Genomic DNA, 57671 nt, shown 5'->3' on the forward strand with positions numbered 1-57671 from the left:
ATGCCGCCTTCGACGCCTGCCGCTACATCATCGACGAGGTGAAATCACGGGTGCCGATCTGGAAGAAGGAACACTTCGCCGACGGCAGTTCCGGCTGGGTCCGCTGCGACCACTGCCACGAGTCCGGACACCATCATCATTCCCCGGGTTGACAGGTCCGGGGATCGCGCCCTTGCTACCGCCGCCGTGAGTCCCGAATTCATCAAGGAAGCCCTTCGCAACGTCCGCTACCCCGGCTTTTCCCGGGACATCGTCTCCTTCGGCCTGGTGAAGGACATCCGCCATGAAAATGGCGTGCTGACCGTGAAGATCGAGATCCAGACCAAGGACCCCAAGATCCCCGAGCAGATCTTCAAGGATTGTCACGCGATTCTCGATCCCCTGCCCGACATCGGCACGGTCAAGGTGGACATCGAGATCAAGGACGCGCCCGCGGCGGCCTCGGGGCAGGACTTGCAGGGCAAGGCCTCGATTCCCGGCGTCAAAAGGATCATCGCCGTGGCCTCCGGCAAGGGTGGCGTCGGCAAGTCCACCGTTTCCGCCAACCTCGCGGTGGCGCTCGCCAAGACCGGCGCCAAGGTCGGCCTCTGCGATTGCGATCTTTACGGCCCGTCGGTCGCCCAGATGTTCGGCACCACCGAGCGGCCGATGGCCAACGAGCACGACGAGATCATCCCGATCGAGGCCCACGGCCTGAAATTGATGTCGATGGGTTTCCTGCTGGAAGACCGCTCGCCGGTGATCGTCCGCGGCCCGATGGCCACCCGCTACACCCAGCAGTTCCTGCGTCAGGTCGCCTGGGGTGAGCTGGATTACCTGATCCTCGACCTGCCGCCCGGCACCGGCGACATCCAGCTGACGATCGTCCAGACCGTGGCTGTCGATGGTTCGGTCATCGTGACGACGCCGCAGGAGATGGCCTTGATCGATGCCCGCAAGGCGGTGTCGATGTTCGCCAAGGTCAACGTGCCGATCCTCGGACTGATCGAGAACATGGCGTGGTTCGAGTGCGACCATGGCCAGCGCTATTATCTCTTCGGCGAAGGCGGTGGTGTCCGCGAGGCCGCCGCGCTCAACGTGCCCCTTCTCGCCCAGATCCCGATCGACCCGCAGACCCGCGAGCGCGGCGATGCCGGCACCCCGGTCGCCCTGATTCCCGCCGCCGAGCACCCGGTCGCCGCGGCCTTCGAAAAGGTCGCCGCCGCCCTTGCCGGGCGGATCCCCGCCTGACGTCCCATGCTCCGCACGCCGCCGCAGCTGTTCGACGATTTCGAAGCCGGTCTCTTGACCCGCGAACAACTGCACACGGCGATGGCCTTCCATGCCCGCGGCCTCATCGAGGAGGTGATCGAGGCGAACGAGAACCCGCTCGCGGCATGGTGGGAAGGCGTGCTCGCCCGCAAGGTCGCGTCCCGCCTTTCCGCGCGGCACGGGGAAAAGCGGGTCCGGGCCATTTTCGCGGCGCTCTCCGAGGTGCCCGATTTCCTGCCGGCCCAATGGCTGTGGAACGCCCTGCACCCGGACGTCCCGCTGTTCTGCTTCCTGCGGCTTCGCAACGAACCGGTTTTCCGCCTCGCGGAGATCAGGAACGAGGCCGGGGTCGTCACCGTGAGGGTCGAGTATGGATCCGCCGACAAGAAGCTGGTGACACGCGAGGAATTCGTCCTCGCCCACCGCCGGAACGGCGGCCTGGAGGTGACACATCGGCGCACAATCTCCTGAAAAACCAACGTTTTCCGAAACATCGGGGGTTCGGAAGGGTTACATATGCTCCTCATGAGTTCCAAGAAGTCGCAGATGATCTTGAGTGCCGGCGGAATCGTCCTGGCATTGGGTGCAGGCGTCATGATCGGCCGGATCAGTTCCCAGGACAGCAGCGAGGCGGTCACGGAAGCCGATGTCGCCGCCGCCCGGGCCAGCGCCCGGGCCACCGAACGCGGCATGAGCCTGGCCGAACGCGTGAACCGCAAGCGCAGCGGCCAGGACCGCGAGGCGTCCACGCCCGCCGATACCGATCTCAGCTCCATCCTCGGACTTTCCAGCCGGCTTGACCGCACCCAGCGCTTGCTTGCCTTCCTCGACCGGCTGCCGGCCGACCAGTTCGCCAACGTCTACGATGAGCTGCGCAATTCCCCGTCCGCCGAGCTGCGCGGTTCGGAACGATCACTGATCCTGCAAGCCTGGGCCGAGCGCGACCCGCTGAGCGCGCTGACCTTCCTCCAGGAAAACGAGGCCAACGACTGGGAGCGCGAGACCGCGGTCGCCACCTGGGCCGCCAACGATCCTCAAGCCGCCTTTGCCTGGGCGTCGTCGGCCGCGGATGAAGGCAACGTGAACAACTGGCTGCTCGGCGCCACCCGTGGCATCGCTGCCACCAATCCGGAGCTGGCCCGCGATTTCCTCGCCCAGCTGGAAGGCCGCACCCGCGACCAAGCGATCAATGCCGTGCGCCCCTACGTGATGCAGTATGGCTTCGACTACGCAGCCTCGTGGATTTCAGGCGTCTCCGACGACGAAGTCCGCAACCGGGCCTCGCGCGAAATGGCCCGCGACATGGCCAATCTCGATCCCGAGCAAGCCGGCAGCTGGAATGCCGCCATCGCCGACACCGATACCCGCCGCGATGTCTCCGAGACCGTCGCCGACCGCTGGGCACGGACCGATCTCGATGCCGCCCGGACCTGGGTCGAGGGCTTGCCGGAAAACACCAAGTCCGAGGCGGCCGAAGGGGTTGCCCGCCACTACGCCCGCCAGGACCCCGCCGCCGCGGCCCAATGGCTGGCCGGACTCGGCGACAATCCCGATCTCGACGGTGCCCGCCGCATCCTGGTTGAGGAGTCGTTCCGCAACTCCCCCGAAACCTCGCTCGAATTCGTCTCCAACATCACCGACGCCCGCGCCCAGGAGGGCTACTACTGGCGCTACCTCGGCGGCTGGATGCGGCGCGATGAAGCGGCCGCCCGGCAGTGGATGAACTCGAACGCCCAGGTGCTCCCGGAACGGGTCGTCCGGCGCTTCAACCAACAATAAAAAACGGGGCGCTTCGGCGCCCCGCTTCGTTTGGAGATCCATCCCGCGGTTGCCGGATCAGCAGCCGCAACCACCGCCACCGCAGCAGCCGCCACCCTGCGCTTCGGCAAGGTCTTCATCGGTCGGAACCCGGCCGAGTTCCAGGGTCAGGTTCACGTATTTGCCGATGGTCTTCTGCAAGGCCTCAAGCTCGCCCTGGGCATCGAGGAATCCGCTGGCGACCTCGTTGTTCATCAACTCGTCGCGCGCCGATTCGAACTCGCGGATTTCCGACGGGGCGAGCTGCACACCCGCGTGTTGCTTCTGGTGAAGTTCCTCGCCGCGCTGATGGACCGTCTGGTACATCAGGCGCGCGGTGTCGTCTTCGAGGAAGCGCTCGACGTCCTTCTGGAGCTTGGCAAAGCGTTCATCGGCGGCGATGGCAGCACACAATTCGCGGGTCTTGGTGAGGACCGCCGACTTTTCTTCAAGCAGAGTCATGGGACCTGCCTAAACCTACCCGGGCGGACTGGCAAATGCGATCTTGCGAAATCGTGCCGCTTGCTGGCGTATCGGGACATCCGATGAAGCGCGCCCGCCTGCTGGTTCTCCGACTGTTGATCGCCTTCGCGCTGCTGGTGCTCGCGTTCCTCATCTTCATCGGGTGGTGGGGCTCCGGTCACATGGTGTCCCCGCAGCGGAGGGCGCTGCAGGATTATCATCTCGAAATCCTCGGCACACCCGCCAAATTCGGGCTGAAGATCGACCCCTTCACCGCCGGCGATGGCACGCCCTGCCTGATGGTGACGGCATCCCCCCATCCCGGGGCCGCAAAGAAGTCCCGCATCGCCCGGGCCGAACTGGAACGCCGCCAAGCGGTCGTTCCGTCCTGGGGATCGCAGCTTGGAACCATCGTGCTCCTCTACGGCCACAACGGCCGCAAGGAAGACCACCTGCCGATCTGCGAGCGGTTTTGCGCCGCCGGGTTCCGCTGCCTGCTGATGGACCTCCCCGGGCAGGGCGACCATCCGGCCGGCACCGGTAGCTTCGGATTGCACGAAGCCGCCCAGGTCGAGGCCGTGTTCGACGAGACCGCCAAGCGATTCCAGTTCGCTCCCGCCCCCGCTTGCCTGTTCGGGGTCTCGCAAGGCGGTGCCATCGCCCTCCAGACCGCGGCGCGATCCCCCGGGAAATGGCAGGCAGTCGCCAGCGTCTCCACCTTCAGCTCCCTCGACCGGCCCTTGCTGCGGTCCGCCGAAGAGATCTTTCCGGAAGACTTCCACTTCTGCTGCTCGCTCGCGGCCTTTTGCGTCAGTTGTGGCACGAACCTGCGGGCAGGCTTCTGGCCCGGCGACGTCCGGCCGGTCGAAGCGGCCACCCAGCTCCGGATGCCGGTCTTCATCGCCCACGGGGACAAGGATCCCTACATCGGCATCGACCAGGGCCGGGCGATCTTCGACGCCGTTCCCGCCAAGCGGAAGCAATTCCGCGTCGTCGAGGGCGCGGATCACAATCGCGTCCTGTCGATGGGATCGCACCAGCTCTACGCCGACCTCTGCGAGTTCTTCCTCACCGCCCTCAACGAACCGGCGGTCGAGTTCGATCGCAGCGAGTGAGCTCAATCGCCGCCACCGCACCCGCCGCAGCCGCTGCCACAGCCGGAGGAACCGCAGCCCGATGAACCACAACCGCTGTCGTCGGAACCACCGAAGATCGAGCCGCAACCGCTGCTCCCACAGCCGCTCCCGCCCTTGCCGCCCCCCTTTCTCGCGATGGACACCATCACGATCAGGAAGATGAAGAGGCCGAAGAAGCAAAACAACCCGTCCGCCCCCACTGCGCCGACGAGGTTCGTGCAGCCCGCGAGCGCCAGCGGAACCGCGGTGACCAGAGCTCCGGCAACCAGCCGCCCCGTCACCCGCCTGGGGATCATCCAATAGCCGTTGGCGTCGACCTTGCGGATCGACGAAGGCCGGAACCGGATCTCCGCGGGCGGCCAGATATCGGCAGGCGGTTCCTCGCCGAAATGCTTGCGATAACTTTCCAAGGTCCGCCCGTACCAAGCGCTGAACTTCTCAGCCTCCACCCGGCCCCCTTCCGTCGGGCCATGATGCAGCGGCCGGCCGAGGATCCCGCCGCACATCTCGTCCCAGTAGGATCGCGTGTAGCACAGGTGCAGGTGCCAGGCCTCGTCGACCTCCTCCGAAGGCGTCACCGGGTGCCCCGCCCGCATCGCGAGCCAAATGAAGCGCTTATACTCGTCCACCACCCTCCGGGCGAACCCGCGATCCCAGGAGTTCTCCCGCGCGAGCCGGGCACTGAAGGGCAAGCTTGCATCCACCTTGTCGATCTCGAGGGCCTCGAGTTTCCGCAGCAGTTCATCTTTCATGCAGGTCGATCCGAACAGGCGCGGCGCAATCCGTCGCCTCGAAAATCCGCCCGCCTGTGTAGCTGCCGGACGGACGCCGAACCGCTTGGATGGCACGACCGCGGGTCCGCTTCGTGAACGGCGGGTAAATGTCCGCGCCGGACTGTGAAGGGAAGGTAAAGTTGCTGGCGTCTTTGCGATCGGAGCGCCTTGAATTCCACCGTGAAAAATCTCCTCTTTTTCGCAATCACCGCGCTGCCTGCCGCTGCCCAGACGCCGCTGCAGGTCGCCGCGGATTCCGCCTCGCTCCGGATCCGGCCCGCCGAATCGGGACTGATGATCGATGTCGAGGATCCGGGAAACCACTCGTGGATGCTCCAGAGCTCCAGCACCCACGGTGACTGGTCCCAGGGAGCCACCTACCGGGTGTTCAACGGGAAGCTCAGCATTCCGGTCGATGCGGACGGACCGTCGAGGTTCTTCCGGCTCAACTCCGATCTCGCCGGCCCCGTGTCATCGAACGCCGCCGACGCCCTGCTGCAACCAGCTTCGCCGTACAACTACGCCGCACCCGTTTTGCCCGCGCACCTGCTGACGCCGCAGATCAACGGCCAGGACAACACCCCGGCCGGCAATCCCACCACCGACGCCGGCGCCGCCCTCGGCCGCGTGCTTTTCCATGACAAGCGCCTGTCCGCGAACCAGACGGTGTCGTGCGCATCGTGCCACCAGGCCGAGCACGGGTTCTCGGACCCGAGGCAATTCAGCGTCGGCTTCGATGGCCGGCTCACCGGCCGGAACTCGATGGGGCTCACCAGCGCGAAGTACTACCTGCGTCAGAGTTTCTTCTGGGATGAGCGCGCCGCCACCCTCGAGGAACAGGTGCTGCAACCGATCCAGAACGAGCTGGAAATGGGCATGTCGCTGGAGCTTCTGGTCAGCCGGCTCGACGAGGAACCGTTCTACGGCGAGTTGTTCACCGCGGCCTTCGGCAACGACAACATCACCAGCAACCGGATCGCCCGGGCGCTGGCCCAGTTCGTCCGCTCGATCGTTTCCGGCAATTCGAAGTACGACCAGGGGGTCCCCATCGGCTTCACCAACTTCACCGCCCGGGAGAACCAGGGCCGCACGATCTTCCAGGGCCCCCGCGGCGGCTGCTCGGCCTGCCACGGCAGCGACAACTTCGTGCCGGGTAATCTCATCTTCAACAACGGGCTCGAGAACCCCTACATCGACAAGGGGGTGGGCGAGGTCACCGGCCAACCGGCCGACGAGGGATTCTTCAAGGTGCCCTCGCTGCGCAACATCGACCTGACCGCGCCCTACATGCATGACGGTCGCTTCGCCACGCTCGAGGAGGTGGTCGAGTTCTACAACTCCGGCGTGGTCAACCACCCGAACCTCTCGCCCCAGCTGCGCCTTCCCCCCGGCCCTCCGGGATCGCCCCCGCCGCCACCGCGCCGGCTCAATCTCACCAATACCGAGAAGGCGGCCCTCGTCGCCTTCCTGCGAACCCTGACCGAGACGAGCGTGACCACGGACCCGAAATTCTCCGATCCGTTCCGCTACACGGCCGAATAAGACGAATTTACCCCGGAGTAGAAAAACAAAAGGGCGCGGAGGGAACCCCCTCCGCGCCCTTCATGGAAAGGTCGGGATCAACCGCCGTACGACGACTCGACGCGCTCGGCAACATCGCGGTAGCCGTAGTCGACTTCGTAGATTTGCTTGAAGGCATCCAGCGCGCCGGACGGATCGTCCATGTCGGCGTGGATGAGTCCCTTCTCGTAAAGGATCTCCTTCTTGGTGGCGTCCATCGTCATCAGGTCGGCGAGGGCGTCGGCCAGCTGCTTGGCCGCCATGTCGAGCATGCCCTTGGCCTTGAAAGTACGGCCGAGCAAGAGGAGCACCTTGGACTGGATGTGCGGGTTGCGCTTGGCCTGCTGGAGATGCGGGATGGCACCGCTGAAGTCGCCGGCATTGAACAGCGCCTGGCCGAGCTCGTAGCGGGAAACCGGATCGGTTGGGTTGACATCGACGCGGCGCTTGGCCTCCTCGACGGCTTCGGCGATCCGTGCCGCCTTGCGCTCCGCGAGCATCGCCTGCACCTCGGGGTCGTCGGGGTTGGCGGCCGCGCGGGCCTCGAGTTCCTTGTGGGCCTCTTCATCGGCCTTCTCCTTCATCAGGCTGGCCTTGGTCTGGAGCGCGACGTCGCCGTTGCTCAGGGTGAAGCCCCAGCCGTAGAACGTGTGGGCATTGCCCCAATCCTCAAGCTGCTCGAAAATCGCGGCGAGGTCCTTGACGACGCCCAGTTGGTTCGCGTCCTCGTTGTACTTGGCGATGAGGCGGTCGCGACGGTCCTCCAGCTGGTCGCGGGTCAGGCCGGACTTGCTCTGGGCGTCCAGCTCCGCGGCTTCGCCCTGGTTGCGCAGGAGGCTCTTCATTTCCGCCTGCTCGCTCCAGCCGCCCTTCTTCATGGAAGCGCGCGCGGTGCAGTCCTTTTCCCCCTTGATGGCCACCGAGTCCGCCGGGTGGTGCTTGATGATGTCGCGATAGACATCGGCCGCCTTGGCCGGGTCTTCCTGGGCCTGGTAGTACTCGGCAAGCTTGTGCAGGAACTTGGCTTCTTCCGGATGGCCCTTGCGGATGGTTTCCAGCGCGAACGCGGCGCTGTCGGGCAAGCCCATGGCGACAAAAGCATCGAACAGCAGGTCGTTGGCTTCGGGGTTGAAGGGATCCTTCTCCAGCTCGTCCTCGATCATCGGCAGCGCCGAGGCAGGGTCCTTCTTCACCTGGCTCGCGACCTTCATCAGGCCGAGGCCACCGCCCGCTTTCATGCCGAAAATCGTGGCTTTCTTCTTGGGACCACCGGTCACGATGATCTCGCATTTGCGCAGCACCTGGCGGCCTTCGAGGAAAGTCGGGGCATCCTTCAGGACGCTCTGGATCAGCTTCACGGCGTATCCGTGATTGTTCGTCTGGACAGCGCTGAGGGCCTTGAGCCACAGGGCCTTCACGTTCGGAGCGAGTTCCGATTCGTTGATTTCGGGCATGGACGGAAGATGATTGGTTTTTAGCGACAGCACGCCATTTGCGCGGCCGGGCTGGAAAGGTGGTTCGGCGGGTCGCGCTTGGCAAGTCCCGGTGTCGAGTTTGAATCCGTCACCCGCGATTTCGCCCCGCCACGGCACAAAAAAGGCGGCCCGGAGGCCGCCTTTCGTGGAGAATCACCGGCGATTGATGAAGCTGCGTGGACGGCTGCTGGCCCGTCTCGGTCCACCCTTCTTCTCGGGTTCCGCCGGCATCACCTCGACGCCCTTCCCGGCGGACACCGGCTCCTGGGCGGTGGGGATCACGGCGGGACCGTCGATGAAGCCGCGGTTCAGGTCGTCGATCTCGTAGCGGCTGTCGGTTTCCACCTGACCTTCGTAGAGGCTGGAGCTGTCCTTGATGATCTTCGGCTGGATGAAGATCAGCAGTTCTTCCCGGTCCTTGCCGGTCGTGGTGCTGCCGAACAAGCCGCCGATGTACGGGATCTGGCTGAGGATCGGGATGCCCGACTTGGTCTTGCGATCGCGGGTCGTGATGAGACCGCCGAGAACAATCGTCTCGTTGTTCGGCACCGTCACCGTGGTGACCAGTTCACGGGTGGCGATGGTCGGCACCTCGCCGATGCTTTCGATGACCTGGACGCCGAGCACCTCGTCGTTCTTGAGATAAATCTGCAGCGTCACCTCGTCCTCGGAGTTCACCAGCGGGATGACCTCGAGGGCCAGCACGACCGGGCGATACTCGATGTTGGTGCTCTGGCCGGTGGTGCCGCTGTTGAAGCTGTTGGTCGGGACGGCGATCTCCTGACCGCTCGAAATGGTGCCCTTCTGGTTGTTCGCCATGAAGACCGTGGGCCGGGAGATCACGTTGAAGCGGTCGGTCGACTGCAAGGCCTTCAGGTAGACATTGAGGTAGGGACCGATCTTGCCATAGACGCCGAGACCGGCGCTGGCGGCGAGATCACCCGGATCGAAGGCGGCACCGTCGAGCGGCAGGAGCGCCCCGGAAGTCCCGGAACCGCCGCGACCGCCGATTGCGTTGTCGCCGCGATTCTCGACCGTCCGCAGGTAGTCGATGCCGAAGTTGAAGTCGTTGCCCAGCGAGAGCTGGCCGAAGACACAGGAGATCATGACCTGGTCCGCCTTGACGTCGATCTCGTCGAGCAACTGGGTGATGATTTCAAGCCCCGCCGGCGGGCCCTGGATGACGATCGAGTTGGTGATGTTGTCGGCCACCAGCAAGGTGCGGCCGACCAGCATCGCCTCGGGAGCGGTGCTGACATTCGGGTCACCCAGCGAGGAGCCGCCGGAAAGACCGCCGGTCGACCCGCCACCGCCAAACGAATTGTTGCTGCCGAAGGAGCTGTTGTTGGACGAGCTGGACGTGCTGCGGGAGTTCCCGCTGGTCCGGGAACCGCCGCCGAAGTTGGCACCGGTCGAGCGGCCGCCGGCACCGGTCGAGCCACCGCCGGCGGAGCCGCCCGTGCTCGAGGCACCGTAGGCACGCTCCAGCGCTTGCTCGGCGATCGGCAGGAAGTCGGCAACCGCCAGGAACTTCAGCTTGCGGCGCAGGAAATTGCGGGTGTCGCTGGGCGAGTCGAAACCCCGGACGAGGCTTTCGACAAAGACCACGTCCACCGGACGGCCCATCGCGAAGATCTCGTTGGTCCGGGTCGCCGGGACGATCTGGATCGGCACGTCCTCACCGGCACCGCCACCGCCATCCGCCCCACCCGGCGGAGTGATTCCCGCAGGCAAATTCGCGGCAGGAGCCGGTGCGGCATTCCCCACCCGACGGGTCGCGGCGGTCGTTTGCTGCGACTGCTGGGTGTTGAGAATTTCGTTGAGCGTTTCCGAGAGCTCCTGGACGTCCGCATACTGGACCTTGATGAAGCGGGTTTCCAGGTTGCTGGTCGGGACGTCGATCGTCTGCTGCAACTCGATCAAGCGGCGGATCAACGAGGTGTTCTCGGTGATGATGACGGCGGAGGCATTGGGAACGGCCGCGATCGAGCCGTAGTTGCCGAACTGCTTCACCACGGAGGTGAAGGTGCGCACCACTTCGTCCGGCTTGATGAACTTGAGGTTCATCACGTAGGTGACGACCTGTTCGTCCTCCGGAAGGTCCGCAGGATCGGTGATGGTCGGCAGGTTTTCGTCCGGCGGTGCGGCGACGCTCTGCGAATAGACCAGCTTGTCATGATTTTCCCCGGACGGGATGAAGACGAAACCTTCCATCACCGCGGCGGTCTTGAGCAGCTGCGCGGCTTCCCCGTAGGTGATCGGTCCTTGCTGCACGAAGCGGAACTCGGCGGCGATCGCGGCGTTGCTCACGGTGACGCGGCGACCGGTGAGCTGGGTGTAGAGTTCGGCCAGGCGCTCGCCGTTGATCTTGGGCTCCAGGAACCCGTCTTTTTTCACGGTCTGCGCGAGCGCGGGATTGTTGTTCGCGGCCGCCACCGGCGGGACGGCGCCCGGAGGCACCGGTGCCCCTGCGGGTCGCTCCGCGGGATCCTGGGCGTACGCGGTGCCGGCGACCATCAAGCCGGCGATGTAGAGATGCGGTTTCAGCAACATGGGAAAAGCAGGACGGGTTCAGCGGGTCCGGGAGGTGCGCTGGGTCTGGGTATTGTTATTCGGAGTGGGAGGCAGCACCCGCTGGCGCGGTTGGCGGACCCCCGGAGGGGTGGGAGGATTCGTCCCCGGCTTGGCGGCGGGCTGGCCCGGCTTCGGCTGCGGCGGAGGCGCGGCGGCCGTGGGAGTCAGAAGCTTGTCGTCGAACTTCACCGAGCCGACCACCTTGCCACCGGAGCTGAGGAACACCGCGGTGTCCTTCCAGCTGTCGGTGCCGTACTGCACGCGGTCGACCGCGAAGGCGCCTGCAGTTCCCGGCTCGATCCACTCCATCTCATCCCCCGCCGACTTGCGGATGCCATGAGGATAGATCACCTGGCTTTCTCCGGCGTTCTTCTTGTTGATGATGGTTACCATGTAGCCGCCATCGATTTCGGAGACTCCACCGAGCACCCAGTCGCCGATCGGGTCGGCGGCTTCGGTGGGCCCCGGCGGCGGCGGCTTCGAGGTGAACGGGGAGTTCGTCCACAGGCTATTGTAGCTGTTGACGTTCTTCTTCGCCGGCGGGGAGGCGCAGGCCATACCCGCGGCGAGAACGAAAGAGCTGAATGCAAGAAGAGGAGTTTTCATGGGATCACTCGGTTCCGGGAGGTTTGGGCAAGCCCGGCGGCAATGCGGGCGGCGTTTCAGGCACCGGTGCCGCCCCGGCTTCCGGCACCTCTTCGGTTTCAGGTTCGACGTCGGCCCCGGCATCGTCCGACGGGGGCACATACCATTGCGCGGCGTGCACCGTGCAGTCGATCAGGGTGTCGTCCTTGTCGGGCGACAGGCGCATGAAAGTCACGGCCCGCAGCTGGTCAGGCATCTGCAGGCGATCGAGCCAGCGGTAGAGCGAGTCCTCCCGGCCGGTGACGTTGAACTCCACCTTCGCCTGGTGAAAGTAGGCGCCGGTTTCCTCGTTGGGGAGAATCGCGCGGCGCTTGATCGTCAGCTGGTGGGTCTGGGCCTGGTTCGAGGCATACTGCTCCAGGGCCGTGGCCACGATCTGCCCGGCCTTCGGCTCCGGCATGTGGTCGACCATCCAGTCCATCTCGTCGATGACCGTGTCGTACATGTCGGCGGTCTCGTTGGCCGCGATGACCCGGTCCTGGGCCTTGCCCAGCCGGATCGCCATGTCGGCCTTCTTGTTCTTGAACCACGTGAAGGCGAACACGTTGAGCAGTACGAACGCCGCGAGGCCAAAGAGGAAGACGAGTTTCTTTTCGCGGTCGCTCATGAATCGTGAAGTCGGGGAGGAAATGCCACCGGTCCGGGGATTTGTCGGTAATTCATTCGGTGACTTCCTGGGGGATGATCCCCGTGAAGTTGAAGTTCCAGCCCTTGTTGCTGTTGCTCGGCGGCGGGTTTTCCCACTGGTAGTTCGCAAGCCCGTAGGACGCTTTGGTCAGATTCAGGTCGAACTGGCTGATCGGCGCGGCTTGGGGTGCCTCGCCGACGAGCTTGATCTGGCCGGGGTTGATTTCCGCCGTTTTCAGGCGCAGCCCGCTGTTGCGGGGAATCGCCCGGGCCACCCGACTGAGAATCTCGACCGGAGAATTGTCGATATTGACCACCAGATCCAGCTCCTGCCAGCGCGCCTTGTGCAACTGGTAGGCCTCCTGCTCGGCTTGCGGGGCGGTCTGCTCGGCGATGGCGTACAGCTTTTTGATCCGCGCGTTGTCCTTCCAGAGGCCGTAGCCGAACCAAGCACCGACGCCGAGGTAGGCCAGCACCACGGCGGCGATCGCGGCCATCCGCTGCTGCTTGGTGCGCTGGGCCCGACGGGCGGCGCGGACGTCGGCCGGCAGCAGTTTGCTGCGGGGCTGCGGCAGCACCGGATCCGGACGCGGCGAAACCTTCGCCGCCATCCCCAGCCCGCTGGCGAGGCTGCCAGCGCTCCCGGCATCGCCGTCCGGCGACCAGACGTGGATGGCCTCCGGCTTGAGCGCCAGGCCCTGGATCGACATTTGTCCGAGCGCGAGCTGGATCTCCCGCAAGCAGGCGGCATCGGGCTCCGCGCCGCTGCTGGAAGTCGCCTGCGAATAGAGCAACTTGCCGTTCCGGAAAAACGCGAACACCCAGCGCCCGAACTCCACCCACAGGGCGATCGCCTCGCCGTTGACCGGGTAGGCCCGGGGCGAAATGTCGAACTCGTTCGGACTGCGCGGCGGCAAATCGCCGTCTCCCGGCGACTTCAGCACGGTGCAGAGCAAGGTCGCGCTCTCCTCCTCCTTGCTCACCAGGAAGGTATCGGTGAGCTGCCCCGCCATCGGATCGGCCCGCACCCCGAGGCGCTCGGCATGCATCGCCGCCAGGTCCTCGAACAGGCTTTCATCCGTGCTGGACGCCTTGAAGGGAAGCGCATGCATGCCCCGCACCGGGAACAGCATCGCCAGGTTACCACCGGGCAGGCTGCCCAGGTCGGAGGCATGCTCGATCCCGTCCGCCGACTGCAGGACGAATCCCCCGGTGGACGACTGCTTCCAGATTTCCCAGCCCCGGACACCCGGGACCAGCAGCGACGTTTCTTGTTGTTTGCTCAAGGCATCACCTCCTCGGTTCGTTCCAAAACCGCCGGACGTCCCGTACGGTTGCGCACGATGACCGTGATTTTCCGCCTGGCACCGGCGACGCTGCCGATGCTCTCGAGGCGGGTGGTTGAATCATTCACGGTCATGCGGGCGGAAACTTCGGGGCGCAGCGTGGAGTCCACGCCGAGGAGTGCAAGCGCTTGCTCCACCGATTGAAAAGGCGAGTCGTCTTCGGTGTCGCGAATCCCGTCGCCACCGCGCACGGTCTCGGGGATGATCTCGGCCATCGCCACGTCAACCTCCGCCGCCACGGCGATCAGTTCCGCGGGCGCCTCGTTCAAATCCAACTTGCCGGAACTCCAGATGGTGAACCAATTCCGCCAATCCGGCTTGAGGAACTCGACGTAGTCCATCCCCCGCACCAGCCGCATCTCGTCCAGGCTGTAAAACGGCCGGTTGAACGGTTGATTCAAGCAGCCCTGCTCCTCATACCACTCGGATTCAGCGCCGTTGAGTCCCTTCTCGTCGTTCTCATCGACCCAGTCGATCAAGGCATCGCCGAGGGCCTGCGCTTCTTCCAGCGTCATGCCCCAGTCGATGAACATCGACTTCATCAACTGCTCGTCCTGGGTCATGACGATGGCGTTGATGTTGAATTTCTCCCCCTCGGAGATGATGTGGGCCTCGAAACCCTCGCCGCTTTCCTCGGAGAATTGGCGGAGGATCGGGTCGGTTCGCTTGACCACCGGATTCGCCGCCACGGCGATGCCCATCTCCGCCAGTTGCCGGGCGCGGAAGCCGTGAACCTGCGATGTCGCGAGATCGACATCGAAGGACACCACCCGGATCGCCGCGATCGACGCCAGGGCCAGGATCGCGATCAACCACAGCACCGCCACGAGGGCGGAGCCATTGGAGGGTCGGGGATGAATCGAAAGTTTCATGTTATCGGCCTCGTCCCGGGAGATTGGGTTGTCCGCCCCGGTTGCCGCGGGTGCCGTCGGGATTGCCCCCGCGGTTTCCCTGGCCACCGCGGCCGCCCGGTCCGCCCCGTTCCCCGGGCCCCCCGCCATCCGGCAGGTTGACATTGAGATCGCCACCGCCCGGCTGGAGTGCTTGACCACCACCTGCCCCGCCCTGCTGCTGGAGCTGGCGCATCATCACTTCCGGGTCCTGCTTCGGGATGATCCAGAAAATCTGCCGGATGAACTCACCGTCGCTGCCGAAGGCGATGGTCAGCTCCATCTGCAAGGGCAAGCGGCCGACCAGGTCCCAATCGTACTGCCATTCCATCGTCCGGCCATCGAGCACCCGCCATTCGAAGGTCCGCACGTCTTCCAGCAGCACCACTTCCGCGAAGGGCTCGTTCTCACCGGTGGTGTCCAGATTGTCGCTGTCCTCGAGGATCTCGTCCTCGTAGTAGCGCATGACGATGTCGAGGTAGTTGTCGCGCCGCTTGACGGTCGACAACTGGATCGCCTTCGCCACCTGCTCGGCGCCGCCCCAAGTGAAGGAGAGCGGCACATTCTGCAAAGTGAGATCGGAAAGGTAATGCGTCCCGGTATCGCTCGAAACCAACTCCATCCGGGCATTTCCCGGCAGCGAGCCGAGCCGCTGCTGCAACAGCTCGAAGAAGGCGTTCTTTTCGCTCTCCTCGTTCTGGCGGCGCACCACCGCATTGCTGAGTTCCAGGTTCGCCGTGGCGGAGCCGAAGATCATGCCCACCAGCAGGGCCAGCACCAGCATCGCCAGCACCAGCTCGAGCAAGGTGAAGCCGCCGCCACGGGGCGCATCTGGACGTGAAATCTTCATGGCTGGTAGAGCCGGGAGTAGCGCCAGGTCTCGGCCATCTCCTCCTGGGAGACACCGTTCTCGAACCAGCGCGCGACCACCTGGATCCGGTACATTTCCTGCAAAAGCTGGCCGTCCTCGTTCTCCATCTCCGGCAGCAGCTCGATGGTGGTCTCGATTTCAAGACCCTCCTCCGACATTTCGTCCACCGCCACCGAGGTCGATCCTTCCTCCAGCACCGGGAACGACATCGCCTCCGCCAAGGCGCTCTCCAGGAGCCGGCCCATCTTCATCCGGTGCTGCGCCAGGTCCGCGAGGTCGGCGGTCCGGTGCAAGGCGACGGCGAATCCCGTGGCGGCGATCCCGAACACCCCGAGCGCCAGCAGGACTTCCAGAAGCAGGAAGCCCTTGCGGGTCCGCCGCTGTGTGCGGCCGGTGCGGGGTGCGGTTCTCATGGTGAAATCAATAGACCTCCTTCTCCGTGGAGCGGATCGATCCGGTCAGGGGGTTGAACTGGGCCTCAAGCCAACTGTCGCCGCGCACGATGCGGACGCCGACCGGCTCGCAGAAGCCTTCGGGATCGAAGCGCCACACCTCGCGGTTCTTGGAGTCCGCCGGGATCCAGTTGTCGCTGGCCCAGCGGCGGATGAAAATCTGCATGTCGCTGTCGAGTTCCCAGCCGGCCCGGACGCTGTCGAAACGCCCCTCCGGCTTTTCCTCACCGGCATTCTCCTCCATGAGCGCCGCCATCTCGCGCTGTTGCGGGTCCACCTGGGCTTCGGCCAGCGGCATCAGGCTCACGCGGTTTTCGTAGAATTCGAGGGCATAGGGACGCTGCTGCAGGCTGGCGATGGTGCGGGCGCGCTTGGCCAGCGCCTCGACCTCCACCGAACACCGCTTCAGCGCCCGGTCGTCGTCGGACATGACCATCATCCCGATCGCCCCGCCCGCGAGCACGGCGATCAGGATCAGCACGACGACAATCTCCAAGAGAGAGAAGCCGGACGCGCCGGCTTTACTCTTCGTCCTGGCTGCTCTTGTCATCTTCGTTTCCTTGGATGCCGTCGGGGCCCTTGCTGAAGATCTCGAACTCGGTCGGATCCTTGCTGCCCGGGAACTTGTAGCCGTATTCGTTGTTCCACGGATCGGTTGGCACGGACTTGGCGATCTTGACCCAGTCGCGAGGCTTCGGCGTGCTGGTCGGTTTTTCGACCAGGGCCTTCAGGCCCTGCTGGGTGGTCGGGTAGTTGCCGGCGTTGATCTTGTAGGTCTTGAGGGCAGAGCTGAGCGACTGGAAGTCCGCCCGCACCCGCTGCAGCTTGGCACCTTCGCCGACGCCGCCGATCAGGGCGATCGAACCGCCCAGCAAGACCGCGATGATGCCGAGGACGATGACCATTTCGAGCAGGGTGAAGCCCGCTGCGACGCGTTGACGGATGGTATTCTTCTGTTTCATGAGTGGATCACTTCGGTTACTGGGAAAAGGCTTACGCGTGAGAAAACACCACGCGACACAAAAGTTGTCGGGAAAATCTGGCACATTCCCGGACGCCTTCTTCCTTGCGCCGCGGGGCGGTTTCCCCCACCCCTTCCGCAACCATCCCCATGAACAAGGTCCTTCTCATCGGAGCCGGCGGAGTCGGCAGCGTCGTCGCCCACAAATGCGCCATGGTCCCCGAGGTCTTCGGCGAAATCACCCTCGCTTCCCGCACCCTTTCCAAGTGCGACGCCATCGCCGCGGAGGTCAAGAAGCGCACCGGCCGCGACATCACCACCGCGCAGGTCGACGCCGACGACCCGCAACAGACCGCCGCGCTGATCCGCAAGACCGGCGCCACGCTGGTCATCAACGTCGCCCTGCCCTACCAGGACCTCGCCATCATGGACGCCTGCCTCGACGCCGGTGTCGACTACATGGACACCGCCAACTACGAACCGAAGGACGTCGCCAAGTTCGAGTATTCCTGGCAGTGGGCCTACCAGGAGAAGTTCGAGAAAGCCGGCCTCTCGGCCCTGCTCGGCTCCGGCTTCGACCCCGGCGTGACCAACATTTTCACCGCCTGGGCGCTCAAGCACCACTTCGACGAGATCCACACCCTTGACATCATCGACGTCAACGGCGGCGACCACGGCAAATCCTTCGCCACCAACTTCAACCCGGAAATCAACATCCGCGAGGTCACCGCCGAGTGCCGCCACTGGGAGGACGGTGCCTTCGTCGCCACCCCGCCGATGTCGAAGCACCAGGGTTTCACCTGCCCGCAGGGCGTCGGCACCTACGAGATCTACCGGATGTATCACGAGGAGCTCGAGTCGCTGGTGAAGCACATCCCGACGATCAAGCGCGCGCAATTCTGGATGAGCTTCTCGCCGAACTACCTCAAGCACCTCGAGGTGCTGCAGAACGTCGGCATGACCCGCATCGACCCGGTCGTCTACCAGGGCGTGGAAATCATTCCCCTCCAGTTCCTCAAGGCCGTCCTCCCCGACCCCGGCGACCTCGGCAAGTCGACCAAGGGCAAGACCTGCATCGGCAACGTCATCACCGGTATCAAGGACGGCCAGCCGAAGGCGATCTACGTCTACAACATCTGCGACCACGAGAAGTGCTTCGAGGAAGTCGGCAGCCAGGCGATCTCCTACACCACCGGGGTCCCCGCCATGATCGGCGCCAAGCAGATGCTCGCCGGCGACTGGAAGAAGCCGGGGGTCTGGAACATGGAACAGCACGACCCGGACGCATTCATGGCCGACCTCAACGAGCACGGCCTGCCGTGGCAGTTCATCGAACTGACCCCGGAACAAGCCGCCGGGTTCGTGGTGGCGTGAGGCCCGCTGACAGCTCCAATTCCACCGATCCATGGGCGATCCGGAAGGCGGTTACTTCACCCCGGTCCGGATCGCCTTTTGGTTCATCATGGCCGCCCTGTTCGGAGCGGGTCTCTTCCTTTGGTTCTTCGTCGGCATCCCCCACCGTCACCCCGACAGCCGGCCGGCGTTCTGCATCCTGAACCAGCGGAACCTCCAGCAGGTGGTCCGCAACCAACAGTCGCTGCACCATCTCGAACCGGGCGATCCCCTCGATTGGTCGGAACTGGTCGGCCCCGGACGCTTCATCGAAGAGATGCCGGTTTGTCCCGTCCACGGCAGTTACCCCTTGTCACCGGTGGTGCCGGAACCCGGGGTCCTCGCGGCTCCATGCCCGGATCCGGAACACCAGCCTGCAAACATCCGGGATTGGTGAGGAGATTCCTTGCCATCCGGTCGGCACCGCCTTTCGGTTGAACCGTCTGGCAGAAAGCCCCCCGCCATGCACGATGAAGCATCTTGCCCTCTTCCTCTCCCTCACCCTTCCCGCAACCCTCGACGCGGAGGATATCAAGATCGAAGCGGTGGTCCTTGAGATTCCAAACCAACACGCCGACGCCTTGGTCAAGGAAGGCCGGTCGGGAGCGACGGAACCATGGAAAAAGGTGCTTTCTCCCGAAGGCCAACCGCTGAAAGGAACGACGGCCAAGCTCGTTTCCCGCCTGGAAGCCAAGGACTTCAACGACGGCAATGCCAACGAGCGGGTTGCCGTTGACGAGGGTAACGGGATCCAGCGCACCTACTACTACCGGGTCGACGTCAAGGATGCCACGGACTCGCGGCGCACGATCGGAGTCACCTTGCACCGCAAAGGATCGAAGTCGCTGGCCCTGGAAGATTGGTCCATCGATCTCGCAGCCCCGCTCACCGCGGAATGGAGTTTTTCCGCGCGCCACCGCTCGTCCGAGGTCTCTCGCATCGTCCTCGAGAAATCGGCGGTGCTTTCGACGCTGGACGGCGGCTCCTCCAAATGGACCGCCATGCGGATGCTGGAGCGCAAACGTGCGGTTGGCAAACGTGTGACTGAAATCGATAGCACCTCATTTCAGGAAGACCCCGACGAAACCTATCGGGTGGAATGGCGTCACCGCGATGGCGACGTCGGCTTGTTCCATCGGAATTCCCGGAATTTGGACCAAGGCGGGTCGGCGATCGACCTCGGTGGCGACAACTCACGCAGTTATCCGATTGGTGAAAGCTCACATTTCAACCGAGGCCCCAAGGGGTTAACCTGGTCGATCCGTTCCGGAAGCGAGGGGAAGAGCTCGGGCAGCAAGATCAGGATCCTCAACACCGCATATATGTGCTCGATCTCGGAGGCGGACACCACGCCGCTCGGCGTCCAACGCCCGGCCACCCAGTCCATCACCACCTGGAAAGGCAGCGTCGGCGATGGCAAGGAACAAAGCAGCCGCGTCCACGTCCAGATCATCGCCGAGTGATCAGCCCACGGCATCGATCACCTTGCGAACCGCGGCCGCGGCCTTCTTGAATGCGGCCTGCTCGCCGGCATTGAGCTCCGGGTGGATGTAGCGTTCGACGCCCCTTTTGCCGACCACCACCGGCAAGCTCAGGCACACGTCGCTGACACCGAGATAGCCGTCGATGCGGACACTCAGCGGCATCGTCCGGCGTTCGTTCATCAGGATCGACTCGACCACGTAGGCGGCCGCCAGGCCGATGGCGTAACAGGTGTTGCCCTTCTTGCGGAACACCTCGATGCCGAAGTTCTTCGCCCGCTCGCACAAGGCGCGGCGCTCGGGCGTGTCGTCGATCCTCTCGCCGCCCGCCTGGGCCACGCTCATCGCCGGGAACTGGTGCTCGCCGTGTTCCCCGAGGATGTAGGCCCGCAGATCATCGGGGTGGATTTCCAGCATCTCCGACAGCAGCTCGCGGAAGCGGATGGAATCCACCAGCGTTCCCGTGCCCATCACGCGCTCGCGCGGGAAACCGGTCAACCCGAGTGCGAGCCAGGTCAGCGGGTCGACCGGATTGCTCACCATCACCAGCTTGCAATCCGGCGCCACCGCGGCCACCTGCGGCAGGATCTCCTTCATCAGCGCGGCATTCCCGGCAGCGAGGACGTTGCGGTCGGTGATCCCCGCCGGGGTCGGCACCGAGGCGCACATCACCACCACCTCGCTCCCCGCCGCATCCGCGATCTCACCGGCCCGGATCTTCACCGGCACCTGCAGGAACGCCTGGGCGTGCATCAAGTCCAGCGCCTCTCCCTCCGCCTTGGTCCGGTTCCTCCCAACCAGCACGATCTCGCGGGCGACACGGCGCAGCATCAGCGTGTAGGCCAGCACCATTCCCACCGTTCCAGGCCCGATGATCGTCACTTTCATCCCGCCTTCGTCCGCCAATCCCAAGGCCCGATCAAGCTCGCTTTGACACCTTGTCCGAATCAACCGCCGACCGTTGTCGTTTCGGTCAAGACAGGCCCGTGTTCCCGCCCTAGCGTCCGCTCCGAATCATGATCATTGGCATCCCGAAGGAAATCAAAGCACAGGAGCATCGCATCGCCATGATCCCCGGCACGGTCGGCGAGCTGGTGAAACACGGCCACCGCGTGCTCGTCGAGGCAGGTGCCGGCATCGGCTCCAGCTATCCCGACGAGCAGTACCTCGCGATGGGCGCGGAGATCGTGCCCGATGCCGACGCGGTGTTCTCCACCGCGGAAATGATCGTGAAGGTGAAGGAGCCCCAGCCGGAAGAGGTGGCCCGCTTGAAGCCCCACCACATCCTTTTCACCTACCTTCATCTCGCCGCCGCCAAGACCCTCACCGAATCCCTCGTCGCCAGCGGCTGCACGGCGCTCGCCTACGAGACCCTCGAGGTCAACCGCCGCCTTCCGCTGCTGGAGCCGATGAGTGAGATCGCCGGCCGCATGTCGGCGATCGTCGGCTCCTATCACCTCGCCAAGCACAACGGCGGCCGCGGCACCCTGCTCGGCGGCGTGCCCGGCGTGGCCCCCGGCCGCGTCGTCGTCATCGGCGGCGGCACCGCGGGCGTGAATGCCGCCCGCGTCGCGACCGGCATCGGCGCCGACGTGACCATCCTGGAAGTCGACTTCGAGCGCATGCGCTTCCTCGACATCACCATGACCGGCACCCACACCGTCTATTCCAGCGAGGCGAACCTTGCGGAGATGCTGCCGCGCGTCGACCTCGTCATCGGCGCCGTGCTGGTCCCGGGCGCCAAGGCTCCGAAGCTCATCACCCGCGACATGCTGCGGTTGATGCAGCCCGGCAGCGTCTTCGTCGACATCGCCGTCGACCAGGGCGGCTGCGCCGAGACCACCCGCCCCACCACCCACCAGGCTCCAACCTACGTCGAGGAGGACGTGATCCACTACTGCGTGGCCAACATGCCCGGCGCCTACGCCCGCACCGCCACCCAGGCGCTCAACAACACCACCCAACGCTGGATCGCGTTGATCGCCGACCACGGCGTCGCCGGCGCCTGCCGGATCCGCAAGGAAGTCCTCGGCGCGGTCAACTGCACCGCCGGCCAGCTCACCTGCGCCCCGGTCGGCGAAGCCCACAGCCTGCCGGTTTCGTCCGCCGCGGAAATCCTCGGGGTCTAGGATGCGGCCGGGACCGCCGGCAATTCGCCGGCCTGCCGGGTCGCGCAGAACCACACCGTGGCCAAGGCCAGCAGGATGCCCGAGAGCCCGAGATGGAGCACCTGGACCACCGGGTGGATCTCGACCTGCGACATGATCAGCCCCAGCACCATCTGGCACACCACCACCGCCAGCACCCCGGTCGCCACCTTGCCCGGACGGCCGGCCGTGCGCGCACGCCACCAGCCCGCCACCGCGGCCACGAGGATCAGCCAGGAAAAGCTCCGGTGGACGAGGTAGACCCAGGATCCCTCGAGCATGCCCTTCCATGCGGCCCGGCCCGCCTCCGGATGGGCGCGCATGAACTCGGTGTTCATTTCGCGGATCCGCGTTCCCAGAACTCCTTCCAGGAAAATCAACAGCAGCAGGGCGCCGGTCAGCTTCCGCATCCAGCCGCGGAGCGCCGCATCTCCCCGGATGGTCCACGGCTGCTCGCAACCGCGCCACGCAGCGAAGCTGAGCGGCAGCACCAGCACCATCGCCAGCGCCATGTGCAAGGTCAGCACACCCGGCTTCAAATCACTGGAGACGACTTCCTTGCCCATCCAGGCGTTCACCCCGACCAACAGCACCGACACCACCGCCGCGGGTCGCACCCACGGCCGGCGTCGCTGGCTGAGCAGGGCGGAAACCATCGTCGCCACCGAGAAAAAGCCGACCGGCAGCGAGGTCAGCCGGTTCACGAACTCGGTCCAGGTGTGGACCGCGTTGAAATTCTCCAGGATGTGCTCGGGCGTCACCGTCTCCGGATCGCGGCCGTAGCGGGCGGCCGCACGCTGGAACTTCTCGAAATCCAACTTCGAGACATCCACCTGCTCGACCTTGGTCGGCGGGATCAGGCAACCCCAACACCGCGGCCAGTCGGGGCACCCCATGCCCGCGCCGCTCACCCGCACGATCGCGCCCACGAAAATCAGGACGATCACCGACACCAGCGCCGCCGTGGCAAACTTCTGAAAACGCGTCATCGACTCAGCCTCTCGCCGCATCCGCCGCCCCGGTCGCGGGCACCGCGGTCTCATCCTTTTCCGCGGCACCTTCCTTGATAATCCGCTCCTCTTCCACCGGCCGCTGCACTTCCTGGCCGATTGCCACGGAGATCCAGCGGAACTCCTCGCTGTTATCCAGCACCACCTTGACCATCATCGTCAACGGCACCGCCATCAGCATGCCGATCGGCCCCCACAGCCAGCCCCAGAACATCACCGACAGCACCACCACCAGCGTCGACAACCCGAAGCGGCGGCCCATCAGCATCGGCTCGATGAAGTTGCCGAGGAAGGTGTTGATCAGGAAATAACCGCCGCACACCACCACCGCGTCGGCCGGCCCTTTCAACAACAGGGCGAGGATCGTCGGGGCGAGCCCGGCGATCAGCGAACCGACCACCGGGATGTAGTTCAGCGCGTAGGCGAGGATCCCCCAGAACAGGAAGAAATCGACCCCTGCCGCCCAGCACAACATGCCGGCCAGCAAGCCGGTCACGAGGCTGACCGCGGTCTTGATGCCGAGGTAGCGCTGGGTGTCCTTGGTGGCGCTCAGCATGCGCTGGAAGTTCGGTCCGCGGGCATCACAGATCGCATTGAAGCGCCGGCCGAACATCCGCGCTTCCGAAAGCATGAACACCGTCAGGATGATCACGATCACCGAAGTGCCGAAGAACGACAGCACCCGGCCGACCACCCCGGTGCCGACATTCCAGATCTTCGCGAAGTCGATGTTCTTGAGCTCGGCGAGGTTCTCGTTGACCGCATCTTGGATCTTCGGACCGGCGTCCTGCACCCCCCATTGCTCGAGCTTCGCCGCAAGGCTGGCCGAACCCTCCCGGACCTTGGTCTGCGCCAGCTCGTAGTATTCGCTTTCCCACTTGGCCTGGATATCACCGAGGATCGAGATTCCCAGCACCACGATGCCGGCGAGGAACGCGAAATCGACCATCACCGTCAGGAACACCGCGATGGCGCGGGGCACCCGGTGCCGCCGCAGCCAGTTGGTCACCGGGAAGCTCACCGTCGCGATGAAAAAGGCGAGAAGCACCGGCACGAAAAACGGCTGTGCCTGCTTCAAGCCCGCCACCGCGACGACCAATGCGGCGAACAAGAGGACCATTTGGGCGGCCCGGGGCTTTTTCGACGACTTTTCGGTGGGTTGCATGGAGCAGCGTGCGGACGCTAGCAGTCGAGTGCAGCTTCCACAAAGAATTCCTCCTTAAATTATCAAGCGGACTGTTTGAAAACCTACCCGCGTCATCGGCAGCCCGCGGCGATCTTTTTCCCCGGCGTCCAGACCCGCACGCCCGCCGACCGGCGATCCGGTTGATAGAAGAATGCTTCCAGGCCCACGCGCCCCTCGAGGTCCGCCAGCGCCGCGTCGATCTGCGGCCAGCGGAAGCGGAATCCCGCCTCGCGCAGCCGCCGGGGGTCCGCCCACCGGCTCTTGGTCACCAGTTCGGTCTCGGTCCCCAGCCACCGCGCTCCCAGTTCCAGCATCCACTCCGATGCCGGCAGGCCGAAGGGCGCGCCTTGCTGTTCGCGGAACGCCCGCATCATCCCGGCATTGGTCGGGCTCACCGGCGCCGACACGTTGAAGACCCCGTCGAGCAACGGATCGCCGGCGATGAAATCAACCGCCGCCAGGAAGTCATCCATGTGGATCCAGCTCACCCGCTGGGTCCCCTTGCCCATCCGCCCCCCCAGGCCGCGGCGGGTGAAATGGCGCAGCACGTCGAACACCGTGCCGGTTTCGTTCGCCAACACCATCGAAGTGCGCAATGCCACCTTGCGGGTCGCCCCCGGCACCCGCGCGGCGAAAAATGCCTCCTCCCAGGCCTGTGCCACCCCAACCGAGAATCCCTCGCCCGGCTCGCCCGTCCACTCGTCCTGGGGGACATCCTCGGCATGACGGTACCAGGTCGCGGTGCTCGAGTTCATCCACAGCTTCGGCGGCACCTTGCAGGCGGCGATCGCCTCGCCGATCACCCGCGTGGAGGCCAGGCGCGACTCCATGATCTCGCGGCGATTCCGCTCGTCGTAGCGACAGTTCACGCTGCGCCCGGCCAAGTTGACCACCCGCTCCGCACCCTCGAGGGCAAGCGCCCAGGGTCCCACCGAACAGCCGTCCCACTCGAGGAACATCCCGTCGCCGCTCCAGCCGTCCCGGTGACGTGCCACGCACACCACTTCGCGGCCCTGCCGCTGGTAATGGCGCGCCATATACCGTCCCAGAAACCCGTTCGCCCCGAAGAGCACCACCTGCGGATTCACGTCAGCTTTCCTTTCTATCAAGATTCCGTTAGATCCTCTTGTTTCAGAAAATTTTGAAACATCAGACTCAAAAAAGCACCTCAGCCCAACATCTTGGCCGCCATCTGGATCGCGAACCCATGCTTCATCGACCCGACCTTGTCCGCCACTTTCGAGGCGAACCCGACAAATTCCTCCAGCTGTTTCACCTGGTCGTGGAAAGCCCGGCCCTCGGGTGTCTTCAGCTCCTTGGTCCCCTCCGAGCAGCGGTTGAGGACCGCCAGCGCGGGTTCGATCTCACGCTTCTTCCTCTCCCGGGTGACGATGGTGAAAATCTGCCACACATCCTTCTCCGCCTCGAAATACTCGCGCCGTTCGCCCTTCTTCACCACCACCCGCACGAGTCCCCAGGCCACCAGCTCCTTGAGGTTGGTGTGGGCATTACCCCGGCTCACCTGCAGCTCGGCCATCACGTCGTCCGTGCTGATCGGGTCGAGCGAGGTCATCAACAGCGCATGGATCTGGGCCATCGTCCGGTTGATCCCCCACTGCGATCCCATCGCCCCCCACTGGGCAACGAACTCCTCCCTTGCCTCGGCCAGTTGCTTCGCTTCCGCACTCATCGCGTTTCAATATTTTCTGAAACTTCAAGCAGTGCAACCATTTTCCGGGGATCTCCACAGTTTCCTTCAACCGGTGACGGATTGGGAACATTTCCTTAGGTGCGCACCTGAAATGGGCCCGCATTCTGCTGGAAGTGCTCTTTCCCCTCCCGCGGACCTGATTAGCAGCGAACCCCGAAAACCAACATGATGTCCATCAGACCCCTGACCCTCGCCTCCGCGACCACCCTTGCCCTCCAGCTTGCCCACGCGGCCCCCATCGAGATGACCGGTGCGGGAAGCTACAACCAGACCTTCGACAGCCTGCCCAGCAGTGGCACCACCGAGTGGATCAACGACTCCACGCTCGCTGGATGGTACGCCGCCCGACAAACCTCGGGGACCTTGAACATCGTCGCCGGAACCGGGAGTTCAAACTCCGGGCAGATCTATTCCTTCGGCGCAACGGACGCTTCCGAGCGCGCCCTCGGTTCCGTCGCGTCCGGAACCCCGGTCCTTTTCAGCTACGGGGTGTTGCTCCAGAACACTTCCGGCTCTCCCTTGACCATCAACTCCCTCGCCTACACCGGCGAGCAGTGGAGAAATGGAGGCAACACAGACGTCCAGGCGCTCACGTTCTCTTACCAGAAGAGCTCCTCGATCATCACCGATAGCGACGCGAGCGCGCTTCTTCCTGCCACCTGGACCGCCGTCGCGTCGGCAGATTTCAACAGCCCGACCGTCGGCGCTTCGGCAGCTACGCTCGTTGGCAACGACGCAGCAAACCAATCCTCCATCAACACCAATCCGGCCATCACGGTCGCAGACGGGGAATATGTGATGTTGCGCTGGGCCGACCCGAATGATGGCGGGGCCGACCATGGCCTTGCCATTGACAACCTGACCATCGGTTGGGTCGTCGAAACGAGTTCCCCGCTGACCGTCATGATCTCGCCCGAGTTCATCGACGAAAACGCCGGCGCCTCCGCCGCCACCGGCACCGTCTCGATCCCGAGCTCCCTCGGCACGCCGCTCACGGTCACCCTTTCTTCCAGCGACACGGATTCGGCCACCGTGCCCGTGTCGGTCGACATCCTTGCCGGGGAAACCAGCGCCGAGTTCCCGATCGATGCCATCGACGACTTCCTTGCGGACGCCGATGCCCCGGTCACCATCACCGCCTCGGCGACCGGCTACACCAACGGCCAATCGATCGTCACGGTCGTCAACAACGACTCGCCGATCGGAATCCTGATCGCCCCGGACACGTTCTCGGAAAGCGCCGTCAATCCCGCCGCCACCGGCTTTGTCCAGATCTCGGAAGCCACCGTGTCCGACCTGGTGATCACCCTCGACTCGTTCGACACCACGGAGGTCACGGTCCCGGCGACGGTGACCATCCTCGCCGGCCAGGACACCGCGGAGTTCCCGGTCACCGCGGTCGATGACTCCGACCCCGACGGTACCAAGACCGTCACCATCCGCGCCCGCGTTGAAGGCGTCTACACCGACGGGTTCACCACGGTCATGGTGGAAGACGACGGTGACACCGCCCCCGCACCGACCCTCAGCCCGGGCGCCATCGCCTTCGTCGGCTTCAACGCCGATGCCAACGACAACCTCGCCTTCGTCGCCCTCACCGCCATCGCGGAGACCGACACGATCCTCTTCTGCGACAACGAATGGAACGGCCTCACCCTCGGGGTGGACGGCGAGTTCAACGACCTCAACGAAGGGATCATCACCTGGACCGCTCCCGCCGGCGGCGTCGCGGCTGGCACGGTGGTCACCCTCAATGACCTCGCCATCGGAGGCCGCACCGCCAGCGTCGGCACCGTGAGCGGGTCGGGCAGCTTCAACCTCGGTGCGGGCGGGGACACGGTCTACGCCTACCAAGGAGCCGCGGGCGTCGCCACCGGCTTCCTCGCCGGCATTTCCACCAATACCGACAGCTTCGAAGGCACCGGACTCGCCGCCGAAAACCTGGTGATCTTCTCGTCGACCATCGACGTCGCCGCCTACACCGGAGCCCGCAACACCCAGACGACCTTCGCCGCCTACCTCACCCCCATCAGCGACACGGCGAACTGGGACACCGCGGATGGCGGCGGCGATCAGAGCGGCGCTTTCATTCCCTTCGACACCACGTCGTTCTCGCTGCTCGTGCTCGGCGCCGACTACGTGACCTGGGCGTCCACCACGGGCGCGGTCGAGGGCCCCTTCGGTGATGACGACAAGGATGGGAAGGACAACAACTTCGAGTATGCCTTCGGCCTCAACCCGACCTCCGCCGCCTCGGTGACCCCCTTCACCGCGCCGCTGGACAAGGCGACCGGCACCTTCAGCTTCACCCGCCGCAAGCCTTCGCTGACCGGCCTGAGCTATTCCGTCCTCACCTCGACCACCCTCGCCGGCTGGACCGAGGACGCCGGAGCGGCATTCAACGTGACCGACACCACCGGGGACATCGAAACCGTCGAGGTGACGCTGAGCGCTGGACTGCTGACCGAGCCCAGCCTGTTCATCCAGGTGGTCGCCGAATAAGCGACCGTCATCGGGCCGATCCTCTCAAGGGGAACTCCACGCGGGGTTCCCCTTTTTCGTGCCATCACTACTCCCCGCTCTCCAGCCAAGAGGCAAGCGCCCCGGCGAGGAAGCGCGAACGCTTCTCGCTGCCGGTGGCGGTGAGGTGAAAATTCGTGTCGGCAAACCATCCGGGCTCGGTGCAGACACCGAGCATCGGATCATCGAGGACCGGCATGATCGCGGCAATCTCCGTCAACAGCTGCCGCCGTGCCTCGCGGTTGGCTTCCGCCGACTCCGGCGCCGTGAAGTACCACGGCAGGGTGTACACCATCCCGACCCCGCTCTCCCTCGATCGCCGGGCGACCGCTTCGAGGAAATCCTTCGCCTCCGGCGTCAAGCTCCCGGGATGGATCTCCGGATCCCCCTTCCCGCCCGGATGCCCGCGCCGGGTCTCCAGCCGCCCGCCCGGCCGCAGGTCGGCCATGGAATAATAGTAGCGCTCGCCACCGGCGATCCGCTTCGCCAGCCACGTCACCAGAAAGCGGGCACCCGGACGCAACAACCCGGCGTGCTCGCGAATCCCCAGCGAATCCCCGAAGAACGGACCACCGACCGCGGCATCCGGATCGCCCTCGCCCCACGCCAGCGCGAGACCAAGCGGCGTCGGCTCCATCAATCCGGGTTCGGTGAGGAAATTCGACTCGATCCCCAGCACCACCCGGTCCCCGGGGTTGGCACGCCGGAACACCTCGGCAACGTAGTACTTCGGCCCGGACCATGCGCTCGTCCCGAAGTTCACGGCGCCCATTCCGGTTCCGGCGGTGATGATCCCGGGATCCACCGAGAAGGCACAACTCGAGCCCCCGGCAAACAGGAGAACGGGCTCGGCGGGCCGCGCCGAGCGCAGTTCTGCCAGTTCCTGGTCCTGCCGCCCACGCAATTCCGCCCAGAATTCTGCCTCCGGGTTTTCCCGGACCAGCAACCAGGCGCCGGCGGCGAAAGCCACCACAGCGGTCAGCAGGAGTCTGAAAAGCAGGCGCATCGGTTAGAAATTGAAGTAGATGAAGGGCGAGTCCGCCGTCGATGCCAGCAACACGATCAGGACCACCAGCACGCAGGCGGCAAGCGGCCTCCGCAGCAACTGGTACGGAGCCAGGCCAAGGCGTTTGCCCAGCCCCTCCAGCCCGATCTTGGTCGCCGCCAGCGCGAACACGACCGCCGCGAGAATCAGTTCCGACTTCGAACCGAAAATGCCGGCCAACGATTTCAATCCCGCCGGCGCATAAGCGCCCGGAGCAATCAGCGTCATCACCTTGAGCCGCAGCATCGCCGGATCGCGTTCAAAGAAAAACAGCCAGGATACGACCACGAACAGCATCGTCGCTCCCCACTTCACCACCACCGGCAGCCGCCACGGGCGACCCGCCGCACAGAGCGCGACGCCCAGCCCGTGCAGCATCCCCCACAGGACGAAGCCCCAGCCGGCGCCGTGCCAGACCCCGGAAACCAGGAACACGACCAGCAGGTTCAGCACCCAGCGGCGGCTGCGCCGTCCGCCAAGCGGCAGATAGATGTAATCGCGCATCCATGACCCGAGCGTGATGTGCCACGTCCGCCAAAACGCCCGCAGGTCGGCCGACCAGTAGGGAGCGTTGAAGTTGAGCGTCAGGCGGACGCCGAACAGCAACCCGAGCCCGACCGCGATGAAGCTGTAGCCGGCGAAGTCGAAGTAAATGCGGATCGCGAAGGCGAAGCACTCGAACCACACGTGCCAGGCGTTTCCCGGATCCAGCGCCATCGATGCCGACAGGGCGGCCACGTTGTCGGCAACCACCATCTTGTAGGCCAGGCCGAGCACGATCCATGGCAGGGCCTCGTCGAGATGTTCACGATGGAGGCGGAAACGGATCGACCCGACCTGCGGCATCAGGTCGGCCCGCCGCTCGATCGGTCCCGCCACGATCTGCGGGAAAAACGAGCTGAACGTCAGGTAGTCCAGCAAGCGCGGCCTCGCGGCGCCCGGCTTGCTGCTGTCGATCCAGAAGGCGAGGGTCTGGAAAGTGTAGAACGACAGCCCCATCGGGATCAAAACCGACGGCACCCGCCAGCCGAATCCGAAGATCCCGTTGCAGACGAAATTCCAGTATTTGTAGTAAAAAAGCGGGGCCAGCTGCAGCGCCAGCATCAGGACCAGCCAGACCAGCCGCCCCCGGCGGGCAGGCGCACGAACGGCCAGCCACCCGCAACCGACGACCCACACGAAGGCGCCGAGGGTCAGCCAGCTCTCCACCGCCAGCAAGCAGCAGCTGGTCGCCAGCAAACACACCTTGGCCGCCCCGGATTCGTGGTGCGGCACGAAGCGCCGGACAGCCAGCAGGATCAGCCGCGAAACCGTGAAACAGGCGAGCAGCCAGTACCAGAACTCGGACGAGGCGAAATTCATGCTTCGGGTCTGCGGGTCGCCGGCGTCATCACGGGTCCGGGAACCCTCGCGACCCCGGCCCGGCGCGGCAAGCCGGAACACGGCCCGCCTCTTCCATGGACAAGCCGGGCGAACCCGTTAGTTTGCCGCCTCGTATGCGCCCGTCACTCATTGCCCTCGCCCTGTTCACCGGATTCGCCGCCGCCGCGGAGAAGCCGGCCACCGACGCCAAGCCCCAAGCCCCCAAGGAAAGCCCGGAGAAAACCGACAAGCCCGCCGAACCGGTGACCCGCGAGGGATCGGTGACGATCGACGGCAAGAAGATCGATTACGAGGTCACCACCGCGAAGCTGGTACTTGAAAAGGACGACGGGGCCCCGCGGGCGTCGATTTTCCACGTCAGCTACCTCAAGAAGAATTCCGGCGACCTGTCCCAACGGCCGGTGGTCTTCGCCTTCAACGGCGGCCCCGGTTCGTCCGCCGTCTGGCTGCATCTCGGAACCCTCGGCCCGAAGCGCGTCGACCTGCCGGGCGACGGCACCCAGGCACCGGTTCCCCCGGTCCGGCTGGTGCCGAACGAATTCTCCATCCTCGATGTCGCCGACCTCGTTTTCGTCGACCCCGTCTCGACGGGTTACAGCCGCGTCGAAAAGGAAGGCAAACGCGAGGAGTTCCACGGTGTCGAAGGCGACGTCGATTCGCTCGCCGACTTTATCCGCCGATGGGTGACCGAGCACGGTCGCTGGGGTTCGCCGAAGTATCTCCTCGGGGAATCCTACGGCGGGATCCGGGTCGCCGGCCTGTCCGCCGAACTCCAATCTCGCTACGGCATGTCGCTCAACGGCGTCGTCCTGCTCTCGTCGCTCCTCGACTTCCGCACCCTCAGCCCGTCCCAGGGAAATGACCTCGCCTATCAGGTCTTCCTTCCCACGTACACCGCGGTCGCCCATTTCCACGGCAAGCTCGCCGGCGACCGCGACGCCCTGGTTGAAGCTGCCCGCGAGTTTGCCGACGGCGACTACACGGTGGCCCTCCATGCTGGCAGCAGCCTCACCCCGGAGCGGCGTCAGGCGATTGCCAAACGCTACTCCGAGCTCACCTCGCTGCCCGTCGAGATGATCCTGGAGTCGAACCTGCGCATCGATCCCACCCGCTTCCGCGGTGAACTCCTGCGGAAGGAAGGCAAGGTGCTCGGCCGCTTCGACGCCCGGGTCGCCTGGCCGACGACCGATCCGTCCTCGGACTATCCGAGCTACGACCCGTCCTTCTCACTCGCCCTCGGCGCCTACTCCACGGCCATGTTGTCTTACCTCGGCAGCGACCTCGGGTGGAAAGAGGACTCCCCCTACGAGATCCTCACCGGCAAAGTCCAACCTTGGAAAATGGGCAACGGGAACGGCTATGTGAACATGTCGTCGCGTCTCGCCACCGCCATGCGTGACAATCCCCACCTCCGCGTGCTGGTCATGGGAGGCCACGCCGACCTCGCCACGCCACCCGACGGGATCGCCTACTCGCTTTCCCACCTGTTGGACCTGCCGGAAGCGAACCGGAAGAATCTCGTCTTCACGAGCTACGAGGCCGGCCACATGTTCTACCTGAACCCGCCCGACCTGGCAAAAGGGCGCAAGGACCTGGTCGACTTCATTGGCGGCGGCAACTGATCCGCGCCCATCATTCGCAGCACTCATGGGAACCAACCATTCCCATGAGTGCTACAAATCCAGCACTTGAATGAGTCCAGCTCATCGTTCACGTGCGCATTTCGCAAGGCCAGCGAGGCCCGTGTTCTGGGACTTGGCAGGTCTCCGGCTTCATCCGGAGCGCCTACCAATGAAACACCACACCATCAGCTCCCTGCTCGCCATCGCCGCAGCCACCACCGTCACCCGCGCCGGCACCCCGGCTCCGTCGCCGGAGATCGCCGCCGCCGAAGAAGCCCCCTGGATCAAGCCGACGCTCGATATCCGCGCCCGCTTTGAATACGGGGACATGGACAGCCCCGCCCTGAGATCTTCCACCGCCTTCACCACCCGCGAACGCGTCGGCCTCCTCACCAAGGAGTGGTACGGCTTCAGCGCCTTCGTCGAAGGCGAGTTCACCCAGGTCATCGACGACTCCTACGACGGCGCACCCGGCGCACTCGGCAACAACGTCAACCCCAACGACCCGTCGCGGACCCTGATCGCCGATCCGGAGACCAACGAACTCAACCAAGCCTGGTTGCAGTGGAAGGGCTACGACACGGTCGTCAAGGGCGGCCGCCAGCGGATCATCTTCGACAACGCCGCCATGATCGGCAACGTCGGCTGGCGCCAGAACGAGCAAACCTTCGACGGCGTGTTCATCTCGAACCAATCGCTCGAATGCCTGACGCTCTCGTATGCCTACGCCAACCGCGCCAACCGGATCTTCGGCTCGGACGCCCTCGGCGCGGCCCGGAACTTCGCCGGCGACATGCACATGTTCAACGTGAACTACTCGGGCATCGAGAACACCAAGCTGACCGGCTACGCCTACCTGCTCGACTTCGACGAAACCGCCGCCAACGGCGGATACATCAGCGGCAACACTTTCGGCCTCATCGCCGAGACCACGCTCGCCGGCTTCGCCCTGCGCGGCGAAGCCGCCTACCAGACCGACGCCGACAGCACGCCGGCCCGCAAGGACGACTCGACCTACGCCCACCTCAACGGCTCCTACACGGTCTGCGGCCAGACCATCGGCCTCGGCTGGGAATACCTCGACGCGGACTTCACCACCCCGCTGGCGACGGTGCACGCCTTCAACGGTTTTGCCGACGTCTTCATCAACAACCGCATCGGCCTCGCCAACAACCCCGGCCTCAACGACGTCTACCTCAGCCACTCCACCGGCCTGCCGTTCTGGGGACTGAAGTTCTCCCAGTTCCTCCACCTGTTCGGTGACAACAACACCGAGTTCGACTACGGCTGGGAATACGATGCGGTGCTGGTCAAGAAGTTCAACGAGAGTTTCACCGCCATTGCCAAGTTCGCCTACTACGACGCCGACGGCCCGACCGCCGGCAAAATCGCGAACCCCGCCCCCTTCGACACCACCCGCGTCACCGTGGAACTCAACTACAAGTTCTAACCGGACAATCCGGCTGGTTTACCCTCCAACAAGAAACGCCGCGGGGCATCCCGCGGCGTTTTCATTTGGGCACGCAGCCCGGAACCGGTCAAATCACCGGCCCGCTCAACTCGCCGCCGACCATCTCGGCAATCCCGGCGAAGGTCTCCTCGATAAGGCTGAGGATCCGGTCGGACTTGTAGAAAAGCCCCCACTCGCGCTCGATCGGATCCCCCCCGACGGCGATCGGGATCAACGACCCCTCGTCGAACTCCCGCTTCGCCACCCACGGCGCGACGATGCCGACCCCCAGACCGATCTTGGCCATGCCCTTGATCGCCTCCATGTCCCCCAGTACCAGCGGCGGACGCGGCCGGACCCCCTGCTTCTCGAAATGCTCCTCGACCAGGCGATGCGTTTCCGTGGCCCGCGCGTAGATGATGAACTGGACATTCTCGATGTCCTCCCGGTTCACCCGCCCGGTTTCCGCCCAGGGATGCATCGGCGGGACCACGAAGATCATGCGGTCGCTGAAGATCTTGCGGTAGCCGTCGCCCGGACTCGTCTTGGTCCGCAGGCCCAGGACGATGTCGAGATCATGGTCCGCCATCCGGTCGAGCAGCTTGGCGGTGTCGTCCGCCTCGATGGTCGGCTCGCAGCGGGGAAAACAATCGCGGAACTCGCGCAGCACCGTGGGCAGCAGGAACTGGCACAGCGAATGGGGCGCGCCGATGCGAATCCTCCCCTGCCCCCAGCGTTTCAAGCCGTCGAGTTCGCGGCCCGCATCCTCGAGTTCCCCGAGCACGCGACGGCAGCGGCGCAGGAAGACCTCCCCCTCCTCGGTGAGCACCGTCTTCTTGCCGAGCCGCTCCAGAAGGCGACACCCAAGGCTGTCCTCGAGCGCCTTCATCGAGTGACTGATGGCGGACTGGGTCAGGAAAAGTTTTTTCGCCGCAAGGGTGAAGCTCCCCTCGTCCGCCACGGAGACGAAGGCGCGGAGCTGACGGAGATCAGGCAGCAGGTCAGTCATGAACCGGTTTCATCGAATTTCCGGTTCGCGTCCAGCAGGGGACATGCCAAGGCCCTCAGGTTGGCATCCTTTCCGCTTTGGTCGGCTCATGGATACATTCAACATCGTCGAATCCCGCTCGCCCATCCGCCTCGGCTTCGTCCCGTTGAATGATTGCGCGCCCGTCGCCGTGGCGCACGAACTGGGGATTTTCAAAAGCTACGGCCTGAATGTCCGGCTCTCGCGCCAACCCGGCTGGGCCACCGTCCGCGACATGCTTTCCTACGGCGAACTCGACTGCGCCCAGTCGATCGCCGGCCTCGCCTTCTACCTCGCCCTGGGACTGAACAAGCTGCGCCGGGAGATCGCCGTCCCGCTGGTCCTCAGCGCCCACGGCAACGCGATCACCCTGACCCGGGACCTGCCGCCGGAGTCGATCCGGCGTGGCGAGGGCCTCGCCGCCCACCTCGCCCACCGCTGGCGGAAAAACCGCCCCTTCACGGTCGCCGCGGCCCACCGCTTCTCCTCCCATCACCTGCTGCTACACAGCTGGCTGCGCCGCCACGGCATCCAGCCGGGACGCGACGCTGAGATCGTCTTCCTGCCACCGCCGCTGATGCCAAGGAACCTGGCCGCCGGCCACATCGACGGCTACTGCGTCGGCGAACCGTGGAACTCCGAAAGCATCCTCAGCGGCCAGGGCTGGTGCCCCGCCACCTCCGCCGAACTTGCCACCGGCCACCCGGAGAAGGTCCTGCTGGTCACCGGGGAATTCGTCACCGAGTTCCGCGACGAATGCATCGCCCTCGGCGCCGCACTCCTCCATGCCTGCCGGGTCTGCCAGGACCCGAACTTCCGCAACGAGCTGATCACCATCCTCGCAAAACCCGCCTACACCGGGGTCTCGACCACCACCCTGCGCAACAGCCTGGGACCCACCTTCGACTCCGGCCGCGGCAATCTCGACGCCTCGGACTTCCACCTCTTCTACGGCGGCGACCTGAACTGCCCCAGCGCCGACAAGGCCTCATGGTTCCTTTCCGGAATGCGCGGCGCCGGCCTCCTGCCCGAGACCACCGCCGCCCCGTTGACCCGGCTCTACCGCCAGGACCTTTACCGCTCGTCGGAGAAGCTACTGCTCCCCGCATGAGCCGGATTCATCGAACGGAAGAATCAAACCGCGATCCCGTTCATGATCGCGCCTGCGGCTGGCACGGCCGGCGCTAGTTGGGAGGGAGTCCACACCTTCTCGACCCATGTCCAAAGCCCCCGACGGCAAGCTCCACCTGCTCGACTTCAAGGCACCGGCCATCCGGACCTTGCACATCACCTGGTTCGCCTTCTTCCTGACCTTCGTCCTGTGGTTCAGCCACGCCCCGCTCAAGGACGCCATCACCAGGACCTTCGACCTCACCGGCGCCCAGTGGAAGGCGCTCCTGATCCTCAACGTCGCGCTCACGATCCCGGCACGGATCGTCATCGGCATCCTGGTCGACAAATACGGCCCGAGGATGACCTACGCCCTGCTGCTGATGGCCGCCGGCGGCCTGTGTACCTTCTTCGCCCTTTCCACCTCCTACCCGATGCTGGCGCTGGCGCGCTTCCTGATGGGCTTCACCGGTGCCGGCTTCGTGATCGGGATCCGCATGGTCGGCGAATGGTTCCCGGCCCGCCAGGTCGGCCTCGCCGAGGGCATCTACGGTGGATGGGGTAATTTCGGCTCTGCCGCCGCCGCGATGACCATCCCCTCCCTCGCCCTGGCCTATGGCGGAGACAAGGGCTGGCGCTACGCGCTGTTGACCATCGCCGCCTTCGCATTCGCCTACGGGATCGTCTTCTACCGCTACGCCCGCAACACCCCCAAGGGCTCGACCTACTTCAAGCCGAAGAAGTCCGGCGGCCTCGAGGTTTCAAGCCGCAAGGACTTCGTCTTCCTGCTGCTCATGAACATCCCGATGTGTGCGGCCCTCGGCGTGCTGGCCTGGAAGCTGTCGCCGACCGGCGTCAACCTGCTCCCGTCGTCCCTGGTCAACCTGATCTACGCCGGCCTCGTCGCTCTCTTCGCCTTCCAGAGCTGGCAGATCTTCCGGGTCAACAAGGACATGCTCAAGAGCGGCAGCGTGCCCGAATACCAGCGCTACTCGTTCCGCCAGGTCGCCATCCTCGACATCAACTACCTCATCACCTTCGGCTCCGAGCTGGCGGTCGTCTCGATGCTCCCCGCCTTCTTCGCCGACACCTTCGGGCTGTCACCCGTCAAGGCCGGCATGCTCGCGGCCGGCTTCGCCTTCATGAACCTCGCCGCCCGACCGGGTGGCGGCTGGCTTTCCGACAAGTTCGGCCGCCGCAAAACCATGTTGATCCTGCTCGCCGGCCTCGCCGTGGGCTACCTCACCCTGTCCCGCATCGACTCCTCATGGCCCGTCGCCCTGGCCGTCATCGCCACCATGGGCTGCTCCTTTTTCGTGCAGGCCGGCGAAGGCGCGGTGTTCGCCATGGTTCCCCTGATCCAGCGCCGGATGACCGGCCAGATCGCCGGCATGGCGGGCGCCTACGGCAATGTCGGCGGGGTGATCTTCCTGACCATCTACTCCTTCGTCAGCACGCCGATGTTCTTCACCATTATCGCCTGCTCGTCGGTGGTCGGATTCCTGGCCTCGCTGTTCCTCGCGGAGCCGAAGGGCCACATCACCGAAGTCGCCGAGGACGGCTCGGTGCAACTGATCGAGGTCGCCTGATCCGTCGCGGTCCCCTAGCATCTGCCCCATGCACCTCAGCGGCCGGATCGAGCTGACCAGCGGGCACTTCACCTCGGCGGGGCCCAAGCCCCGCAACGAGGACTGCCTCGCGGTACGCATCCCCGACGACCAGCTGCTCCCCACCAAGGGCATCGTCGCCTGCATCGCCGACGGCGTCTCCGCGGCCAGTGCCGGCAAGGAAGCTGCGGAAGCCTCGGTGCTCGGCTTCGTCGCCGACTACTTCGAGACCCCCGAGTCATGGGAGGTGAAAACCTCCGGCCAACGGGTCCTCACCGCCCTCAACCGCTGGCTGTTTTCGCAGGGCCAGGGCTTCAGCACCGCGGAAAAGGGCTGCGTCACCACCTTCACGGCACTGGTCCTCAAGTCGCGGACCGCGCACATCTTCCACGTCGGCGACTCGCGCCTCTACCGGCTCCGCGGCGGCGAACTCGAACAGGTCACGCGCGACCACGCGGCGCGCATTTCGGCCGACACCTGCCACCTCACCCGCGCGCTCGGCCTGACCCTCTCGCCGCGCATTGACTACCATTCCCTGACCCTCGAGGAGGGCGATCGCTTCGTGCTCAGCACCGACGGGATCCACGGCTTCATCCCGCACCCGCAGCTCGAATCGCTGGTGCGATCCGGCGCGAGCAGCCAGGCTATCGCCGATGCACTCGGCGAGGCGGCCAGCGCCAGCGACGACAATCGCAGCTGCATCGTCCTCGAGGTCGGTTCACTGCCCGACGGGGACAAGGACGACATCTTCCGCCAACTCTCCGCACTACCCTTCCCGCCCGACCTCAGCCCCGGCCAGGTGATCGATGACCTGCGGGTGGAAAAGATCCTCTCCGCCTCGAAGAACTCGCAACTCTACGTGGTCAGCGACCTCGCCGACGACGGCCGCCCGCTGATCCTGAAGGCCCCCTCGGTCAGCTTCAGTGACAACCCTTCCTACCTGGAGCGCTTCGCGATGGAGGAGTGGATCGGACTGAGGACCGACAACCCGCATCTTGCCAAGGCCGTCCGCCGCAAGCAGCGACCGCGATTCCTGTATTGCCTGATGGAACAGGTGAATGGGATCACCTTGGGTCGCTGGACGGAAAACCATCCCACTCCACCCGTCGAAACCGTCATCAGCCTCGCCGGACAGATCACCGACGGCGTCCGGGCCCTCCATCGCAAGGACACCCTCCACCAGGACCTCAAGCCCGACAATATCGTCCTCGGCGAGGACGGCGTCCTCAAGATCATCGACTACGGGTCCTGCCATGTCGGTGGCATCAGCGAGATCAGCACCCCGTTCGAGCGCCACAGCGCGCTGGGCACGGTGGATTTCTCGGCCCCGGAGTACCGCCTGGGCACCAAGCCCACCACCCGCTCCGACTTGTTCTCGATCGCCACCATCACCTACTTCCTGCTCACCGGCGGCCAGCACCCCTACGGTCCGGCCTGGGAGCGGGCGAGCACGACCAAGGACTTCCTGACCCTCGAATACCGCCCCGCCGCGGCCATCAATCCGATGGTCCCGCCGTGGATCGACGGTGTCCTGCGGAAGGCCCTTTCAATGCGCCCCGAGAGCCGCCACGACTCGATGTCGGAATTCATCCACAACCTGCGGAAGCCCGGCCCCGAACTCCTCGCCACGGCGCCCCTGCCCTTGGCGAAGCGAAATCCGCTGGTGTTCTGGAAGGTCGCGGCCGCGATCGGCTTCACCGGGTGGCTGCTGACCTGGATCGCTCTCCGCTAGCTCCGGGAGCAACAGAAATGGCGCTCGCCCCTCCTCGCCTCACGAGCCCTGCCGCGCCCTCACGCCGTGCCAGATCCCGCGAACAGGCTCACCTCGAGGGCGAAATCCACTCACTATGCATCGGATTCATTCTCCACGATTGGATCCATGCCGCCCGTGAATTCCAGACCTGCAAAAATGAATCACGCTCAATAAACGGATCAACTTTCGGCCGATTCTTCTCATCCACGATCCGGTCTCTGGCACGCACAAAGCTGTTTTTGACGGTGACTCCAACCACCATCATCATGCGTTTCAGACTTATCATCCCCGCCCTTGTCGGACTCGGATCCCAGCTTGCCCACGCCGAGAAACTCGCCGTCGAGAAGGACGAGCTGAAGTTCGGCTTCATCAAGCTCACCGACTGTGCCCCGATCGTCATCGCCAAGGAGAAAGGCTTCTTTGAGGACGAAGGCCTCCAAGTCGAGGTGATCGCCCAGTCGAACTGGAAGGTCCTGCTCGACAACGTCATCACCGGCAACCTCGACGGCGCCCACATGCTCTCCGGACAGCCGATCGCCGCCACCATCGGCATCGGCACCGAAGCCCACATCGTCACGCCATACACGCTCGACCTCAACGGCAACGCCATCACGGTCTCGAACTCCATCTGGGAACAGATGCAGGAGAATGATCCCGACCTGGACTCCGACACCCCCGAGCACCCGATCTCCGCGGATGCCCTCAAGCCGATCACCGAGGACATGCTCGCCGAAGGCAAGAAGCTCCAGATGGGGATGGTCTTCCCGGTCTCGACCCACAACTACGAGCTCCGCTACTGGCTCGCCGCCGCGGGCATCCACCCCGGTTACTACTCCAAGACCGACGTCGCCGGCCGCACCGACGCCGAGGTCGAGCTTTCCGTCACCCCGCCGCCGCAAATGCCCGCCACCCTCGAGGCCGGCACCATCTCCGGCTACTGCGTCGGCGAGCCTTGGAACCAACAAGCCGTCGCCAAGGGCATCGGCGTGCCGGTCGTGACCAACTACGAGATCTGGAAGAACAATCCCGAGAAGGTCTTCGGCGTCACCAAGAAGTGGGCGGATGAAAACCCCAACACCATCGTCGCCGTCACCAAGGCACTGATCCGCGCCGGCAAGTGGCTCGACGAAACCGTCGACGGCAAGCTCGTCAACCGCGAGGAAGCCTGCCGCATCCTGTCCCAGCCGAACTACGTCGGCGCCGACTTCGAGGTCATCAAGAACTCGATGACCGGCACCTTCGCCTTCCAGAAGAGCGACATCCAGGACATGCCGGACTTCAACGTCTTCTTCAAACACGACTGCTCCTACCCGTGGTACTCGGATGGCGTCTGGTTCCTCACCCAGATGCGCCGCTGGGGGCAAATCACCGAGACCAAGCCGGCCTCCTGGTATGCCGAGACCGCCAAGAAGATCTATCTTCCCGACGTCTACATGAAGGCCGCGGAATCCCTCATCTCCGAAGGGCACCTGGCAGAGGACGAGCTTCCCAAGACCACCGACGGCTACAAGCCCGCCACCAAGGACTTCATCGATGGCAACGAGTTCGACGGCAAGAAGCCGATCGAATACCTCAACTCCTTCAAGATCGGCATCAAGGACGACCCGTCCATGGCCACCAAGTAACCCCTTCCTGGTTCGCATCGGTTGTTCGATACGAAAGCGGGTCGGTCCGAGAAGGCTCCCGGGCCGGCCCGTCTTTCACCACCTCTCTCCCGTCATGGAATTCAAATACAAGATCCTCAAGGGCATCGACATCTCCGGCCTGAACTTCCTGTCGCCGGTCGTCCGCCTCGCCACGGGTGAAGAACCCGCCAAGCAACTCCGCGAGATCGGCCGCTTCATCGTGGTCCCGATCATCGCATTCCTCGCCTTCCTCTGGCTGTGGTCGGTCGTCGCACCGAAGCACAAGACCAAGGCCGGGGAAGTCCCCACGCCCGCGGTCGTCTGGGACGCCACCGGCGGCATCTGGCGCTTCCACGAATACGAGACGCAAAAGGACCAGGCCTACCAGCTCACCGGCGGCACGCGCCTCGACACGCTCGGGAAAGCGAAGGCCCGCATGGCCGAACTCGACGCCCTCGAGGCCCGCGCCAAGGAACAGCTCGCCGCTGCCGAAGCTTCGTCGAAGGAAAAGTTCGACGCCAGGGTCGCGCCGTCGAAGAAGGCCTACGACGACGCCCGCGAAGCGTCCAAGGACGCCCGCCGCACCCGCACCGAGGCATTGAAGGCGGAAGCCGCCCAGCTTGCCGGCGCCACGCCGGAGCAGCGCGAGACCTTCCTCAACCACCTCCGTGACGCCGATGCCGCCGCCGAGGCCGAGAAGAAGAGCCTCGACGGACTCAAGGCCGCCTACGCCGACGCCCAGACGGTCACCTTCCCCGAAACCAAGGACGCCCGCCGCACCGTGACCGTGCTCGCGGAAGAGCGCCAGTTCCTGGTCAAGTACCTCGACATGCTCGGCGACAACTCGCGTGAGGCGAAGGTCGCCGACGCCAAGGCCAAGGCCGAGGAAGCCCGCAGCGCCTTCCTCAACGCCGGCCCCGACGAAGACCTCTACAAGCTCGGCAGCACCGTGCTCAAGCGCCAGGAGCTGCTCGCCACCACCGCCGCCTCGCAATACGCCAAGCCCTGGACCCTGCCGAAGCAGATCGTCCGTTCGCTGCTCTGCGTCTTCAGCGGCTTCCTGCTCGCCTCTTTCATCGCCATCCCCATCGGCATCCTGTGCGGCCTCTCGCCGACCTTCATGGCCGCGACCACGCCCTTCGTCGCGCTCTTCAAGCCGGTCTCACCACTGGTCTGGCTGCCCATCATCATGATCATCGTCGGCGGCTTCATGCCGGACCCGGAGAACCACTGGCTGATCGTCCTGCTCGGCAAGGTGCCCTTCCTCGGGAACTACAAGATCGACCCGATGTTCCTCTCCTCCGCGATCACCGTCGCCCTCTGTTCGCTGTGGGCCACCCTGGTCAACACCGCGCTCGGCGTCGGCTCCGTCGACAAGGACCACATGAACGTGGCACGGGTCCTGCGGCTCGGCTTCTGGTCCCGCCTCTTCAAGATCGTGATCCCGACGGCCCTCCCGCTGATCTTCGCCGGCCTCCGCATTTCGCTGGGGGTGGGCTGGATGGTCCTGGTCGCCGCCGAGATCCTCTCGACCTCCGAGGGCATCGGCAAGTTCGTCAACGACATGTACACCAACGGTTCCTCGCAATCGTTCGCGCAGATGTTCGTCGTCGTCTTCATCGTCGGCTTCATCGGCATGGCACTCGACCGGATCATGGTCGTGTTCCAGCGCCTGGTGTCCTTCGAAACCGCCGGCTCCACCCTCTGAGGCCATGTCCACCCTCGACTTCCCGCCGCGCATGTCATTCCTCACGCTCGAAAACGTCGCCATCGGCTTCGGCCCCGAAAACCAGCGCGTCAACGTGCTGGAGGACGTCAACCTGTCCGTCCGCGAAAACGAGTTCGTCGCGGTCATCGGCTTCTCCGGCGCCGGCAAGTCCACGCTGGTCTCACTGCTCGCCGGCCTCGAACGCCCGACCGCCGGCAAGGTCACCATGGCCGGCGAGGAGGTCGTCCGTCCCGGCCCGCGCCGCGGCGTGATGTTCCAGAGCTACTCGCTGCTGCCCTGGCTCAGCGTCGCCGGCAACATCGAGCTCGCGGTGAAGCAGGTCTTCCCCGGCAAGTCGAAGGCCGAGGTCAAGGAACACGTCGAGCGCTACATCGAGATGGTCCACCTGACCCCGGCCAAGGACAAGAAGCCGCACGAGCTGTCCGGCGGAATGCGCCAGCGCGTGTCCCTCGCCCGCACCCTGTCGATGCAGCCCGAGGTCCTGCTGCTGGACGAACCGCTGTCCGCCCTCGACGCCCTGACCCGCGCCGTCCTGCAGGACGAGATCCTCCAGATCTGGGAGCAGGAAAAGAAGACCGTGGTCCTCATCACCAACGACGTCGACGAGGCCATCCTGATGGCCGACCGCATCATCCCGCTGACCATGGGCCCGCGCGCCACCCTCGCCGAGGCCTTCCCGGTCACCCTCGAGCGCCCGCGCGACCGCCGCACGCTCACCGACAATCCGGACTACCAGCACCTCAAGACGGAGATCACCTCCTACCTCGTCCGCCTCAACCGCGAGGCCCGGGCCGCCCGCGGCGGCTCGATCATCCAGATGCCCGACGTCGCCCCGCGCGACTTCACCCCGCCGTCCAAGATCCGCGGTCTCAAGTGGAAGAACACCGCCTGAGCAGCAACCTCCACCATTTCATTCCAGCCATGCGCCAAGTCGAAATCTTCAACCTCGCCAAGTTCTACCCGAACCCCTACGGCGAACCCTTCAAGGCCGTCGTCGACTTCAACCTCAACATCGAGCAGGGCGAGTTCGTCGGCCTGATCGGTCACTCGGGTTGCGGCAAGTCCACCGTCCTCACCATGCTCGCCGGTCTCAACGAGATTTCCGACGGCGGCGTGATCGTCGGCAACCGCGAGATCGAGGGCGCCGCCCCCGACCGCGCGGTCGTCTTCCAGTCGCCCTGCCTGATGCCGTGGATGAGCGCCTTCGGCAATGTCATGCTGGGAGTGAAGAACGTCTATCCCCACGCGACCAAGGCCGAGCGCAAGCAGATCGCCGAATACGCCCTCAGCTCGGTCGGCCTCGCCGACTCGATGGACAAGTATCCGCGCGAAATGTCCGGCGGCATGCAGCAGCGGGTCGGCATCGCCCGCGCCATCGCGCTGAAGCCCAAGCTGCTCCTCCTCGACGAACCCTTCGGCCGGCTCGACTCCCTGACCCGGATGGAACTCCAGGACGTGATGCTCGAAATCCTCGACCGCGAGAAGATCACCACCGTGCTGGTTTCCCATGACGTCGACGAGGTTGTCTTCCTCTGCGACCGCGTGGTGATGATGACCAACGGCCCGGCCGCGACCATCGGCGAGATCCTGTCCATCGACTTCCCCCGCCCGCGCGAACGCACCGCCATGATGGAAGACCCGCTCTACTTCCGCTGCCTCGACCACCTGGTCTCCTTCCTGACCGAACGCGCCCACCTCCGCACCGAGCCGCGGATCCACGACTCGAACAGCCTGCTCAGCTTCACCGGGCGAAAGATCGAGACCCCCGAGGACCTCGCCCACGCCGCCGCCTGAGCCGATCCACGCTCTGGAAACAGGGAGTTCCCCTCCCTCGGCTGGGTCGCGCCCGGACCACAGGCCCTATAAGCGTTGATTCCCAGCAACTTGCCCTTCCATGAACGCGACTCATGCACCGGGTGACCATCTTCCGGCAAAGATTGCCCCGCTTGGCACGAGGTAGCACGTCGGCTGCTTGATTCACGGCTGAAAGGAAACGGAACCATGATCGATCTCAGCAACTCCGGCTTCAGCTCCGAACAAACCCAGTATCTCTCCGGCTTCGTCTCGGGCGTCCTGCAGGGACGCGAGCTGCCCTTCCTGGGGCAGGACGGCGAGGGCCGCTTCACCCATCAGGAGGAGGAAAGCGTCCACGGCACCCCGATCGACGAGCTCTGCAAGGAGGAGCGCATCAAGTACGAGCAGAACGGGCTCGATTGCTACGACACCATTCTCGCCAACGCCCTGGAGAACAAATTCCCCGAGGCCGGGGACGTGTTCCGCTACAAGTTCCACGGGCTCTTCCACGTCGCCCCGGCCCAGGACAGCTTCATGCTCCGCTGCCGCATCGCCGGCGGCGCGCTGAGCACCTACCAGTTCCGCGGCCTCGCCGAGATCGCCCAGGACTGGGGACCGGGCCGCGCCGACCTGACCACCCGCGCCAACGTCCAGATCCGCGAGATCGAGCCGAAGAATTGCCCGGACGTGCTGATGAAGCTGGCCGACCTCGGCCTGACCTCGCAGGGCTCCGGCGCCGACAACCTGCGCAACATCACCGCGACCCCGACCACCGGCTTCGACCCCGGCGAACTGATCGACGTGATGCCCTACGCCCGCGCGATGCATCACTACATCCTCAAGAACCGCGACCTCTACGGGCTGCCGCGCAAGTTCAACATTTCCTTCGACTCCGGCGGCTGCGTGTCGGTCTGCGCCGACACCAATGACATCGGCTTCTACGCGGTCCGGGTCGGCAAAAACGACCAGGGCGTCGAGCCCGGCGTCTATTTCCGCATGCAGCTTTGCGGGATCACCGGCCACAAGCAGTTCGCCACCGACTGCGGCGTGCTGCTCACCCCCGCCGAGACCATCCCGGTTGCCGCAGCATTGATCCGGGTCTTCATCGAGAACGGCTGCCGCACCAACCGCAACAAGGCCCGCCTCAAGTACCTGGTCGATGACTGGGGCTTCGCGAAAACCCTCGAGGAAACCCAGAAGAAGCTCACCTTCCCGCTGCGGTCCTTCCCGCTCGAGAACTGCGAGGTTTCCGCGCCCAAGGACAAGCAGGGCTACCTCGGCATCCACCCTCAAAGCGACGGCAAAAACTACGTCGGTATCTGCACGCCGGTCGGGCGCATGACGGTCTCCCAGATGCAGGCGCTCGCCGACATCGCCGACCAGTTCGGCCGCAGCGAAATCCGCCTGACCGTCTGGCAGAACCTGATCATCCCCGGCATTCCCGATGACAAGCTCCAGGGCGCCATCACCGCGATCGCGGCGACCGGCCTCGACCACCGCAACCACAACCTCACCGGCGGCCTGATCGCCTGCACCGGCAGCCGCGGCTGCAAATACGCCGCGGCCGACACCAAGGGTCACGCGGTCGAGCTTGGCCAACACCTCGCTGGCAAGATGATCCTCGACCTGCCGATCAACCTGCACCTGACCGGTTGCAAGCACTCCTGTGCCCAGCACTACGTCGGGGACATCGGCATGATGGGCAACCGCGTGAAGGTCGAGGACGGCTCGACCGTCGACGGCTACAACATCGTGCTCGGCGGCGGGGTCGACGACCAGCAGGCCATCGCCCGCGAGGTCTGGACCGGCATCAAGGCGACCGAGATCAACGGTCTGGTCGAGCAGCTGCTCTGCGCCTACCTGGCCAAGCGCGAGGACAGCGAGACCTTCGCGGCCTTCACCCGCCGTCTCTCAATCGAGGAACTGGAAGCTCTCGTCGATCCGTCCAAGTTCGCCACCGAAGCCGCCTGAGCCCCGGCCCCGTCTTCTTCATCCGTGTCCGCGATCCTCCAGCGCCTGCCTGCGATTCCCTCCGGGAAGAAGCCGCCGGCGCCGTCGCCCGAGGTCCGAACCCTGATCGACGACCTGCTCGCCGAGCAGAAATCGCTGCAAACCCCGGTCGCCCGCTACTCGGAGTTCCACGACCGGGAGCCGGATCTCGCCCCGCACTACCGCACGCTGATTCCCCTCAGCAAGCCCGGGGCCGGCGAACAGTATGCCTTCGAGGTCTCGCTCGACCGTTGCACCGGCTGCAAGGCCTGCGTCTCCGCCTGCCACTCGCTCAACGGTCTCGACGACGACGAAGCCTGGCGGGACGTCGGGGCGATCCACGGCGGCACCGAGACCCCGGGCTGGCAGCAAACCATCACCACCGCCTGCCATCACTGCGAGGACCCCGGCTGCCTGAACGGCTGCCCGGTCGGTGCCTACGAGAAGGAACCCGACACCGGCATCGTCCGCCATTTGGACGACCAGTGCATCGGTTGCTCCTACTGCATCCTCAAGTGCCCCTTCGACGTCCCGAAGTACTCGAAGAAGCGCGGCATCGTCCGCAAGTGCGACATGTGCCACCAGCGCCTCGCCGAGGGCGAAGCCCCGGCCTGCGTCCAGGCCTGCCCGACCGAGGCGATCCGGATCGTCAAGGTCACCGTCAACAAGTCGAGCGTCGCGGTGCCCCAGCCGGCCGACCGCCTGTTCCATTCCGCGCTCCACCATCCGGACTCCGCGCTGCCCGACCCCCGGATCACCCGCCCGACCACCCGCTACGTCGGCCGCGAGATCCCCGCCGGAGCCGTCGCCGCCGATCGCGAGTCGCTGGTCCCCCAGCATGCCCACTGGCCGCTGGTGTTCATGCTCATGCTCACCCAAGCCGGCATCGGCCTCTGCGCGGCGGCTGCCCCGTCGGCGGCGAGCGAAACCCTCTTCTCCATCGCGGGCATCGGGATCACCACCGCCACGATGCTTTCCGTACTTGGCGCGGCCCTGTTCAACCTGGGCATGGTCGCCGCCACCCTCCACCTCGGCCAGCCCCTTAAGGCCTGGCGCTTCTTCCTCGGCCTGCGCACCTCGTGGCTGTCGCGTGAAATCCTCGCCTTCTCCTTGTTCGCGCCGATCCCGCTCATCCTCGCAGCCCTCCCCTTCCTGCCCGAATTCCCGTTCAAGGAACAGGTGTCGCTTCTGACCCGCTACTCGGCACTCCCCGTCGGACTGGCCGCCGTTTTCACCAGCGTGATGATCTATCACGACACCCACCGCGCTTCGTGGCGCTTCCCGCTGTCCGCCTGGCGGTTCTTCGGCAGTGTCTTCTCCTTCGCTGCGCTCGGCCATCTCATCGTCCACCCGTCGCCCGGCGGTGCCCTGTTTTTCGCCGCCGTCGTGGTGGCAAAGATGATCCCCGAGGTCCGCTTGTTGGCCAAGGCGGATGCCGCGGACGAGGACTGGACCGCCGATGTCCACAGCGCCCGCGTCCAGCTCGGCCCGCTGCGCCGGAGCCTCAACGGCCGCTTCCTTCTCGCCTTCGCCGCCATCGGTGCGGCGATGGCCTACCCGTGGGCGGCCGTGCCGCTGCTCTTGCTCGCCGAGCTGTTCGAACGGCAACTGTTCTTCCAGTCGGTCTACGCCCCGAAAATGCCCGGCAATTTTGGGCCCGGGCGGCATCATTGAGGTGGGGGGCAACCGATCGCCGCGACGGAGGTTCCCCTGAGGTGATCGACTGCCACGGGAGCCACGGATGAAACGACGAACCCAACGATTCCTCCCCGCCACCCTCGTCCTCCTTTGCGGCCTGCTGGCCTGGTGGTTCGCGAGCGGCGGTCGCGCCGCCAAGCCCGCGGCAGCGCCGCTCCCGGCCAAGGTCGCCTTCACCCCGAAGCCGGTCCCGGCGCCCCGCCCGGTCGTGGCTGCCCCCCGCGACGAATTCCCCGATGGCACCACCGTCGAAGCCTTCGCGAGCTGCAACGAAGGCGAGGTCATCCTCCGATTTCCCTCGGACGAGAGCTATGGATCCTTCCTCCATGCTCTCGGCGGAAGTCCGGTCCGCCTCCTTGGCCGCCTCGACCGCTTGCAGGCCCTGCGCCTCGGCTATGGCCATCAGGAGGACCTCGAGGCCTTGCTGGATGGCGAAAACATCACCACCTACGATTCACTCAGCCGCTTTCCGGCCGCTCCGCGCCCCGGTGGCGGAGCGGCCGCGGACGCCCTCGGCTTCGGCGACGAGGTGCTCCCCTGGCTCGGCATCGATGGCGACAACTCCCGGTGGGGGGCCGGAGTCAAGGTCGCCATCCTCGATTCCGGCATCCTGCCCCATCCCGCCCTGCCGTCCGAGATCCGGTCGATCGAGATCATCCCCTTTCCCGACGATCCCGGAGAAACAGAAGGCCACGGGACCGCCGTGGCCTCGCTCGTCGCCGGCAACGGCGGACCCGTCCGCGGTGTCGCGCCGGCGGCGGAACTGATTTCGGTGCGGATCGTCGATGAACGCGGCACCAGCGATGCCTTTGCGATCGCCGCCGGCATCCTCGCGGCGATGGATGCCGGCGCCCAGCTCATCAACCTCTCGCTCGGCACGACGGACGACATCCCGCTGATCGCGGCCGCCGTCGTCATGGCACAGCAAGCGGGCATCGTCATCGTGGCCAGCTCGGGCAACGACGGCGCCGCGGAGGCCAGCTTCCCCGCGAGCTATGCCGGGGTGATCAGCGTGGGTGCCGTCGATGCCACGCGCCGCCGACTCGCATTCTCCAACCTCGGATCCTGGTTGTCCCTGACGGCCCCCGGCCATCTCGTCGATGCCGCCTGGAGCGGCGGACGGGTCTTGCGGATGAGCGGCACCTCGGCCAGCGCGCCCCTGGTCTGCGGAGCCATCGCGGCGGCGATGTCGGACGGCTCCGGCCAACGGCTCGATGCGGCGACCGCGGCGCGTTGGGTCGTCTCGCTCAGCGACGATGCCGGCGCTCCCGGGCAGGATCCCGAATACGGCGCCGGCATCCTCAATGTCGCCCGCGTCATAAACCGGGGGATCCCGAACCTGCAGGATGCGGCGATCGTCTCCCAGCGCCTGGTCACGGGAACCGCCCCCGGCAATCCTCTGAAGCTGGACCTCACCATCCAGAACCGCGGCACCGCCATCCTGATCAATCCCCTGGTGGAAATCCGGATGGCCGGTTACGTCACGCCGCTGACCGCCACCACCCTGGCGCCGGGCGCCGTCCACACCTTCTCCGTGCCTGTCCAGCAAGCCGTGAATGATCGGCAGATCACCGTTTCCTCCTCCGTTGCCGTCGCCCGCGGCGAGATCGACATTCACCCTGAGAACAACACCCGGACCGACCGCTTTTTCCTCCGCTAGGGCGGAAACGGCGGGGAATCCCCGCTGTCTTCATCTTCCCTAAAGGTAGCAGCTGCCAGTGTCCGCCCCATGAAGTGCCTCGCACTCGCTCCGCTCCTCCTGCTCGCCGGTTGTGCCAGCGGGCCGCTCGACGTCCCGCCCGCGGAACCCGTGCCCGCCGCCTGGAAGAATGCCGCCGGTTTCCCCGCCGCGTCGCCGGACCGGGATCTCGCCCGCTGGTGGAAATCCTTCGACGACCCGACCCTCAGCCGCCTGATCAAGGACGGGCTCGCCAACAGTCCCGACATCGCCTCGGCCGTGGCCCGGGTCAGGGAATCGAGGGCCGCGCGCAAGGCGACCGCCGCATCGCTTTTCCCGAGCGTCTCCGGCTCCGCTTCCGGCGGCCACGGCTTCACCGATCCCCGGGGCGGAAGCCTGACCACCAGCAAGTCCTACTCCGCCGGACTCAGCGCTTCGTGGGAGGCCGACATCTACGGCAAGAACCGTAACAACCTGCTCGCCGCCTCCTCCGACCTCGGCGCGACCGAGGAGTCCCTCAACTCGGTGCGGGCCTCGCTCGCCGCCGAGATCGCCACCGCCTACGTCCGCCTGCGCTCCAGCGAGGCCGGGCTGAGCGTGCTCGAGCGCAACATCAAGACCCAGGAGGAGACCTTCCAGTTCGTCTCTTGGCGGACCAAGGTCGGCGAGGCCGACCAGTATGAGGAGAACCAGGCCAAAACGAGCCTCGAGCAATCGAAGGCCGCCGTTCCGTCGCTCCGGCAGTCGATCGAACAGGCCCGCAACCAGCTCGCCCTCCTGTGCGGCCGGGCGCCGGGAGCGCTCGACGCGATGCTGGCCGGCGCGACCGGCGACGTCCCGGTGCCCGCGCAACGCCTGGCCATCGGCATCCCTGCCGACACCATCCGCCAGCGCCCCGATGTCCGGGTGGCGGGCTACCAGGTGCTTTCCTCGGTCGCACGGACCGAAGCGGCGAAGGCCGAGCGCTTCCCGTCGCTGGGCCTGTCCGGCTCGCTGGGGGTGAACGCACTCAGTGCCCGGAAGATCTTCGATCCCCAGGCGGTGTCCGGCAGCATCGTCGCCGGCCTCGCCGGGCCGATCTTCGACGCGGGAAGGATCAGCGCCAACATCGAGGGCCGCACCGCCGCCACCGACCAGGCCGTCGAGAATTACCGCGCCACCGTCCTGACCGGATTGTCCGAGGTCGAGGACGCCTTGATCGCCTGCAAGCGCTCGGCGGAACGGCTCGAGATCATCCGCAACGCCGCGGTCCTCGCCCGCGAGTCCGATCGCCTCGCCCGTCTCCAGTACGAAGCCGGCGAGCTCGACTTCCTCTCGGTCCTCGATTCCCAGCGCACGCTGCTCGGCCTCGAAGACAGCCTCCTTTCCACCCAAGCCGACCGCACCAACGCCTACATCCGGCTCTATCAGGCCCTCGGCGGCGGCTGGTCCGCCTGAACCGTTTCCCAATCCTTGCCTACCCCGATGTCCAAGCCCCAAGCCGAAGAAGACCTCGCCACGATCGTCGGTCGTGAAGCGTCCAGTCCCGCCAAAAAAATCATCATCCCCGTCGTGGTCCTCGCGCTCCTCGGGGGAGCCGCCTTCTTCTACCTGCGCAAGGAAGAAGCGGTGAACCAGGGGACGACCTATGTCACCCGGCCCGTCGAAAAGGCCGACATCGCCATCCTCGTCACCGCCTCCGGCAACCTGGAACCCACCAACCAGATCGTCATCGGCAGCGAGCTGTCCGGCACCGTCATGGAAGTCTTCGTCGACACCAACGACGCGGTGAAGAAGGACCAGCCCTTGCTGCGGCTCGACACCAGCAAGCTCGAACAACAGATCGAACGCAGCCGCGCTTCCCTGCTCGCCGCAAAGGCCCGGGTGAGCCAGTCCGAAGCCACGCTCAACGAGTCCAAGGCGGCGCTCGCCCGCCAGGAGGAACTGCTGGAACTGAGCGGCGGCAAGACGCCGTCGCGCGCCGTAATGGAAACCTCGCGCGCCACCGTCGCCCGCGCCGAGGCGGACCTCGAGAGCTCGAAAGCCTCGGTTGCCGGGGCCGATGCCGAGATCGGCGCCCTGGAAACCGACCTGCAGAAGGCCTTGATCCGCTCGCCCGTCGACGGCGTCGTGCTCGGCCGCTCGATCGAGCTGGGCCAGACCGTCGCCGCATCGTTCAACTCGCCCACCCTTTTCACCATCGCCGAGGACCTCAAGAAGATGGAGCTGGTGGTTTCCGTCTCCGAAGCGGACATCGGCCGCGTCAAGGCGGGCCAGACCGCGACTTTCGAGGTCGATGCTTGGACGGGCCGCACTTACACCGCCACCGTCAAGAAGGTCGCCTTCGGTTCCGCGGCTTCGACCGCGGCCGCCAACGGATCGGCCGGGGCCGCCACCTCGGGTGGCATCGTCACCTACGACACCGAGCTCTCGGTCGACAACGAGGACCTGTCGTTGCGGCCCGGCATGACCGCCACGGTCGACATCGCCGTGGTCGACCTGAAGGACGTGCTCGCGGTGCCGAACGAGGCGCTCCGCTTCGACCCGGAACTCTACAAGGCGCTCGATGCGCCCGACGATGACGACCAGACCCTCGTTGAAAGCATGTCTCCCGGCCGTCGCCGCTGGCGGCGCGACGGACCCAAGCGCGGACCCGGCGGACCTCCCGGCGTGTGGGTCTTGAAGAACGGCGAGCCGGCCCGGATCGAGGTCAAGACCGGCGTCACCGACGACAACGTCACCGAGATCACCGGCGGCGACCTCGAACCCGGCATGGAAGTGCTCACCAGCGTCAAGCCGACCACCAAATGACCGGCGAAACCCTCATCGACTTGCAGGGCCTGACCAAGGTCTACGGCACCGGCGCCGCCTCGTTCAAGGCGCTGCGCGGAGTCGACCTGTCGATCCAGCGCGGTGAATTCGTCGCCGTGATGGGCCCCAGTGGCTCCGGCAAGTCCACCTTGATGAACCTGCTCGGCTGCCTCGACAGCCCGACCTCCGGTTCCTACCGCTTCAAGGGGATCGAGGTCGAGTCGCTCAACAAGGACCAGCGTTCGCTGATCCGCCGCCACGCCCTCGGCTTCATCTTCCAGGGCTTCAACCTGCTCGCCCGGACCTCCGCGCTGGAAAACGTCGAGCTTCCCCTGCTCTACCGCGGCTACACCCGCAAGCGCCGCCACGAGCTCGCGCGCCAGGCGCTGGCCAGCGTGGGATTGCTGGACAAGGAGAGGAACACGCCCGCCGAACTTTCGGGCGGCCAGCAGCAGCGCGTCGCCATCGCCCGCGCCATCGTCACCAGCCCGGAAACCCTCTTCGCCGACGAGCCGACCGGCAACCTCGACTCGAAGACGACCCGCGAGATCATGGAGCTGCTCTGCAGGCTCAACTCCGACCACGGCATCTCGATCATCATGGTCACCCACGAGGACGACGTCGCCGCCTACGCCAAGCGCGTCATCCACGTCCGCGACGGCCTGATTTCCGACGACTTCCAGAACGGCCACGCGGCCCCACCCCACCCCGCCGACGCATGATCAACATGCTCCTCAACGCCCTGCTGATCGCGGTCCGCGAGATCCGCCGCAACCTCACGCGCTCGTTCCTGACCGTGATCGGGATCGTCATCGGCGTCGCCGCAGTGGTCACCATGGTCACCCTCGGCCGCGGTGCCACCGAGACCATCAAGGGCGAAATCTCCAAGATGGGCAGCAACCTCCTGATCCTCCGCCCCGGCCAGGGCTGGTTCTCCCGCGGGGTCGACCAGTTCTCCATCGACGACCTCGACGCCATCCGCACCCAGATCAACGGCGTCGCCGATCTCGCACCCTTCGTGCAATCCAACGCGACCGCCGTGTTCCAGGAGAACAGCTCGAATTTCGACGTCCAAGGCACCACCTCGAACTATTTCAAAATCGGCAACTGGGAGATCTCGAAGGGCCGGATCTTCACCGAGGAAGAGGTCGCGAACGCCAGCTCCGTCTGCGTGATCGGCGAGACAATCCGCAAGAAGCTCTTCGAGAACATCGACCCGATCGGCCAACGCATCCGCCTCGGCGACAACTCGGCGACGGTGATCGGCGTGACCGCGGCGAAGGGCCAGGGAGGTTTCGGCGACGATCTCGATGACAACGTGATCATTCCCTACACCGCGCTCGTGCGACGGCAGACCGGCAGCCAGGGTGGCCGCTTCGTCAGCCAGGTGATGATCTCCGGCGAGGACGGCTTTCCCAGCGCCCAGATCGTGGCGGAGGTGACCCTGCTGATGCGCGAGCGGCGGCACATCAGCCTGAACGAACAGGACGACTTCAACGTGTTCGACTCGCAGCAACTTGCCGACGTGGTGACGTCCAGCACCAAGGTGATGACCTCGCTGCTCGGTGCGGTGGCCGGCGTCAGCCTGCTGGTCGGCGGCATCGGCATCATGAACATCATGCTGGTCTCGGTCACCGAGCGCACCCGCGAGATCGGCATCCGCCTCGCCATCGGCGCCCGCGCCCGCGAGGTGCTGCTCCAGTTCCTGGTCGAGGCGGTCACGCTGTCGTGCATCGGTGGCATCGCCGGCATCCTGCTCGCCTACGGGCTCTGCCATGCGCTGGTGAAAGTTGTCGGGACCCCGTTCATCTTCGACCCCACCATCAACATCATCGCCTTCGTCTTCTCCGCCGCCATCGGCATCCTGTTCGGCTTCATGCCCGCCCGCCGGGCCGCCGCGCTCGACCCGATCGACGCGCTCCGCCATGAATGATCCCGCGCCATGAGATTGCTCGTCGTCGAGGATGACCCGCTGCTGCTGCACAGCCTGCGCGAGGGCTTGCGCGAGGAAAACTACGCCGTCGATACCGCCACCGATGGCGCGACGGGGCTCGAGATGGCGCTGGAGATCGACTTCGACGCGATCGTGCTCGACGGCATGCTCCCGGAGCTCGACGGCTGGGACGTGCTCGGGCGGCTGCGGGCCGCGAAAGCGACGCCGGTGCTGATGCTCACCGCCCGCGACGGCGTGCCGGACCGCATCCGCGGCCTCGACGCCGGCGCCGATGACTACCTCACCAAGCCCTTCGACTTCGACGAATTGCTCGCCCGTCTGCGCGCGCTGATCCGGCGCAACCGCGGCCAGCCCAGCAACCGCATCCTGCTCGGCGACCTTGTCCTCGACTTGTCGACGCGGACCCTCGGCCGGGGGACGGACCCCATTCCCCTGACCCCGCGCGAGTACGCTTTGGTCGAGTACCTCGCGCTGCACCGCGGCTCGGTGGTCAGCCGCATCGTCCTCTACGAGCATCTCTTCGACGAAAGCGACGACACGCTTTCCAACCTGCTCGATGTCCACGTTTCGAACATCCGCAAGAAGGTGCGGCCCGACTTCATTACCACCCGCCGCGGCCACGGCTACTGCATCGAATGAAGCTGCCGTTCCATTCCATCCGCTGGCGGCTGCAGCTCTGGCACGCCCTCATCTCGCTGTCCCTGATCGTCGCGGTCTGCCTGTTGGCCTACCGCATGGCCGCCGAGGAGCGCCAGCGGCAGATCGACCGCAGCCTGTTCGGCTTCGAGCGCTTCTTCTTCCGCCAACTCTTCCTCGAGGCCGCGGAGCGGAAGGACGACTCGCCGCCGAAGTCCGCCGAACTCCGTTCCGCCTTGCTGGCGCTGCGCGATGCCGACCCGCTGCCGGCGCGCTTCCGCGGGGTCTTCGACGCCGGCGAGCCCTACCTCGGATTCTGGGATTCGGATGGCACGCTGCTCTTTCTGTCCCCGAACGCCCCGCCGGGGCTGCGCAAACCCACCTTCGCGCCCGATGACGACCTGGAACTCGTCACCTCCGGCCACCTGCGGGAACTGCACCACCGGCACGGGCCGGGCATCGCCTTGGCTGTCGGTCGCGACATGGGCGATGAACTCGCCGCGCTCGGACGCTTCCGGCTGTTTCTCGCGCTCGGCGGCGGCGGTCTGTTGCTGGCGGCCCTCGCCGGGGGCTGGTGGCTCGCCGGCCGCGCCCTGAAACCGATCGACGCCATCTCCCACACCGCCAACCGGATCGCCGCCGGCAACCTCGACGAGCGCATCGCCATCGCCGAGAGCGACAGCGAGCTCGACCAGCTTGCCCGCATCCTCAATGACACCTTCGGCCGCCTCGCCGACGCGGTCGAGCGCCAGAAGCGCTTCACCGCCGACGCTTCCCACGAGCTGCGCACCCCGCTGACGATCATCCTTTCCGAAACCCAGCGCGGTTTGAAGCGCGAGCGCGAACCGGCCGACTACCAGCAACTCCTCAGCCATTGCCAGACCGCCGCGCAACGGATGCGCGGCCTGGTCGACTCGTTGCTCATCCTCGCCCGCGAGGACCAGCCCGACGACCGCTGCACGCGTGTCCCCTGCGACCTCGCGGAAATCGCCAACCGCCTGGCCGACCGGATGGAGCCCCTGGCTGCCGGCCATGGCACCCTCATCCACCGCAAGCTCCAGCCAGCGCCCATCGACGGCGACCCCGAGCTGCTCGACACCCTCGTCCAGAACCTCCTCTCCAACGCGCTTTCCCATCCGCCCCCCGGCACGGCGGTCACAATCCGCACCGGGGTCCGGGACGACCGGGTGGAACTCGAGGTCCACGATGCCGGCCCCGGCATTCCCCCGGAACACCTGCCTAAGATCTTCGACCGCTTTTACCGGATCGACCGGGCGCGCACCCAGGGATCGGGCCACAGCGGCCTCGGTCTGGCCATCGTGCGGTCGATCGCCGATTCCTCCGGAGGCACCATCGAGGTCGAAAGCAGTCCCGGCCAAGGCACCCGCTTCAGGGTCCGCTTCCCGCGATCGCGTAATGGCGAACGGGGGCAAAATCGGACATTATGAGCGCCGTTAAGGACATGTAGTAAGCACAGCGCCCCCCAAAAAGGGCCCCCGGACACTGGAACGGTTCCCCCCTCTAGTGTCCGGGGACTTTTTCTGTACGGCCATCGCCTCCATGGAAGAGACGGGTGCATCCCCGGAATCCGCCCCCCGCGATGACGTAATGGAGTTCCTCAGCAAATTCGGACATTATCCGATTGTTGACCGTCACAGGTCTCAGAATTTCCCCTCCTTCTTCCCTTCGGGAAAACCCTCGGACACCGGGGCTCCCCCCAACGGTGTCCGCGGGTTACCCGGAGGGAGAGATTCTCCAGAAGGACTCCGGTCCAGAACGAGAAACGCCGTCCGGAGTGGCGACTTCCGGACGGCGTTGATTTTTCCAGGGGTTGGCCTGCGCCTATTTGACGTCCAGGCAGACCGCCTCGCCCTTGTTGCTGCGGGCGAAGATCTTGCCGTCTCCGAACGCAACCGGGGCCCAGCAAAGGGGCGACAGCGCCTTGACCCGGCCGTGCTCGGTCCAGCCGTCCTTGGCCGGCTCGCCGCAAATGATTTCGCCGGTCTCGGCGAGGATCACCAGGGTGTCGCCGACCATCAACGAGCTGCCGCGGGTCCCCGGCATCCGTTCCTTCCAACGGATGTCCCCGCTGCGCATGTCCATGCGGATCAGCTCGGCATCGATGTTCTTGTCGCCGAACACGCCGACAATGTCGCCATCCACCAGGATGCTGTTCTGGAAGATCATGCGGGTGTCCTCTTCCTTGTGCAGCACCGTCGGCTTGCCGCCGGCGACATCGATCACGGTGTAGCCCATGCCATATCCCGAAGCCAGGAACATCATCCCGTCGTGATACTGCGGGTTGCTGGCGTTGATGTCGTAAGAGGTCCGCCAAGTGAAATCGAAGAGCGGCTTGCCCTCGGCGGAGAGATCGTAGGCCACCAGCTCGCGACCGTGGAAGGCCGCCAGCGCCGGTTTGCCCTTGTAGTCGAAGAAGACCGGTGCGGCATAGCCGGGCTTGGTGCTGTCACCCGATTTCCAACGCACTTCGCCTGTCGCCTTGTCGAGGGCATA

49 protein-coding genes and 1 pseudogene (1 of these 50 running past the window's edge) are annotated in these 57671 nt (G+C 65.4%); 29 read left to right on the forward strand and 21 right to left on the reverse strand.

Translation table 11 applies throughout. The annotated features are described in order from the left end of the window. From IG178_RS26145 to IG178_RS06270, 4 genes and pseudogenes are all read left to right on the forward strand, one after another. A pseudogene (locus IG178_RS26145) lies at window positions 1-152 on the forward strand (molybdenum cofactor biosynthesis protein MoaE); the annotation flags it as partial. A gap of 34 nt (window positions 153-186) precedes the next feature. Further along, window positions 187-1230 carry a P-loop NTPase gene (locus tag IG178_RS06260; protein WP_193211671.1) on the forward strand — a complete coding sequence of 348 codons (1044 nt, stop codon included), beginning with the start codon at window positions 187-189 and terminating at the stop codon, window positions 1228-1230. A gap of 6 nt (window positions 1231-1236) precedes the next feature. Beyond that, window positions 1237-1722 carry a hypothetical protein gene (locus tag IG178_RS06265; protein WP_193211672.1) on the forward strand — a complete coding sequence of 162 codons (486 nt, stop codon included), beginning with the start codon at window positions 1237-1239 and terminating at the stop codon, window positions 1720-1722. 54 nt (window positions 1723-1776) lie between these two features. Continuing rightward, complete coding sequence (locus IG178_RS06270) at window positions 1777-3030, forward strand: hypothetical protein (protein ID WP_193211673.1); 1254 nt, start codon at window positions 1777-1779, stop codon at window positions 3028-3030. A 57-nt stretch (window positions 3031-3087) separates the two neighbouring features. On the opposite strand, the gene IG178_RS06275 is transcribed toward IG178_RS06270, so the two are convergent. Further along, entirely contained in the window at window positions 3088-3510 is a 423-nt protein-coding gene (locus tag IG178_RS06275; RefSeq protein ID WP_193211674.1) for a YlbF/YmcA family competence regulator, read from the reverse strand. A gap of 83 nt (window positions 3511-3593) precedes the next feature. Between IG178_RS06275 and IG178_RS06280 the strand changes: the two genes are divergently transcribed. Beyond that, on the forward strand, window positions 3594-4625 hold the full coding sequence (locus IG178_RS06280; RefSeq protein WP_193211675.1) for an alpha/beta hydrolase family protein: 1032 nt from the start codon (window positions 3594-3596) through the stop codon (window positions 4623-4625). A 2-nt stretch (window positions 4626-4627) separates the two neighbouring features. Here IG178_RS06280 and IG178_RS06285 read toward each other — a convergent pair whose 3' ends face one another. Next, on the reverse strand, window positions 4628-5398 hold the full coding sequence (locus IG178_RS06285; RefSeq protein WP_193211676.1) for a glycine-rich domain-containing protein: 771 nt from the start codon (window positions 5396-5398) through the stop codon (window positions 4628-4630). A 201-nt stretch (window positions 5399-5599) separates the two neighbouring features. Between IG178_RS06285 and IG178_RS06290 the strand changes: the two genes are divergently transcribed. After that, window positions 5600-6961, forward strand: a complete 1362-nt coding sequence (locus tag IG178_RS06290; RefSeq protein ID WP_343225936.1) for a cytochrome-c peroxidase — start codon at window positions 5600-5602, stop codon at window positions 6959-6961. Between the two features lie 77 nt (window positions 6962-7038). Here the strand turns inward: IG178_RS06290 and IG178_RS06295 are convergent, their stop codons facing one another. The 10 genes from IG178_RS06295 to gspG all read right to left on the reverse strand — a co-directional run bounded on the left by IG178_RS06295 (window position 7039) and on the right by gspG (window position 16821). Further along, on the reverse strand, window positions 7039-8433 hold the full coding sequence (locus IG178_RS06295) for a tetratricopeptide repeat protein (RefSeq protein ID WP_193211677.1): 1395 nt from the start codon (window positions 8431-8433) through the stop codon (window positions 7039-7041). A gap of 174 nt (window positions 8434-8607) precedes the next feature. Continuing rightward, window positions 8608-11007 carry a secretin GspD/PilQ domain-containing protein gene (locus IG178_RS06300; protein ID WP_193211678.1) on the reverse strand — a complete coding sequence of 800 codons (2400 nt, stop codon included), beginning with the start codon at window positions 11005-11007 and terminating at the stop codon, window positions 8608-8610. A gap of 18 nt (window positions 11008-11025) precedes the next feature. Continuing rightward, complete coding sequence (locus IG178_RS06305; RefSeq protein WP_193211679.1) at window positions 11026-11634, reverse strand: hypothetical protein; 609 nt, start codon at window positions 11632-11634, stop codon at window positions 11026-11028. 4 nt (window positions 11635-11638) lie between these two features. After that, window positions 11639-12280 (reverse strand): hypothetical protein, encoded by a 642-nt coding sequence (locus IG178_RS06310; protein WP_193211680.1) that lies wholly within the window; start codon window positions 12278-12280, stop codon window positions 11639-11641. Between the two features lie 52 nt (window positions 12281-12332). Further along, window positions 12333-13586, reverse strand: coding sequence for a PilN domain-containing protein (locus IG178_RS06315; protein WP_193211681.1), 1254 nt, complete (start codon window positions 13584-13586; stop codon window positions 12333-12335). Then, the gene (locus IG178_RS06320) at window positions 13583-14518 is read right to left on the reverse strand and encodes a type II secretion system minor pseudopilin (protein ID WP_193211682.1); all 936 of its coding nucleotides are present in this window, start codon (window positions 14516-14518) and stop codon (window positions 13583-13585) included. Before IG178_RS06320 ends, IG178_RS06315 begins: the two co-directional genes overlap by 4 nt. 1 nt (window position 14519) lies before the next feature. Beyond that, window positions 14520-15386: a type II secretion system protein GspJ gene (locus tag IG178_RS25895; protein WP_193211683.1), complete on the reverse strand. Its 867-nt coding sequence runs from the start codon at window positions 15384-15386 to the stop codon at window positions 14520-14522. Then, entirely contained in the window at window positions 15383-15820 is a 438-nt protein-coding gene (locus tag IG178_RS06330; RefSeq protein WP_193211684.1) for a prepilin-type N-terminal cleavage/methylation domain-containing protein, read from the reverse strand. Before IG178_RS06330 ends, IG178_RS25895 begins: the two co-directional genes overlap by 4 nt. A gap of 7 nt (window positions 15821-15827) precedes the next feature. Further along, a complete protein-coding gene (locus IG178_RS06335) occupies window positions 15828-16409 on the reverse strand; it encodes a prepilin-type N-terminal cleavage/methylation domain-containing protein (protein WP_226895002.1) in 582 nt (193 codons plus the stop codon). Further along, the gene (gene gspG, locus IG178_RS06340; protein ID WP_193211686.1) at window positions 16381-16821 is read right to left on the reverse strand and encodes a type II secretion system major pseudopilin GspG; all 441 of its coding nucleotides are present in this window, start codon (window positions 16819-16821) and stop codon (window positions 16381-16383) included. The genes IG178_RS06335 and gspG overlap by 29 nt, the downstream gene beginning before the upstream one ends. A gap of 149 nt (window positions 16822-16970) precedes the next feature. On the opposite strand from gspG, the gene IG178_RS06345 reads away from it, so the two are divergent. From IG178_RS06345 to IG178_RS06355, 3 genes are all read left to right on the forward strand, one after another. After that, on the forward strand, window positions 16971-18194 hold the full coding sequence (locus IG178_RS06345; RefSeq protein ID WP_193211687.1) for a saccharopine dehydrogenase family protein: 1224 nt from the start codon (window positions 16971-16973) through the stop codon (window positions 18192-18194). Window positions 18195-18225: 31 nt separating this feature from the next. Next, on the forward strand, window positions 18226-18609 hold the full coding sequence (locus tag IG178_RS06350; RefSeq protein WP_193211688.1) for a hypothetical protein: 384 nt from the start codon (window positions 18226-18228) through the stop codon (window positions 18607-18609). A 73-nt stretch (window positions 18610-18682) separates the two neighbouring features. Beyond that, on the forward strand, window positions 18683-19675 hold the full coding sequence (locus IG178_RS06355; protein ID WP_193211689.1) for a hypothetical protein: 993 nt from the start codon (window positions 18683-18685) through the stop codon (window positions 19673-19675). Here the strand turns inward: IG178_RS06355 and IG178_RS06360 are convergent, their stop codons facing one another. Next, on the reverse strand, window positions 19676-20581 hold the full coding sequence (locus tag IG178_RS06360) for a malate dehydrogenase (RefSeq protein ID WP_193211690.1): 906 nt from the start codon (window positions 20579-20581) through the stop codon (window positions 19676-19678). 128 nt (window positions 20582-20709) lie between these two features. Here IG178_RS06360 and ald point away from each other — a divergent pair, with 128 nt between their 5' ends. Continuing rightward, window positions 20710-21822, forward strand: a complete 1113-nt coding sequence (gene ald, locus IG178_RS06365; RefSeq protein ID WP_193211691.1) for an alanine dehydrogenase — start codon at window positions 20710-20712, stop codon at window positions 21820-21822. Here ald and IG178_RS06370 read toward each other — a convergent pair. The 4 genes from IG178_RS06370 to IG178_RS06385 form a co-directional block, all read right to left on the reverse strand. Next, complete coding sequence (locus tag IG178_RS06370; RefSeq protein WP_193211692.1) at window positions 21819-22829, reverse strand: COX15/CtaA family protein; 1011 nt, start codon at window positions 22827-22829, stop codon at window positions 21819-21821. The genes ald and IG178_RS06370 overlap by 4 nt on opposite strands. Window positions 22830-22833: 4 nt before the next feature. After that, complete coding sequence (locus IG178_RS06375; protein ID WP_193211693.1) at window positions 22834-24015, reverse strand: AI-2E family transporter; 1182 nt, start codon at window positions 24013-24015, stop codon at window positions 22834-22836. Window positions 24016-24107: 92 nt separating this feature from the next. Then, window positions 24108-25124: a TIGR01777 family oxidoreductase gene (locus IG178_RS06380; protein WP_193211694.1), complete on the reverse strand. Its 1017-nt coding sequence runs from the start codon at window positions 25122-25124 to the stop codon at window positions 24108-24110. Window positions 25125-25204: 80 nt separating this feature from the next. Continuing rightward, on the reverse strand, window positions 25205-25726 hold the full coding sequence (locus tag IG178_RS06385; protein ID WP_193211695.1) for a GbsR/MarR family transcriptional regulator: 522 nt from the start codon (window positions 25724-25726) through the stop codon (window positions 25205-25207). A 189-nt stretch (window positions 25727-25915) separates the two neighbouring features. Between IG178_RS06385 and IG178_RS06390 the strand changes: the two genes are divergently transcribed. Then, window positions 25916-28249 carry a beta strand repeat-containing protein gene (locus tag IG178_RS06390; RefSeq protein WP_193211696.1) on the forward strand — a complete coding sequence of 778 codons (2334 nt, stop codon included), beginning with the start codon at window positions 25916-25918 and terminating at the stop codon, window positions 28247-28249. Window positions 28250-28316: 67 nt separating this feature from the next. Here IG178_RS06390 and IG178_RS06395 read toward each other — a convergent pair whose 3' ends face one another. Together IG178_RS06395 and IG178_RS06400 are read right to left on the reverse strand one after the other, a co-directional pair. Further along, window positions 28317-29273 carry a hypothetical protein gene (locus tag IG178_RS06395; RefSeq protein ID WP_193211697.1) on the reverse strand — a complete coding sequence of 319 codons (957 nt, stop codon included), beginning with the start codon at window positions 29271-29273 and terminating at the stop codon, window positions 28317-28319. A 3-nt stretch (window positions 29274-29276) separates the two neighbouring features. Next, entirely contained in the window at window positions 29277-30674 is a 1398-nt protein-coding gene (locus IG178_RS06400; RefSeq protein WP_193211698.1) for an MBOAT family O-acyltransferase, read from the reverse strand. 134 nt (window positions 30675-30808) lie between these two features. Between IG178_RS06400 and IG178_RS06405 the strand changes: the two genes are divergently transcribed. Then, on the forward strand, window positions 30809-32317 hold the full coding sequence (locus tag IG178_RS06405; RefSeq protein WP_193211699.1) for a S10 family peptidase: 1509 nt from the start codon (window positions 30809-30811) through the stop codon (window positions 32315-32317). A gap of 169 nt (window positions 32318-32486) precedes the next feature. Further along, window positions 32487-33767, forward strand: a complete 1281-nt coding sequence (locus IG178_RS06410) for an alginate export family protein (protein WP_193211700.1) — start codon at window positions 32487-32489, stop codon at window positions 33765-33767. A gap of 88 nt (window positions 33768-33855) precedes the next feature. Here the strand turns inward: IG178_RS06410 and IG178_RS06415 are convergent, their stop codons facing one another. Further along, window positions 33856-34776, reverse strand: a complete 921-nt coding sequence (locus IG178_RS06415) for a LysR family transcriptional regulator (protein WP_193211701.1) — start codon at window positions 34774-34776, stop codon at window positions 33856-33858. Between the two features lie 88 nt (window positions 34777-34864). Between IG178_RS06415 and IG178_RS06420 the strand changes: the two genes are divergently transcribed. The 16 genes from IG178_RS06420 (at window position 34865) to IG178_RS06495 (ending at window position 56605) form a co-directional block, all read left to right on the forward strand. Beyond that, on the forward strand, window positions 34865-35905 hold the full coding sequence (locus IG178_RS06420; RefSeq protein ID WP_193211702.1) for a CmpA/NrtA family ABC transporter substrate-binding protein: 1041 nt from the start codon (window positions 34865-34867) through the stop codon (window positions 35903-35905). 106 nt (window positions 35906-36011) lie between these two features. Further along, on the forward strand, window positions 36012-37493 hold the full coding sequence (locus IG178_RS06425; RefSeq protein WP_193211703.1) for a NarK family nitrate/nitrite MFS transporter: 1482 nt from the start codon (window positions 36012-36014) through the stop codon (window positions 37491-37493). A gap of 28 nt (window positions 37494-37521) precedes the next feature. Then, entirely contained in the window at window positions 37522-39243 is a 1722-nt protein-coding gene (locus IG178_RS06430) for a bifunctional protein-serine/threonine kinase/phosphatase (protein WP_193211704.1), read from the forward strand. Between the two features lie 287 nt (window positions 39244-39530). Beyond that, the gene (locus tag IG178_RS06435) at window positions 39531-40889 is read left to right on the forward strand and encodes a CmpA/NrtA family ABC transporter substrate-binding protein (RefSeq protein ID WP_193211705.1); all 1359 of its coding nucleotides are present in this window, start codon (window positions 39531-39533) and stop codon (window positions 40887-40889) included. Window positions 40890-40983: 94 nt separating this feature from the next. Next, window positions 40984-42597, forward strand: coding sequence for an ABC transporter permease (locus IG178_RS06440; RefSeq protein ID WP_193211706.1), 1614 nt, complete (start codon window positions 40984-40986; stop codon window positions 42595-42597). Between the two features lie 4 nt (window positions 42598-42601). Beyond that, window positions 42602-43510 carry an ABC transporter ATP-binding protein gene (locus IG178_RS06445; RefSeq protein ID WP_226895005.1) on the forward strand — a complete coding sequence of 303 codons (909 nt, stop codon included), beginning with the start codon at window positions 42602-42604 and terminating at the stop codon, window positions 43508-43510. A gap of 29 nt (window positions 43511-43539) precedes the next feature. After that, window positions 43540-44412 (forward strand): ABC transporter ATP-binding protein, encoded by an 873-nt coding sequence (locus tag IG178_RS06450; protein ID WP_193211707.1) that lies wholly within the window; start codon window positions 43540-43542, stop codon window positions 44410-44412. A 207-nt stretch (window positions 44413-44619) separates the two neighbouring features. Next, on the forward strand, window positions 44620-46383 hold the full coding sequence (locus IG178_RS06455) for a NirA family protein (protein WP_193211708.1): 1764 nt from the start codon (window positions 44620-44622) through the stop codon (window positions 46381-46383). 24 nt (window positions 46384-46407) lie between these two features. Next, a complete protein-coding gene (locus tag IG178_RS06460; protein ID WP_343225937.1) occupies window positions 46408-48075 on the forward strand; it encodes a DmsC/YnfH family molybdoenzyme membrane anchor subunit in 1668 nt (555 codons plus the stop codon). A 67-nt stretch (window positions 48076-48142) separates the two neighbouring features. Further along, window positions 48143-49759, forward strand: coding sequence for a S8 family peptidase (locus tag IG178_RS06465; protein ID WP_193211709.1), 1617 nt, complete (start codon window positions 48143-48145; stop codon window positions 49757-49759). Between the two features lie 69 nt (window positions 49760-49828). Continuing rightward, on the forward strand, window positions 49829-51214 hold the full coding sequence (locus IG178_RS06470; RefSeq protein ID WP_193211710.1) for an efflux transporter outer membrane subunit: 1386 nt from the start codon (window positions 49829-49831) through the stop codon (window positions 51212-51214). Between the two features lie 27 nt (window positions 51215-51241). Continuing rightward, window positions 51242-52567, forward strand: a complete 1326-nt coding sequence (locus IG178_RS06475; protein ID WP_193211711.1) for an efflux RND transporter periplasmic adaptor subunit — start codon at window positions 51242-51244, stop codon at window positions 52565-52567. Next, a complete protein-coding gene (locus IG178_RS06480; protein WP_193211712.1) occupies window positions 52564-53289 on the forward strand; it encodes an ABC transporter ATP-binding protein in 726 nt (241 codons plus the stop codon). The genes IG178_RS06475 and IG178_RS06480 overlap by 4 nt, the downstream gene beginning before the upstream one ends. Window positions 53290-53294: 5 nt before the next feature. Then, window positions 53295-54500, forward strand: a complete 1206-nt coding sequence (locus IG178_RS06485) for an ABC transporter permease (RefSeq protein ID WP_193211811.1) — start codon at window positions 53295-53297, stop codon at window positions 54498-54500. 9 nt (window positions 54501-54509) lie between these two features. After that, on the forward strand, window positions 54510-55160 hold the full coding sequence (locus tag IG178_RS06490) for a response regulator transcription factor (RefSeq protein WP_193211713.1): 651 nt from the start codon (window positions 54510-54512) through the stop codon (window positions 55158-55160). After that, the gene (locus IG178_RS06495; RefSeq protein ID WP_193211714.1) at window positions 55157-56605 is read left to right on the forward strand and encodes a sensor histidine kinase; all 1449 of its coding nucleotides are present in this window, start codon (window positions 55157-55159) and stop codon (window positions 56603-56605) included. The genes IG178_RS06490 and IG178_RS06495 overlap by 4 nt, the downstream gene beginning before the upstream one ends. A 394-nt stretch (window positions 56606-56999) precedes the next feature. On the opposite strand, the gene IG178_RS06500 is transcribed toward IG178_RS06495, so the two are convergent. Then, on the reverse strand, window positions 57000-57671 hold the 3' portion of the coding sequence (locus IG178_RS06500) for a PQQ-binding-like beta-propeller repeat protein (RefSeq protein WP_193211715.1). 543 nt of this gene lie beyond the right edge of the window; the window shows 672 of its 1215 coding nt (coding positions 544-1215); its start codon lies beyond the right edge, outside the window; it ends in the stop codon at window positions 57000-57002.

This window comes from Neoluteolibacter marinus, from assembly GCF_014904755.1.
Taxonomy (GTDB): Bacteria; Verrucomicrobiota; Verrucomicrobiia; order Verrucomicrobiales; family Akkermansiaceae; genus Haloferula; species Haloferula marina.

Excerpts from the sequence above, each read along its gene's own strand:
- IG178_RS06265 (WP_193211672.1), top strand. The coding sequence starts at position 1,237 with ATGCTCCGCACGCCGCCGCAGCTGTTCGACGATTTCGAAGCCGGTCTC.
- IG178_RS06270 (WP_193211673.1), top strand. The coding sequence starts at position 1,777 with ATGAGTTCCAAGAAGTCGCAGATGATCTTGAGTGCCGGCGGAATCGTC.
- IG178_RS06275 (WP_193211674.1), bottom strand. The coding sequence starts at position 3,510 with ATGACTCTGCTTGAAGAAAAGTCGGCGGTCCTCACCAAGACCCGCGAA.
- IG178_RS06280 (WP_193211675.1), top strand. The coding sequence starts at position 3,594 with ATGAAGCGCGCCCGCCTGCTGGTTCTCCGACTGTTGATCGCCTTCGCG.
- IG178_RS06285 (WP_193211676.1), bottom strand. The coding sequence starts at position 5,398 with ATGAAAGATGAACTGCTGCGGAAACTCGAGGCCCTCGAGATCGACAAG.
- IG178_RS06295 (WP_193211677.1), bottom strand. The coding sequence starts at position 8,433 with ATGCCCGAAATCAACGAATCGGAACTCGCTCCGAACGTGAAGGCCCTG.
- IG178_RS06300 (WP_193211678.1), bottom strand. The coding sequence starts at position 11,007 with ATGTTGCTGAAACCGCATCTCTACATCGCCGGCTTGATGGTCGCCGGC.
- IG178_RS06305 (WP_193211679.1), bottom strand. The coding sequence starts at position 11,634 with ATGAAAACTCCTCTTCTTGCATTCAGCTCTTTCGTTCTCGCCGCGGGT.
- IG178_RS06310 (WP_193211680.1), bottom strand. The coding sequence starts at position 12,280 with ATGAGCGACCGCGAAAAGAAACTCGTCTTCCTCTTTGGCCTCGCGGCG.
- IG178_RS06320 (WP_193211682.1), bottom strand. The coding sequence starts at position 14,518 with ATGAAACTTTCGATTCATCCCCGACCCTCCAATGGCTCCGCCCTCGTG.
- IG178_RS25895 (WP_193211683.1), bottom strand. The coding sequence starts at position 15,386 with ATGAAGATTTCACGTCCAGATGCGCCCCGTGGCGGCGGCTTCACCTTG.
- IG178_RS06330 (WP_193211684.1), bottom strand. The coding sequence starts at position 15,820 with ATGAGAACCGCACCCCGCACCGGCCGCACACAGCGGCGGACCCGCAAG.
- IG178_RS06335 (WP_226895002.1), bottom strand. The coding sequence starts at position 16,409 with ATGACAAGAGCAGCCAGGACGAAGAGTAAAGCCGGCGCGTCCGGCTTC.
- gspG (WP_193211686.1), bottom strand. The coding sequence starts at position 16,821 with ATGAAACAGAAGAATACCATCCGTCAACGCGTCGCAGCGGGCTTCACC.
- IG178_RS06345 (WP_193211687.1), top strand. The coding sequence starts at position 16,971 with ATGAACAAGGTCCTTCTCATCGGAGCCGGCGGAGTCGGCAGCGTCGTC.
- IG178_RS06350 (WP_193211688.1), top strand. The coding sequence starts at position 18,226 with ATGGGCGATCCGGAAGGCGGTTACTTCACCCCGGTCCGGATCGCCTTT.
- IG178_RS06355 (WP_193211689.1), top strand. The coding sequence starts at position 18,683 with ATGAAGCATCTTGCCCTCTTCCTCTCCCTCACCCTTCCCGCAACCCTC.
- IG178_RS06360 (WP_193211690.1), bottom strand. The coding sequence starts at position 20,581 with ATGAAAGTGACGATCATCGGGCCTGGAACGGTGGGAATGGTGCTGGCC.
- ald (WP_193211691.1), top strand. The coding sequence starts at position 20,710 with ATGATCATTGGCATCCCGAAGGAAATCAAAGCACAGGAGCATCGCATC.
- IG178_RS06370 (WP_193211692.1), bottom strand. The coding sequence starts at position 22,829 with ATGACGCGTTTTCAGAAGTTTGCCACGGCGGCGCTGGTGTCGGTGATC.
- IG178_RS06375 (WP_193211693.1), bottom strand. The coding sequence starts at position 24,015 with ATGCAACCCACCGAAAAGTCGTCGAAAAAGCCCCGGGCCGCCCAAATG.
- IG178_RS06385 (WP_193211695.1), bottom strand. The coding sequence starts at position 25,726 with ATGAGTGCGGAAGCGAAGCAACTGGCCGAGGCAAGGGAGGAGTTCGTT.
- IG178_RS06390 (WP_193211696.1), top strand. The coding sequence starts at position 25,916 with ATGTCCATCAGACCCCTGACCCTCGCCTCCGCGACCACCCTTGCCCTC.
- IG178_RS06395 (WP_193211697.1), bottom strand. The coding sequence starts at position 29,273 with ATGCGCCTGCTTTTCAGACTCCTGCTGACCGCTGTGGTGGCTTTCGCC.
- IG178_RS06400 (WP_193211698.1), bottom strand. The coding sequence starts at position 30,674 with ATGAATTTCGCCTCGTCCGAGTTCTGGTACTGGCTGCTCGCCTGTTTC.
- IG178_RS06405 (WP_193211699.1), top strand. The coding sequence starts at position 30,809 with ATGCGCCCGTCACTCATTGCCCTCGCCCTGTTCACCGGATTCGCCGCC.
- IG178_RS06410 (WP_193211700.1), top strand. The coding sequence starts at position 32,487 with ATGAAACACCACACCATCAGCTCCCTGCTCGCCATCGCCGCAGCCACC.
- IG178_RS06415 (WP_193211701.1), bottom strand. The coding sequence starts at position 34,776 with ATGACTGACCTGCTGCCTGATCTCCGTCAGCTCCGCGCCTTCGTCTCC.
- IG178_RS06420 (WP_193211702.1), top strand. The coding sequence starts at position 34,865 with ATGGATACATTCAACATCGTCGAATCCCGCTCGCCCATCCGCCTCGGC.
- IG178_RS06425 (WP_193211703.1), top strand. The coding sequence starts at position 36,012 with ATGTCCAAAGCCCCCGACGGCAAGCTCCACCTGCTCGACTTCAAGGCA.
- IG178_RS06430 (WP_193211704.1), top strand. The coding sequence starts at position 37,522 with ATGCACCTCAGCGGCCGGATCGAGCTGACCAGCGGGCACTTCACCTCG.
- IG178_RS06435 (WP_193211705.1), top strand. The coding sequence starts at position 39,531 with ATGCGTTTCAGACTTATCATCCCCGCCCTTGTCGGACTCGGATCCCAG.
- IG178_RS06440 (WP_193211706.1), top strand. The coding sequence starts at position 40,984 with ATGGAATTCAAATACAAGATCCTCAAGGGCATCGACATCTCCGGCCTG.
- IG178_RS06445 (WP_226895005.1), top strand. The coding sequence starts at position 42,602 with ATGTCCACCCTCGACTTCCCGCCGCGCATGTCATTCCTCACGCTCGAA.
- IG178_RS06450 (WP_193211707.1), top strand. The coding sequence starts at position 43,540 with ATGCGCCAAGTCGAAATCTTCAACCTCGCCAAGTTCTACCCGAACCCC.
- IG178_RS06455 (WP_193211708.1), top strand. The coding sequence starts at position 44,620 with ATGATCGATCTCAGCAACTCCGGCTTCAGCTCCGAACAAACCCAGTAT.
- IG178_RS06465 (WP_193211709.1), top strand. The coding sequence starts at position 48,143 with ATGAAACGACGAACCCAACGATTCCTCCCCGCCACCCTCGTCCTCCTT.
- IG178_RS06470 (WP_193211710.1), top strand. The coding sequence starts at position 49,829 with ATGAAGTGCCTCGCACTCGCTCCGCTCCTCCTGCTCGCCGGTTGTGCC.
- IG178_RS06475 (WP_193211711.1), top strand. The coding sequence starts at position 51,242 with ATGTCCAAGCCCCAAGCCGAAGAAGACCTCGCCACGATCGTCGGTCGT.
- IG178_RS06480 (WP_193211712.1), top strand. The coding sequence starts at position 52,564 with ATGACCGGCGAAACCCTCATCGACTTGCAGGGCCTGACCAAGGTCTAC.
- IG178_RS06485 (WP_193211811.1), top strand. The coding sequence starts at position 53,295 with ATGCTCCTCAACGCCCTGCTGATCGCGGTCCGCGAGATCCGCCGCAAC.
- IG178_RS06490 (WP_193211713.1), top strand. The coding sequence starts at position 54,510 with ATGAGATTGCTCGTCGTCGAGGATGACCCGCTGCTGCTGCACAGCCTG.
- IG178_RS06495 (WP_193211714.1), top strand. The coding sequence starts at position 55,157 with ATGAAGCTGCCGTTCCATTCCATCCGCTGGCGGCTGCAGCTCTGGCAC.